This is a genomic window from Streptomyces sp. H51 (assembly GCF_035656535.1).
Taxonomy (GTDB): domain Bacteria; phylum Actinomycetota; class Actinomycetes; order Streptomycetales; family Streptomycetaceae; genus Streptomyces.
The window spans coordinates 56,029-113,544 of the sequence record NZ_JAYMHD010000049.1; the positions used below are offsets into that span (position 1 = coordinate 56,029).

The window sequence follows — 57,516 nt, forward strand, 5'->3', positions numbered from 1 at the left end:
GGCACGATCTCGTTCCACGGAGCGTCCGGAGCCGGTACGTCGGGTTGCTTCCTGCTGCTGCGCAACAACGCCTCCCCAACATGCCCGTCCGTAACATGCCTCCAGCGCCTCTCCAAGGTAACCGGGTTCTTGCCCCTGGAGCACCCCGCCTGTTCCCATGGTCGAGGGGTGATGAGCATGAGCGGACTGCGCGTCATACCGACCTGGCGACACGGCCAGGAACGTCTCTACGTCTGCCTCCAGGACGGCCGGAACATCGCCTGGTACGACCGGGAGGCGGCCCGGGTCAACCTGCTCGCCGACGACCGGAGACAGGACGTCCTGGAGGTCCTGGGCCCCTTCCTCACCGGTTCGGTGACGGTCGGCCCGCCCCCGGTGCCGACCCCGGCCGAGCTGGCCCGGCTGTCCCTCCACCCGGACGACGACCTGGCACCCAACCGCCCCGGCGAGGCGCTCCTGGTCGACCTGGACCGTGACCCCGGCCCCCCGCACCGGTTCCGCCCCGACCCCCGCCGCAAGGCGCTCGCGGCCGAGCAGGCGGTGGGCGAGGCCCTGGACCGGCTGGACGGCGCGGGCTGGCACGCCCTGCACTCGATCCCGCTGCCGGGCGGCGACCGCATCCACCACCTCGCGATCGGCCCCGGCGGCCTGTTCGCCGTGCGCACGCTGCCCGCCCGCAAGCAGCGGGTGACGGTCGCCGACCCGACGGTGGCCGTGGGCCGCCGCGAGCCCCGGCCGCTGCTGCGCCGGGTGCGCGCCGACGCGGGCCGTGCCTCCTACGCCCTGACCGCCGAGGTCCGCCCCGTCCTCGCCCTGGCCGGCCCCGCCGAGGTCTCGGTCCCCGTCCCCCTCCGGGGGGTCCGCGTCGTCACGGACGCGGACATCGAGGAACTGGCCCGCCTGGGCGGCATCCTCAAGCCGGCCGACGTGGAGGCCCTGCACGCGATGGCCCGCGACCGGCACACGTGGACGCGGGTGTGACCGGGCGCTGACCCGGCGGCCGGGCGCGCGCTGCGCCTCAGGGCAGGCTGCCCGCGCGCTCCGGCTCCAGCAGCGGGGCGAGCAGGTCGCCGTAGTCCTGTACGCGGGGTGCGATGTCCGGCGCCCGGAAGGTCAGCTGTGCGGGCGCGCCGCAGTCCTCGACCTCGCGCCAGGTCACGGGCGCGGACACGGTCGGCTCGGGCCGGGCCCGCAGCGTGTAGGGGGCCGCGGTGGTCTTGCGGGCGGCGTTCTGGCTCCAGTCGACGAACACCTTGCCGGGTCGCAGGCTCCGCGTCATCCGGTGCACCACGAGCCGGGGCATGGCGCGCTCGGCCTCGACGGCGAGCCGTCTGGCGTAGTCGCTCACCTGTTCCGAAGGGGCCGGCGCGACCGCCGCGAGCAGGTGCAGCCCCTTCGATCCGGAGGTCTTGGCGAGGGCCTCGATCCCGTCCGCCGCCAGCCGCTCCCGCAGCCACAGCGCGACCTCGCAGCACTGGACGACGTCGGCGGGCGCCCCGGGGTCGAGGTCGAAGACGATCCGGTCGGCCACCCCCGGCGTGCCGACGGGCCACTGGTGGGTGTGGAACTCGGTGACGAGGTTCGCGGCCCACATCAGGCTCGCCAGATCCTGCACCAGCACCATCCGTACCGGTCCCTCCGACCGCGGCACCTCGGCGGTGGTGACCCAGCCGGGGGTACCCGGCGGCACGTTCTTGGCGAAGAAGAGCTGCCCGTCCGGCCCGTCGGGATACCTCAGGAAGGAGACGGGCCGATCACGCAGATGGGGGAGCAGGACGTCGGCGGTGGTGGCGTAGTAGTGCAGCATCTCGCCCTTGGTGAAGCCGGTCGCGGGGTACAGCACCTTCTCCAGGTTGCTGAGCGCGACCCGTCTCCCCTCCACCTCGGTGATAGGCGTCATACGATGAGAATCTCACGCAATTGGTGACCAATGGTGCATGACGACCGAAAGGATGCTGCACGTGAGATCCATCTGGAACGGCGCCATCTCCTTCGGTCTGGTCAGCATCCCGATCAAGCTGGTGAACGCCACCGAGCACCACTCGATCTCCTTCCGCCAGATCCACACCGAGGACGGCGGCCGCATCCGCTACCGCAAGGTCTGCGAACTGGAGGACCGCGAGGTCACCCAGTCGGAGATCGGCAAGGCCTACGAGGACGCGGACGGCTCGGTCGTCCCGATCACGGACGAGGACCTGGCCCACCTGCCGATCCCCACGGCGAAGACGATCGAGATCGTGGCCTTCGTCCCCGGGGACCGCATCGACCCGCTCCAGATGGACGCGGCGTACTACCTGGCGGCGGGCGGTGCCCAGGCCGCGAAGCCGTACACCCTGCTGCGTGAGGCGCTCAAGCGCAGCAACAAGGTCGCCGTCGCCAAGTTCGCGCTGCGCGGCAAGGAGCGCCTGGGCATGCTCCGGGTGGTGGGGGACGCGATCGCCATGCACGGCCTGCTGTGGCCGGACGAGGTCCGCGCCCCCGAGGGCGTCGCCCCCGACGCGAAGGTCACGGTGAACGACAAGGAACTCGACCTCGCGGACGCCCTGATGGACACCCTCGGCGAGATCGACCTGGAGGACCTGCACGACGAGTACCGCGAGGCGGTGGAGGAGGTCGTCGCCGCGAAGGCGGCCGGCGAGGCTCCGCCGGAGGCCCCGCGACCGGCCGCGGGCGGCAAGGTCCTGGACCTGATGGCGGCGCTGGAGAAGAGCGTCAAGGCGGCGAAGGAGTCGCGGGGCGAGCCGCAGGAGAAGGCCGGCACGGAGACCGGAGGGGAGGCCGGAGGGGAGGCCGGCACGGAGACCGGAGCGGAGACCGGAGCGGAGACCGGAGCGGAGACCGAGGAGGAGGCGGACGCGGAGGTCACGCGCCTGTCGGCCCGCGAGGCGACGCGCGCCACCCCGAAGGAGACCGGCGGCAAGAAGTCGACGTCCGCGGCGAAGAAGACCGCGGCGGCCAAGGAGACCCCGGCGAAGTCGGCGCGGGGCACGAAGAAGACGGCGGCGGCCAGGAGCACCGCCGAGAAGACGGCCGCCCGGTCCGCCTCGGCCAAGGGCGGCGCCAAGAAGACGGCGGCGAAGAAGGCCGCGCCCCGCAAGCGGTCGGCCTGACCGGCGAAGCCGGTCCGGACCCTCGGGGTGGTCAGGCCGTCCCGTCGGCGGGCCGGTGACGATCGTCCGCCCGGCCCTCCCCCTCCTCGTCCCCGTCCTGGTCCCGGCGCCGGCGGCGGACCCGCCAGACGACGAGAGCCACGACGACGGCCACCGCCGCCAACAGGGCGAAGGTGCCTCCGACCAGGCGCTCCGCCCGCTCGTAGGCGGCGCCCGCGCCGTAGCCGAGGAGGGCGTTGCCGACGCTCCAGACCAGCCCGCCGAGGGCGTTGTAGAGCAGGAAACGGCGGTACGGCAGGCCGGCGACACCGGCCGTGGCCGGCACCAGGGACCGCAGCAGGGCGACGAACCGGCCGATGAACACGGCGGCCGGACCGCGCCGCCGCACCAGCTCCCGCGCGTGGTCCACGTGCCGGGCGCGCCGCCGCAGCGGCCTGCTGTGCAGAACGGGGGGCCCGAGGCGACGCCCGACCTCGTACCCCACGCTGTCCCCGGCGACCGCCGCGAACACCACCACGGCCATCAGCAGCCGCAGGTCGACGACGCCCCGGCCGGCCAGCACCCCGCCGACGATCACGGCGGTCTCGCCCGGCAGCACGAACCCGAAGAACAGGGCGTCCTCGGCGAACACGAGCGCCGAGACCACGGCATAGACCAAGGGCCCCGGCAGCCCGGTGAGCCAGTCGACGACGGAACGCATCTCCCGCACCTTCCCGGCGGCGGCCCCGAACGGCCCCCGTCGTGAAGGAACGAGTACCCCCGTACGCCCATACATCCGCGCACCCGTGACCGCAACCGCAGACACTGGGGGCGGGAGTGGTCACCGGCTGCGTCGGTCAACGCACGACGGGGTCCTCGTCCTGCTGCTCCTCCAGGAGGCGGCGGTGCAGTTCCTGCGTCATGGCGTGGATCGCGCGGGTCAGCTCGGTGTTGGTCTTCAGCTCCAGTTCCTGCTCGACGAAGTCGTGGTCGGCCTTCATCTGCTGGAACGCGGCCTGCCGGTTCTGCCCGATCATGACGAACGTGGACAGGAAGATGGCCTCCAGCGACACCACCAGGGTCAGCGAGGGCCAGGGGCTTCCTTCGAGGAACAGCATCCACACGGCGAAGCCGACCGCGTGCACGTAGACGAACGGCATCGAACCGGCGAACCGGGTGATGGCGTCGGCGACGCGCAGCTGGACGTCCTCCGCCCGCTTCAGGCGGTGCGCCACCACCGCCGGGTGATGCCGGTCCGCGCCGCGCGGCTCGCCCATCTCAGCACCTTTCACACAGCGGGGCGGACGCCCCGGCAGTCCCCGCGGGTCCGGCACGCGCGAGCGGCGCCGGCTGGGAAGCTCCGGCGCCGCCTCGCGTGGACTCGGGCAGGGAGGGTCACATCTCGAAGACGATACGCGCCTTCACCCGGCCGTCCAGGACGTCCGCTATGGACTCGTTGACCGACTCCAGCGGCCTGGTCTCGTAGATGACCTTCGTCCGCCCGGCGGCGTGCAGCTGGAACACCTCGTCGAGGTCCTGGCGGGTGCCGACGATGGAACCGATGACGGAGGTGCCGTTGAGCACGGTGTCGAAGATCGGGACCTGGATGGTGCCGCCGGCCGGCAGGGCGACCATGACCAGCTTGCCGCCGCGGCGCAGTCCGCCGTAGACGGCGGCGAACGCGGCCTCGTTCACCGCGAGCGCGACGGCGGCGTGCGCACCGCCGTGCCGCTTCAGCACCTCGGCGGGGTCCTCCTTGCGGGCGTCGATCAGGATGTCGGCGCCGAGTTCCCGGGCGAGTTCGAGCTTGTCGTCGGTGACGTCGATCGCGGCGACCGTCGCCCCGGCGATCTTCGCGTACTGCACGGCCAGGTGACCGAGTCCGCCGACGCCGGAGATCGCCACCAGCTGGGCCGGCCGCACCCCCGCGACCTTCAGCGCCTTGTACGTGGTCACGCCGGCGCAGGTCAGCGGGGCGGCGTCACGCGGGTCGATGCCGTCGGGAACGAGGGACGCGAAGTCGGCGGGGGCCAGCATCTTCTCGGCGTACCCGCCGTCGCGGCCGTAGCCGGTGTTGATCTGCTGCTCGCACAGCGTCTCCCAGCCGGACAGGCAGTGCTCGCAGCGCCCGCAGGCCCAGCCGAGCCACGGCACGGCCACCCGCTGCCCGACGGCCAGATGCGTCACGCCCTCACCGAGCGCCTCGACGATGCCGACGCCCTCGTGACCGGGGACGAACGGCGGCTTCGGCTTGACCGGCCAGTCCCCGTGCGCGGCGTGGATGTCGGTGTGGCACAGTCCGGAGGCTTCGAGACGAATGCGGACCTGACCGGGGCCGGGCTGCGGGTCCGGCCGCTCCTCGATCACCAACGGCTCGCCGAACGACCGGACCACTGCTGCCTTCATCACAAGCTCCTCAAGGGCTGTTCACTTCTGTTCGCTCCGCTGCGCCTCCAGCCTCCGATGCCACGAAACAGCACGGCAGGTGCTGTATGTCCTCCCGCGGGGGGCCGCTCGGCCCCATGGGTCCCGCCGCCTCACCCGCGGTGTCAGCGGGCGGACGGGACAGGCCGTCGATCACGGCCCGTGACGCCTCGCCGTCCCGGGACCCCCTTGGCGACGGCCGGTCAACCGTGCTTGCGCACGGCCCCGTGCACGGCGTCCCTGGTGCGGTCGACGACGGCGGCGAGGGGACCGAGGGTGAGGTTCGCCGCCGCCGACCCGGTACCGGGGTGCGGACGGGTCGGAGCCGTCGCCTCGGCCGCGGCCATGGAGACCAGGCGTTCCGCAAGTGGCCGCTCGAGTCGTCCGGCCGGAACCCGATCAACCGGGCTCTCTTCGAGACCTGGTCGATCACCCTTGCCAAGCACGACGCCACGGACCTGGAGCGGCGCCGCGAGGAGATCGTCGCCCTGGCACGCGAGCGGATGACGCACGACTACCGATACCTGGAAGCCATCACATCCTCCACGGGTGACGTCCGCCGGGTGATGTACCGGTTCGACGCCACCGCCGAGATCGCGGAGGCAGGGAAGTGATCACCTCCCTGCGCGTCCGGCACTTCAAACGCTTCACCGACGCGCGCTTCCTCCTGCGCCCCCTCACCGTGCTCACCGGACTCAACGGCACGGGGAAGAGCACCACCATTCAGAGCCTGCTGCTGGTCCGTCAGCTCGCGGAAGCGCCGGCCGGCCGCGTGGTACAGCTGAACGGTCCCTACGGGCTCGCCCTGGGCGAAGCGCACGAGGTGCTGCATCCGGACGCCCCCGACTCCACCATCGAGATCCTGATCGGCGGCGACGCCACTCGGGAGCCGAGTGCGCACCGCTTCACGGTCCCCGACGAACAGGCGCTCCACCTGCGGGTGACCGATGACAGCGAGCCGCCGCCGGCCGAACTGTGCGGCCGGGGAAGCGCGTTCACCTACCTGTGCGCCGAGCGTCTCGGCCCGCGCGACCAACTCGGTGTCTCCGCGGAGCATCCCGACCTCATCGGAGTCGGCGTGCAGGGGCAGTACACCGCGCAGTTGCTCGCCCTGCACGAGACCCGGGCGGTGCGTGAGCCGCTGCTGCATCCGGCGACCCGGAGCACGGCGGCTACGCCGAGATGCGCGACTGGGTCGTACGGCTCCTGAGCGTGGTGCACGACCACTTCGCCGACGCTCTGGCCCTGCACTGCCTCACTGCCGGGTGAGGTCGGAGATCACCGGGTGAGGTCGGAGATCACCGCGATGGTCCACGCACGTATCGCTGTGAGCACGTCGAGCGGTGGCTTCTTCTCCCGAGCGGTGTTTCGTTCCGTGTCGTACTGCTCCCACAGTGGCTTCGACTCCTCCACGCTTCCGGCGGACGACAGCGGAACGTTCATGCATGAAACCTGGACTCGTTCGATCTCCGCCCCGCCGGCAGCCCAGTCGGCCAGGCGGTCCGCTTTCTGGCGCGGGGCCACCTGATAGCCGACTTCGAGGCTCGTGAGAGCGGAGCGCAGGTCGACAACCGCTTCGACGCAGGTCCGCGAGCGCTCGCGCTTCTGGGCCTTCTGGTCCATGCTGATCGGAACCCAGAATGCCACCAGGGCCACAACGAGACTGACGACAGCGATGGCAAGATTCAGGTGATCCGGCAGATTTCTCCATTTTGAGGCTGCCGCGGGCTCTGTGGCCTCATCGGTCATGCAGATTCACGCACATTTCTTCTCGACGAGGAGTACTGAAGGGGTGCTCTTCATTCCATTGGGGGTTATGGCGGATGCCGTGCTCGTCGTGCTGGTGAGCCCGCATTTCAGGCTGTTCCGGTCAGGGAGCAGCGCGGTGAATCTGATGTACACGTCGGCTCCCGGGGCGTAGGAGCCGACGTCGATGCCGCTCCGGGTGACACCGTCGGTGGTCTTCTTCCACTTGCCGCCGGTGGTGCTCAGGTAGATGCTCGTACTGCCGCGGACGTAACGGAAGCCGTCCGGCAGCTCCTCTTTCAGCACCACGTCGTCCTGCTGTGTGGTCCCGGTGTTCCGGTACTGGATCGTGTATGTCACGCGAGCCTCGGCCTCGAACCGTAGCCCGCTGTCATGACGGTCCGATCCGGCAGGCGTCACCGTCTGGCTCACCACGAAGTTCGGCTGGTCGGCGACAAATCTGAACCGCACATACCCCTCACACGTCTCCTCGCCGGTGACAATTCCGTTTCTGGTGGAACAGCCGACGAGGGTGCCCGCTTCCGAGAAGAGTTCCTCGGCGGGAAGTTTCAGACCCGCAGGGGTTGCTTTCGTGAACATCGCCGAGGAGTGGGGAACGATACGGATGGCAACCGGCTGATCCGCCGGTGTCGTGAGCACCAGTGACTTCCATACGATCGGTACGGCCGCGCTGTCGGATCGGAGCAGGCCGGAAATCCGCTCACGGCCCCGCACCGTTGCCGGCAGTTGAGCACGGGCCCTCGTCCCCGTACTCGCCCCGGCCCGCGTGCCGGGGGCCGCGTCGTTCCGGAAGAAGATGGACGCCTCGTAGGTCCGACCGGGTTCGAGAGCCACGTCGCCGTCCGTCTGCCGCCGGCCGGTGGAAACGTCTTCGACAGCGAGGAAGCTCGTCTCGTCCCCGTACCTGGGGTTGTCGGTCACCGAGTTCAGGACCGCCCGTCCGGGACGGGCGTGCTCGGTGTACATGTCCCGCTCGGGACCCCAGCCTGCGGTGACGGAACTCAGGTCGAGGCCTCCGGAGTTCTTTCCGTCGGAACGCCCGTCCGCGCCGCAGGCGGAAACGGCCCCGAGGCAGACGAGGAGGACGGCCGCCCACGCCCAGCGGTGAGCGCCTGCCGCTCCGCCTCGTGGCCCTGGAACGCCGCGCTGGTGCCTCGCCCCTTGCATCCCCCCACCGATCTGCCATCTGGCGTTGCCGTGATTATGGCGCGGATGCCGGTGAGTGACCACGGGCCGATCATGCCCGGAGCGCCGAGCGGTGCCACCGGTCATGGGATCCGGGGCAGGAGCCGGAGGTGCCGGCGGCCTTCTTCGCCGGACGTTGCTGCCGTCGGCCGTGATCGTTGAAAGGATCGGGCCGCTTCGGCGGCGACACGGAATCCACGAGGAGAAGAGGACTTCCATGAACGACGTTCACGTGCGCATCGGCACCCATCGGGACTCGTATCACACCGACACCGACTGCCCCGCGCTGAACGGCAAACCGGAGACGTTCGAGGGAATCGAGCAGATGTCCCGAGCGGACGCGGAAGCGCGGGGGCTCACGCATTGCCGGCGGTGCAAGGCGTAGCGGCCGCCCGGCGGGACGGAGGATCTCCCGCGGGCGCGTGACCCATGAGGCGATCGTGCGAGGGCCGGGTGTCACCGCCCCGGCGATGCGGTCCGGCACTCGCGCCCCGGGGGCCGCCGCTGACACCCGGCGCTCCGGTCCGGCGGCTGCGCCTCGTACCGGCCGGCGCGACCACGGGCCATGGCGCCGGGGTGGCGATGATTGCCGGGGTGAACGGGAAAGACCGCCATCGGCCCGGTTGCCGGTTTTCAGACCTGGGTTATCGATTTCCGGACGGAACCACTTGGCGCCCTTTACAGATGTACTCGCCACTGATCGAGAATGAGCGGGAACTCTGAGGTTGGGTTCACTGCTTGGTGCTGCTGAGCACGCCGCTCACGTTCAGCACCTCGTGACATCCCTGTGCCCGGCGGCCGGTGGCCGGAGTGCCCGGCTTTGCGCAGGTCACTTCGATGGTCACGGCGTCGTTCGCGGGGATCTTGATGGGGGTGACCCAGTGGTAGTCCTGGTTGCGGAAGGTCTCCAGGGCGATTGTGGTGATCTTGCGGTCCCCGAAGGTGATCGTCAACACCCCTTCGTCACCTTGGAAATTGGCGACAACGATGTCCGTCACGCCGAACACGCTCTTCTCCGGGACCTTGTAGGTACCGGTCCTGGTCTCCCCGCCGGCCGTCTTCAGATCGATGGTCGCCGAGCTCTGCTGACCGCCGCCGACCGCGGTGCCGTCGCCGGTCGCGGTGCCGTCGCCGCCCGATCCGGATCCCAGCCCCTGGCCCGACCCCTGCGCGCCGGGCGATGCGCTCGCACCGCCGCCGGAACCGACGCCGGGTCCCTGCCCGTTGCCGCCCTGCTCCCCGGCGGGCGTGGGGCGCGGCCGCACCGCCTCGTCGGCCGCCTCCTTCGCGGCGCTGCGCACCGCCGGGCGGACCAGCGCGAACCAGGCGAGAAGCAGTGCGAGCAGCGCCGCGAGCAGGGCGAGCAGCCACTTGGGGAAGACCGGGATCTGGACGAACTCCGCGTCCAGCGGCGGCCGGTGGACCGTCTCGTCCGGCCGGTTCCGCTCCCGGTCCCCGGTCTCGGCGGTGTCCACGGTGAACGGCCACACCACCGGAGAGCCGAACCACACCGGCTTGCCCGTGCGGACCCGCAGCCCGACCTCGGCCGACTCGCCGGGCTCCAGCTTCGGCTCGGCCGGGTTGAAGGCGAACGCCAGCTCCTCGCCCGCCTGGCCGGGGGTGAAGCCCACCCGGACCGGTGTGTTGCCCCCGTTGCGCACGGCCAGCCGGTAGCGGCCGCGCAGCCAGCCGCGCCGGCGGCGCGGGAGCAGCTCGGTGCGCAGCTCGTGGAACGCCGCCACGTGCACGGTGGTCTCGGGGACCCGTACCGCCTCGGGGTGTTCAGCCGGCAGGACCCGTACCGCGAGGGGTATCTCGCCGGCCCGGATCTCCGGGGAGCGCGGCGGCGCCAGCCGGATCGTCACGGTCTCGGAGGTGCCGGGGTAGAGGGAGACCCGCGCGGGTTCCACGGTGGTCCAGGAGGCGCAGTCGCCGACGACCTCCAGGCCGTAGGCCTCGACGATGTCGCTGTCGTTGCGGACAGTCAGACTGGTCGTGGCGGTGCCGCCCGGGACCACCGTCACGACCGGGATGTCGAGTCCGGGCGCACCGGGACCGGAAGAGGCTGCAGAAGGCGTCACGCCACCACCGTAGGAACACCGGCGGGTGTAGGCCGAGGGGCGCGAGGGCAATGTCCGGGCAGTCGTGATGCCTGCACAGTCACCGCCAACTCGCTTTCTGTACAACTCTGTTGAAGTAGTGCGAGGGGCTCCCGTGCGCCGCCTTCCGGCGTTCCGCGGGCCCAGCGATCCTGTCCCGCGAACCCCGGACAGGTACCCCCCCGACCTTGCGCAGAGGAGAACAGCCGCGCCATGTCCGCCCCCACGTCATATGAATCCGCAACCACCGGCTTAGGACACTGGGCCTCTCGCACCGGCCGGCCGGAGCGGGTGACCGTGGCCCTCTACGCCGCCGATCCCGTTCTGCGCGTCGGCGTCGTCCAGCAGTTGCGCCAGCGCCCCGAGGTCGACCTGCTCGCGGAAGACGCCGCCGCGGACGCCCAGGTGTCGCTGGTGGTCGTGGACAACGTCGACGACGACGTGGCCGAGTTGCTGAACCGGCTGCGGCTCAACTCCTCCACCCGCGTGGGCCTCGTGGTGAGCACCCTCGGCTCCGAGGCACTGCAACGCGTCATCGAGTGCGGTGTCGCGGCGGTGCTGCGACGCGGCGAGGCAGACCAGGACCGGCTGGCCCACCTGGTGCTGGCGACCGCCAACGGGGAGGGGGTGCTGCCCGGTGACCTGCTGGGCAAGCTGCTCAGCCACGTCGGCGCCCTGCAACGCTCGCCGCTCGATCCGCGCGGCCTGTCCCTGGCCACGCTGACCACACGGGAGGCGGACATGCTGCGCCTGGTGTCGGAGGGCATGGACACCGCGGAGATAGCCCGCAAGACCGCCTACTCCGAACGGACCGTCAAGAACGTGCTGCACGAGATCATCACCCGCCTCCAACTCCGCAACCGGGCCCACGCGGTGGGCTACGCGCTGCGCAACGGACTCATCTGAGACGCCCGGGACGAGAGCCGGGTGCTCCGGTGCTGCCCGAAAGCACACCACTCGTTTCCCCCGGGCACGGCTCCGCCGCCCTGCCGTGCCGGCGCGCGGCCGTCGCAGGGTGGCGGGGGCACGGCCACGTGCCGCACCAGACCGCGAGGGGGATCTCGATGGGAACCGGTGGCCCCGGCGGGCGGTACCGCCCGGGCAGACTCGGCATGGCGTTGCTGCTGCTCGTCCCGCTGCTGGCGGTGACGGGCGCATCCGGGCAGGGCAGCGCCGAGTCCGCACCGCGGGCCGCGGCGGCCGGCACCGCGGACGCCCGGATCGCCTACGCGGGCACCCGGCACCGCAGCCTCGGCCGGGTGACCGGCAGCACCACCAGCACCCCGCTGTTCGGCGCGGGCCCGGCCCACCAGGACGTCCAGCCGTCCGCCCTCGGCGATCAGGTGGTCTTCGCGAGCCTCCGCGACGAGCGGACCCCGCAGATCTACCTGCGGTCCGCCGACGGTTCCGTACGGCGTCTGACCAGCGGCATGGACGCCGCGCACCCCCGTCTGACCCCGGACGGCGGGTCCGTGGTCTTCGACGCGGCCGAGCCGGACGGCGCGGGCGGCGGGAGCCAGCGCGACCTGTGGCTGGTGCGCACCGACGGCACCGGTCTGACGCGGCTCACCGACACCCCCGCGAACGAGGAGTGCCCGACGGTCTCCCCGGACGGCCGGCGGCTGGCGTACGCCAGTGACACCGATGCCCTGGCCGGGGAGCAGATCTACGTACGGCCGCTGGCCGGCGGCACCGTCACCCGGGTCACCGACCCCGCGAACGGCACGGCCACCGACCCGGTGTGGAACCCGGTCGACGACGCCACGCACCAGGACCTGATCGCGTACACCGGCGCCGCGCCCGGACAGTCCGGCCCCCGGCTGAGGGTGACCGACGGGACCACCGACGGGCCGCTGCTGGCGGGCGAGCAGGCGGACTGGCGTACCCACGGGGCAGCCTGGCTGCCCGACGGGGACGGTGTGCTGTTCCTCAGCCCCGACCGCACCTGCTCCTGCGAGGGCGACTGGGACCACGTGTTCCGGGTGGCCGCGCATTCCGCCGACACCCCTTCGGTGGTGCTCAGCGAGGACCGGGAGGTCTCCTCCGTCACCTGGCTCGGCCCGCTCGACGGCGGCAGCGCGGTGGTCGAGCGCGTCTCGGCGTCCGGCCCGCACGTGGTGACGCTGCAGGACGCCCGGTCGGACGGCTCCGACCCGCGCGATCTGGGGCTGACGATCCTGGAGGAGGACCCGGCCGCCGACACCCACACCGATCCCGCCCAGGACCCGCTGTTCCAGCCCGCGTCCGGATACGACCCGTGGACCGAGCGGCAGAGCTACACGCCCGACGGCCGCCGGATCGTGGTGACCCGCTTCGAGGACGGCCCGGAAGGCCGCAAAGAGCGGATCTGGACGGCGGACGCCGACGGCTCCGGGGCGGCGCCGCTGCCGCTCGCCGGACGCGGAGCGACGGACTGGGACACCGACCCGGCGTTCTCCCCGGACGGCAGGTACCTCGCCTTCACCCGGACCTCGCCGGGCGGCGTCGGCGGGCCCAGCCGCATCCTCGTCGCGGACGTGGCCACCGGCGCGATCACCGGGGAGATCACCCCGCCGGCCGGGGAGCAGACGGGCCGCGACGCCCAGCCCACCTGGTCCTCCGACGGCAGCACACTGGCCTTCACCCGCAGCGAGGTGATCGACGGCAACGGCGGCAACAAGCACATCTGGACCGTGCCGGTGGCCCACCTCGACCAGCAGCGCGACCTGAGCGCCACGATCTGCCCGGGCGCCTGCGAGGTCATCGACGACAGCCCGGCGTTCTCGCCGGACGGGACCGCCTTGGCCTTCAACCGCAAGAGCGGCGGCGGCCGGATCGACGAACGCGACGGCATCCTCCTGACCTCCCTCACCGGCGACGACTGCCGGGTGCTGACCCCCGCCGCCGCCCGGGGCCTGCCCGGCGCCTGCGGCCGGCAACTGCCGGACACCTCGGCGACCGGCCCGTTCCAGCCGCGTGACGCCGCCTGGACGTCCGACGGCAAGGGCCTGGTGATCAGCTCGCGGGCCGCCGTCGCCGTCAACAGCCCCGAGAAACTGAGCCTGTTGGACGTCGAATCCGGCGACCTCACACCGCTCACCGGCAACCTGCCGGGCCGGCAGAAGGAGCCCAGCGTCCAGCAGTCCGTGGACCTCGCCGTGCACGCGCCCGGCACCACCCCGCAGGTCACCGTCGGCACGTCCGTCACGGTCGGCGTGGACCTGGTGAACCAGGGCCCCGCCGCCTCCCCGGGCACCACCCTGACCATCGTCCCGCCGGCCGGCCTGCAGGTCACCGGGGTGACCTGGCCCGGCGGCACCTGCGACGCCGCCGCCTACCGGTGCGACGTGGGCGTGGTGCGGCCCGGCGGCACCGTCACGGTGAGCGTCACCCTCACCGGCCGCACCGCCGGCGACCAGCCCGTCGACTGGTCGGTCACCGGCACGGTCCTGGACCCCGCACCCAGCGACAACGCCGGCCGGACCGTGATCCCGGTGCGCGAGGCCACACCCACGCCGACCCCGACCCCGACCCCGACGATCCCGATCCCGATCCCGACCCCGACGGCCCCGCCCCCGACCGTGCCCGCCGAGCCGCCCGCGCCCGACGCCGGACCCGGGGTGAAGGTCACCGCCCAGCCCGACCCGGGCTACGTCGGCGGGCGTGTGGTGGTCACCTACACGGTCCGCAACGGCCGCAACGCGCTGGCCACCGGGCTGCGGCTGCACATCGGCCTGCCCGCGGGCATCCCCGGCAACGGCCCGCCGGAGGGCTGCGACCGGTCCTGGGTGTGCGCGCTGCCGGACCTGAAGCCGGGCGCGAGCACCGTCGTCCGGGTCGTCCTGAGCCCCGACAAGGCGCTGACCGGCCGCGTCACCGGCGTGCTCACCACCACCGGCACGGACGCCGACAACAGCGACAACACCGCCGGGCAGCGGCTGCGCATCCTCCAGCCGCGCATCGTCGCGGTGCCGGAGGTCGGCAAGCCCGGCTTCGTCACCTCCGTGCGCGGCAAGGACTTCCCGCCGGGAGCGCCGGTGCGGTTCACCTGGAAGCCGGGGATCACCGCCGCGGCGGCCCCGACCGTCCCCCGCCCCGACGGCACGTTCACCGGCCAGCTGCTCATCCTCGCCAAGGACCAGACCGGTCCGCGCGTCATCACCGCCAAGGGCCCCGGCTTCTCGCCCGTGAAGACCGACTTCCTGGTGGTCAGCGGCAGCATCCAGCCGCCCGACGAGGTGACCCGCCGGTGATCCACGAGGTCGACGAGGGGCTGCGCCGGCTGCTCGGCGAGTCCGGGCTGGAGGCGTCGGGCGTCGAGGTGGTCTTCGACGCCCCCACCCGGGACTGGGCGGCCCGCCGCAGCGCCCCCACCGTCTGCGTCTTCCTCTACGACATCCGGGAGGACGCCACGCGGCGCGGCAGCGGCACCGGCGAGGTGTACGACGAGGACGGGCACCTGGTGGCACGGCGCTCCCCGCCGCGCTGGTTCGAGCTGACGTACCTGGTCACCGCGTGGGCGAACCGCCCGCAGGACGAACACCGCCTGCTCTCGCAGGTGCTGGCGACCCTGGTGGCCACTGGCACCCTGCCCGCCCGGCTGCTCACCGGCACGCTCGCCGAACTCGGCCTGACGGTGGCCCTCGACACCGCCGGGGCCGGCGCGGACGGGCCGGCCGCCGTCGACGTGTGGTCGGCGCTCGGCGGGGAGATGAAGGCATCACTCCAGGTACGGGTACGGGCGCCGCTCGCCGGGGTGAGCGGTGCGACCGCACCGCCGGTCACCGAAGGCCTCGTCGTGCGCTCCGCCGCCCGCGGCGAGGACGGGGAGGCGGCGCCGGGCCGCCGACTGCGCTACAAGGAGGCGACCGACCCGGGCCCGGACGGCTTCGCCGGCCCGCGCGAGCGCGGCCCCGCCCCGGCCCGTCGCCGCCGGGGGGACCGCCGGCCATGACCCACACCATCGAACCGGTGACCACTGACACCGCGTGCGAACCCACCGGCGTGGAACACCTGTGGTCGCGGCTGAGGCTGGTCGAGGAACGGGTACGCCACGCCGTCGCCGTCCGCCGTGCCGCCGACCCCGATCCCGGCGACCCGTACCGCGGCCAGTACCTCACCCCCGAGGCGGTCGCCCGCATCCTGGACGAGCCGGGCGGCCTCGCCGTCCCCGGGCACCAGCCGTGGCAGCCGCCCGCCGGTTCCGTCCTCGACGGCCTCGCCCGGCGGTTCGGCCTGTCCCCGCTGGACCTGGACCTGCTCCTGGTCGCGGTGGCGCCCGACCTCGACGCGCGCTTCGAGCGGCTCTACGGCTACCTCAACGACGACCTGACACGTCGCAGGCCCACGGTCGGGCTGGCCCTGGAACTGTGCGGGCTCGCCGGGGCCGCGCCCGCCCGGTTCCGGCTCACCCCCGGAGCGCCGCTGATCGAGGGCGGCCTGGTGGTCGTCACGGAGCCCGAACGTCCGCCACTGTCAAGGGTGCTGGTGGTTCCCGACCGGGTCACCGGGCACCTGCTGGGCAGTGCCCGGCCCGACGCCCGGCTCGCGGGGGTGCTCGGCGAGGCCCGCGAGGACCCGACCGCCGAGCCGGCGGAAGTCCACCGCACGGCGGCCGCGGCGCGCACCGGCGTCGGCCTCGTCCATCTGCGCAGCCGGGGCGGCGACGCGGCGGGGCTGGCCACCGCCGCCCTGCGCGCGGCCGGACTGCGTCCGCTCGTCCTGGACGCGGGGGCGCTCGCCCGGCGCCCCGGCGACGTACCGGAACTCGCCCGGACCGCAGCCCGCGAAGCCCGCCTCGTCGGCGCCGGGGTCCTCCTCGGCCCCTTGGAGGCGTTGCCCGCGGAACCCGCCGAACGGGCCCGCACGCTCGGGGCCCTGTGCGCGGCGCTGCGGGGGATGCCCCTGCTCACCCACGGCACCGTCGGCTGGGCCCCGGAGTGGGCGGCCGACACCCCCGTCGTCCTGAACGTGCCGGCGCCTTCCCCCGAACGGCAGGCCGCCCGCTGGCGGCACGCCCTCGAACGGGCGGCCGGTGACGACGGCTTCGGTGACGACGACTTCGGTGACGGCTCCGGTGCCGGCTTCGGTGACAGCTCTGGCGACGGCTTCCGCGGCGGTCTCGCGACCGGTGACGACTCCCGTGGCGGCTCCCGGGGAGGTTCCCGTGGCGGCTCCCCGGGCGGTTCCCGCGGCGGTCTCGCGGCCGGTGACGTCGCGGCGCTCGCCGAGGCGGTCGCCGCGCACCGCCTGGACTCGGGGCAGTTGCACCGGGCCGCCGACGTGGCGGTGCGCACGGCCGCCCTCGCGGGCCGCCCGGTCCGCCCCGACGACCTGCGCACCGCCGTACGCGCCCAGAACGGTGCGGGGCTCGACCGGCTCGCCCGCCGGGTGGAGCCGGGCGTCGGCTGGGACGACCTGGTGCTGCCGCCGTCCACCCACCGCCGGCTGCGCGAACTCGCGCTCCGCGCCCGCCACCGCGAGCAGGTGCTCGGGCAGTGGGGGATGCGTCCCGGCGGCGGCCGGGGACGTGGCGTGATCGCGCTGTTCGCCGGCGAGTCGGGCACCGGCAAGACCATGTCCGCCGAGGTCGTCGCCGCCGACCTGGGCATGGACCTGTACGTGGTGGACCTGTCCACGGTCGTCGACAAGTACATAGGGGAGACCGAGAAGAACCTGGAGCGCATCTTCACCGAGGCCTCGGCGGTCAACGCGGTGCTGCTCTTCGACGAGGCCGACGCGATCTTCGGGAAGCGCTCGGAGGTGAAGGACGCGCACGACCGGCACGCCAACATCGAGTCGGCCTACCTGCTGCAGCGCATGGAGTCGTTCGACGGCATCGCGGTGCTGACCACCAACCTGCGGGCCAACCTGGACGAGGCGTTCACCCGGCGGCTGGACGTGGTGGCCGACTTCCCGGTGCCCGACGCCGGCCGGCGCCTCGACCTGTGGGAGCGCTGCCTGGGCGACCGCCTGCCCCGGGCCGGCGACCTGGACCTCGCGTTCTGCGCCGACCGTTTCGAACTCGCCGGCGGGTCCATCCGTGCCTGCGCGGTGACCGCGGCCTACCTGGCGGCCGAGTCCGGCAGCCCGCTCACCATGCGGCAGCTGGTGACGGCGGTCGCCCAGGAGTACCGCAAGCTCGGACGGCTGGTCCTGGAGAACGAGTTCGGCCCGTACCTGGCGGTGGCCACCGGCGCCTGATCCCTCGTCCCGGACCGGACCTTTCCGGGCCGTACGAGTGTGGCGCGGGCGGACAGGCGGGTACGGCGGTGCACCGGGCCAGGTCCGTGCCGGGACCGGCGGCGGTCACCGAGGCGTGGGCGGTGCGGCGTTCAACGTCGGGAGCCACCGGGGCCGTGGATCTCGCGGTCCCTCTCGTATCCCTCCTGCGCCCAGCCCGCGATCTTCCGCAGTTCGGTCTTCAGCTCGTCCCAGGTCTTGAAGTAGTTGCCGATCGAGCGGATCTCCATCGGGATCACGGTGGAGCCCTCGACCTGGTGCGGGGCGATCTCGTTCATCCCGCCGAACACCTGCTGCTGGGACACGCTCGGCTCGCCCTTCAGGGCCGACTTCGCGTAGGTCTCCAGAGTGACCGGTTCGAGTCCCGCCAGCTGCCTGACGCCGTTGTCGAAGAAGCTCAGTGTCTCGCCCCGATTCTCCGTCTTCTCCTGGTACTCGGCCAGCCGGTCGACGATGCGGTTGCTGTTCCGCTTCAGGTAGGCCTGTATGTCGCTGTCGAGGAGCCGGTACGCGTCGGTGAGCCGTGAGCGGGAGAGGAAGATCGTCTGGTTCTTGATCTGACCGGCGTCCTCCTCCTGCGCGAGGTAGTCGGCCATGGCCGCGACCTGGGTGTAGTAGAGCTGGAGGAAGCCGTCGAGGGAGTCGGTGTCGGTGCGGCCGCGCTTCTTGCCCGTGGTCGAGTTCTCGAACTTCTCCAGTTCGGCCGCGGCAAACGGTTTGGCCTGGTTCAGCCGGAACAGGGCCCGGGGCAGCATCGCGTCTGTGACGTCCGGGGCCTCCTCCCGGTAGTGGTCGAACATCAGGGGGACACCGGCCAGCGGCACACCGATGGTGTACTGGACGTAGAGCCCGTCACCGTAGTCCGGCTGCCCGGCCTTCTCGGTGTAGCCCTGGCTGCTGAGCGTCACGTCCTGTCCGCCGGACAGGATCTCCAGGTCCACCGTTGCATCCTCCAGCGACGTCCCGTCGACCGCGCCGTAGAAGTCGTCGCGGACCCTCCTGATCTCCTCGACGATCCGGTCGAGTTCCGCCGGGCCGTCCTCCGCCTTCGACCCCACCACCTGGACGGCGCCGGAGACGAACTCGACGTTGGAGTACGAGCCGCCGCTGTCCAGGCCCCTGCTGTCCGAGACGACCGTGAAGTCCTCCGTCTCGCTCTTCGCCAGATTGGTGTCGCCGGCGAGTTTCCGGCCGCTGCGGTCGTTGACCCGCTTGTCCACCTCGACCTCGAACCCTTCCATGCGTTGCACGGTACGCCCGGACGCCGAGGCGGGGACGGCCTGGGCAGCCGGGCCGGCCGGGGCGGTCGGAGCCGCCGCGGGCTCGCTCACCGGCCGGGCCATCACCCGGGTGGCCGTCGCCTCGGCCTCGCGCTCGAAGCGGTCCGACGGGTCGGAGACCGACACTCCCGTCCCGTCGTCCGTACCGGCGACCGGCCCGCGGCGCTGCTGGATGACGTGCGTCAGCTCGTGGGCGAGCGTATGGGGGTCTGCGCCGCCCTTGCCGATGACCACGTGGTTGCCCGAGGTCCAGGCCCGCGCGCCGAGTTCCGCCGCCGAGCGGTGGGCCGCCTTGTCGGTGTGCACGCGGACGTCCGAGAAGTCGGCTCCGAGCCTGGCCTCCATCTCGGCCCGGACCGGTTCGTCGAGGGGTTTCCCGGCCGAGCGCAGAACCTCGTTCACCTCGCCGGAGTCCGGCTGCTGAGGGGCGGGCGTGGTGCGTGCTCGGCGGGCGATCATGCCGGTGGCCGCGGCGTTGCCCGCGCCGCTCTGCGCCGCGCGGAGTGCGGCGGCGGTGAGCGGGGGCGGCACGGTGGCGCCGGCCGAGGGCGTCTCCCGCCGGGCGGAGGCCGGGTCACGCGCCGGCTGCCGGGTCTCCGCCTGCTCGTTCCGCGCCCTGGATTTCCGCATCCGCTGCCTCCTCGTCGGCGCACCCCCGCCGCGGCCCCCAGTGGACCGTGCGGGGCGACGCCTCTGCCAGGCCCACGCGGGCACCGGCGGGGCAAAGACGGGTGACGCCCGGACGGCCCGCGGTGGTGCGGAAGGCAGCGGCCCTGCCCCCGTCCAGGTCCGCAGGCCCCTGCCGCCTCGGCGGACCCCCGCGCAGACTCGGCCTGGACACAGGTGACCGACCCGCAGGACGCGAAGGAGCGAGCATGCCGACGTACCTCACCCCGGGCGTGTACGTGGAGGAGGTGCAGTCCGGTGCCCGACCGATCGAAGGGGTCGGCACCGCCGTCGCCGCGTTCGTCGGGTTCGCGGAGAGCGGCCCGTTCCACACGCCGACGCTGGTCAGCAGCTGGGACCAGTACACCCAGCTGTTCGGCGGCTTCACCGAGGGCGCCTACCTGCCCCTCTCGGTCCACGGCTACTTCAGCAACGGCGGCGGCGCCGCCTACATCGTGCGGATCGGCGGCCGGGCCGACGACGCCTCCGCCCCCGCCGCGGACGGCGGACGGCGCGCGGACCGGGCGGCGCAGCCGGTGGCCCTCGGCGGCTTCCTGGTCGCCGCCCGGCCGGGCGTCACCGGGGTGACGGTCGAGGCCGCCGACCCGGACGGCGAGAACCCGCCGGAGGACCGCTTCAAGCTCCTGGTCCGCCAGGGCGACCAGGTGGTGGAGACGTACGAGGCCTCCACCCGCAAGAACGTCAAGGGCTACCTGGTCACCCAGGCCCGCGCCTCCAAGCTGATCCAGGTCACCGAGCAGCAGGGGGCCGCCCAGAGCAGGCCCGCCGCCCAGACCCTGGCGGTGCCCGACGCCCCGGCCGCGCCCGCCGGCAACGGCTCCGGCGAGGTCGCCCGCCTCGACGCGGCCGAGTACGTCGGCGACGCCGCCGCCCGCACCGGGTTCGGCGGCCTGGAGACCATCGACGAGATCACCATGGTCGCGGTGCCCGACCTGATGAGCGCCTACCAGCGCGGCGACATCGACGCCGAGGGCGTGCGGACCGTGCAGCTCGCGGTGATCTCGCACTGCGAGCAGATGGGCGACCGCGTCGCCGTCCTGGACACCCCGCCCGGCCTGGGCGCCCAGCAGGTGCGCGCCTGGCGCAACGACGAAGCGGGCTACGACTCCCGGTACGCCACCCTCTACTACCCCTGGGTGCGCGTCTTCGACCCGGCCGCCGGACGCAACACCACCGTCCCGCCGAGCGGTCACATCGCCGGCGTCTGGGCGCGCAGCGACGCCGAGCGCGGTGTGCACAAGGCGCCCGCCAACGAGGTGATCCGCGGCGCGGTGGACCTCGAAGTCCGGCTCAGCAAGGGCGAACAGGACCTGCTGAACCCGATCGGCGTCAACTGCGTACGGGCCTTCCCCGGCCGCGGCATCCGCGTCTGGGGCGCCCGCACCCTCTCCTCCGACCCGGCCTGGCGCTACCTCAACGTGCGCCGCCTCTTCAACTACCTCGAGGAGTCAATCCTGTTGGGCACCCAGTGGGTGGTCTTCGAACCGAACGACGACCGGCTGTGGTCGAGCATCCGGCGCAACGTCACCGCGTTCCTCACCGAGGAGTGGCGCCGGGGCGCGCTGTTCGGCCGCACGGCCGAGGAGGCGTTCTACGTGAAGTGCGACCGCGACAACAACCCGCAGGAGTCCATCGACCAGGGCCGCGTCGTCTGCGAGATCGGCGTCTCACCGGTCAAGCCCGCGGAGTTCGTGGTGTTCCGCCTGGCCCAGTTCTCCGACAGCACCAGCCTCATCGACGAGTGACCCGCGGGTTCGGCAAGGGAAGGTGACAGACAGTCATGGCAGAGGGCGATGCTCTTTCCACCCACGTCTTCGGCGTGCAACTGGGCGGCTACCGGGTCGAGTCGATCCAGGAGATCAGCGGACTGACCGTCGAGGAGGACGTCGTCGAGGTCAAGCAGGTCAGCGACCAGGGCAAGCAGATCATCCGCAAGCAGCCCGGCGCCCGGCAGGCCGGCGAGGTGACGATCACCCGGGGACTCGACAAGAGCAGCGAGTTCACCAAGTGGATCAAGGAGACCCTGAACAAGGGCGCCGTGTCCTCCGCACGGCAGAACCTCACCATCGAGATCATGGACTCCGAGCTCAACACGGTCCGCCGCATCCAGCTGATGCAGGGCTGGGTGTCCCGGTGGGAGGGCCCGTCGCTGAAGGCGGGGGAGTCGTCTCCGGCCACCGAGTCCGTGACGATCGTGTTCGAGGAGATCACCGTCGAATGAGGCGTCGTACGGTCACGGCGGGCAACCTGGACGAGATCCTCGCGATGACCGCGCCCGCCCAGCCCGCGGAGCAGGCGGCGCAGACCCCCGCCGCCGCTCCGCCGCCGCGCGAGGATCATGGGCTGCGCACCGAGTTCGAGTTCGAACTGCCGCGCGGCTACGTGGACGAGGCGGGCACGGTGCACCGGCACGGCGCGATGCGCCTGGCCACCGCCCGCGACGAGCTGCGCCCGCAGATCGACCTGCGGGTCAAGGAGAACCCGGCGTACCTGAGCGTGGTGCTGCTGAGCCAGGTGATCACCCGGATCGGCACGATCACCGACGTGCACGCCGGGATCGTGGAGCGGATGTACGCCACCGACGTCGCCTTCCTCCAGGACTTCTACCGCCGCGTCAACAGCGAGGGCCACACCCGTGCCGCGGTGACCTGCCCGCACTGCGAGGGCGGCTTCGAGGTCGACCTCTCGGGTGGGCGCCTGGGGGAATCGTGACGTACGCCCTTCCCCGGCTCCGGGAGGAGGTCGCGTACATCGCCTATCACTTCCACTGGCCGCGCGAGGAGATCCTCGACCTGACCCACGACGAACGCCGGCAGTGGGTGGCCGAGATCGCCCGTATCAACACCCGTGTGAACGAAGGCGGTTGAGGACATGGCATGGCGGGACTGGCTGCGCCGCCGGGCCACCGGGCACGACCCGTCCGGCGCCCGCCCGGGCCGCAGGAGCGCGCCGGGTGACGCGGGGTCCTCCGTGCCCGGCGGTCAGGGTTCCTCGGGGGCGCCGGGCGGTCCGGGTTCCTCGGGGCCCGGTGGTCGGGGTGCTGCGGTGCCGGATGGTCGGGGTGCTGCGGTGCCGGGTGGTCCGGTTTCCGCGGTGTCCGGCGGTCCGGGTGGTGCGGTGCTCGGTGACGCGGGTCCTTCCGTGCCCGGCGACTGGGACGGGGGGTGGCGTCGCACCGCCGCGCCGGAACTCACCGTGTCCCGCGCCCCGCTCGCTGTCAGCGACGGCCTTGCCTTCCGCGCGGGCCTGGCCGCCTGGCAGAACCCCTCCTTCGACAGCGGCCTCGGTCACGCACTGCTCCCGGCCGCTCCGACCGGCCTGGTGCGCGGTGTCACCCGCCCGGCGGCTCCCCGGCCCACCTACGCCGCCGGGGGGCCGCTGCTGCTCAGGGCATTGCGGCCGGAAGGGGCGGACGGCTCGGGGGAAGGAGCCCCGGATCCCGGGACCCCGGACGGGCGAACAGCCGCCCCGACACCGCCGGTCGCCCACCGGACGGGCTCGGCGGAACGGAGGGCCGGCTCGGGGGAGCCCGGCTCTGGGAAGCCCGGCCCGGCGGAGGTCGGCCCGGCGGAGGTCGGCTCGCGTTCGTCCTCCGTCGTACGGCCCTCCGGTGGCGGTTCCGATGACAACAGCACGCCGACTGGGGGACGTTCGCGTCACGACGCTCCCCGGACCCGTGGCCTCACGCCCTCGGAATCCCCGGTCGTGCTCTCCCCGCCGGTTCCCGTGGCCCGACGGGCCGCGCGGGCGGGCGCCGGCCCGGTCGTGTTCCCCGCCGACACCGGCAGCCGGCCGGCCGCCTCCACGACTCCACTCGTCCGACGTGTGGCAGTGGTTCCGCCCGCGGTCGCCGCCTCGGCCGCCGACGGGGCCGCGAGCCGGGCCGCCTCGGAGACACCGCCCGGTGCGTCCGGGCCGGACCACGGCCGTGGCTCCCGGGCGTCGGCCGCTTCCGGGGGCCGTACGCCCGCGGCCCCGGCCGTACAACGCGCCACCGAGCGAGCGACGGCAACCCGGCCCGCCCGCTCCGGCGGCGAGGCGTCCCGTCCCGCCGTCCAGCGTGCCGCGACGGAGGTGACCGGGCCCGAGCCCACTCGGCAGGTCGGGCGGTCGGAGGCGCCCCGTGTCACCGGCCCGGCCGAGGGCCGACCGGCAGCAGTTGCCGTCCGGATCGGCTCGTCGGGGCCCCGACTGACCGTCGCCCGTCGCCCGTCCGGACCCGTGCGCCGCCTCACCGCGGTGCGGCCCGCCGCCGTCGCTGCGCCCGCCACCGCCACCGCCACCGCCCCCGCCACCGACACCGACACTCCGGCCGCCTCCGGCACGGCGGCACCGCTTCGTACGAGCGCGGGCCACACCGCGCCCGTACAGCGCGCCGCCACACCCGCGGGCAGCCGCCCGCCCCTCGGCGCCCCACTGAACGAACTGCCCGCCACCGCGACGCCGTTGTCGCAGGACGCCACCGTGACCGGTGCCGCAACCGGTGCCGCAGCCGCGTCCGCCCCGACGTTGCCCGTAGTCCAGCGCCAGGCCGACACCCCGGAGCCGGACGACGGCGGTACGAGCGGCGTGAAGGGAACCACACCCGCAGCTCCGGCCGACGCCCCCCGTCGGACCTCCGCCCCCGGCGACACCGGTGCCCGCGTGCGCGGCGGCCTGGGCGCGCCCCTGCCCGCGCTGCCTCCGAGCGCCGAACTGCCCGGTGCGGCCACGTCCGGTGCCCGCGTCTCCCGTACGGTGTCCGGCCCGGACGTCCAGCGTGCCCCGGTACGTCAGGACCAGAACCCCGCGACCGCTCCGGTAGCCCCGCCCGCCGGTGTCGCGCCCCGCGCGCGGGGCGCGGACGCCCCGCTGCTGGGGGCGACCGATGTCCAGCGCCGCCTCACGGACGGACCCACCGTGGTGAGCCCCCCCGCGGACCACGCGAGCGGGATCGCCACCCCGCTGGTCACACCGCCCCCGGCGGCCGCGGCCGACCGCCCAGCACCAGCGGGCGCGGCAGCCACGGAAGGCGCGGCAGGAAACGCGCGACTCCCCGGCACGACATCCGGTGCGCCGGGCTCCGGTGCGCTGGGCTCCGGTGCGTCGGGACCCGGTGGGTCGAGCTCCGGCGGAACGGGCTCCGGCAGGCAACGGTCCCAGGGCCCCGCCGCCCCGGCCCCGATGGTCGTGGCCAGGGCCGTGGCCTCGGGCACCAGCGGCGCCCGGCCCTCCGGGCCCTCCGGCCCGGCAGGCCCGAGCCCGCTCACCGTGACCGGCTCCGCCGCACACTCCGCCATGCCCGCGCCCCGCTCCCTGGCGCTGCTCGCCGCCCGGCCGCTCACCCTGAGCACCCGGACCCCGGAAGGAGCGGCGTCGTCGGCCGCCGCCCGCTCCGGTGGCCGTCCCGTGGTGGCGGCGCGCTGGCCCGCCGCCACGGCTGCCTCCCCGGACGACAGCACCCCGAGCACCGCACCGGCCGCCGGGGTCTCCGGGCGCCCGGCATCCCGCCCGTCCGCCGCCCACGCGCCGACCGGGCCGCACATCCAGCGGGCCACGACCGCCTGCCTCGGACCCCATGACCCACATGGATCACATGACCCACACGGATCACACGACCCACAGAGCCCACACGGACCACGCAGCCCACACGGCGAGGGCACGGGGGTACGAGCGACCGCCACCCCCGCAGCTCCCGCACCCGTCCAGCGCGCCCCGGTGGTCCGTCCCGCGCAGCTCCGCCCGGCGACCACCGCCGTACCGGTGAAGCCCCTGCCGGTGACCGCCCCGCAGGCGCCGCCGCTCTCGGACCGCCCGTCGGCCGCCCCGGCACCGGCGGCGACCGTCCCCGTGGTCCGGCCACGCACCGTCGCGCCGGGCCCCGGTCCGACCACGGGACCGGCGACCCCCGTTCAGCGCGACACCACCGGCACGGGCGGCGCCGACCTGCCCAAGGGCGTACCGGGCGTACAGGTCAAGGAGGTACCGGCACGCGGCCAGACGCGGCCGGCCGCCCGCCGCCCCGGGACCCCTCAAAACGACCCCGGCCCCGACCTCGACCTCGACGACCTGGCGCGCCGACTGCTCGACCCCGTGTCGCGGCTGCTGCGCACCGAACTGCGGCGCGGCCGCGAACGCACCGGCCGCCCCTACGACGGACGCCGCTGAGGGCACGCGACGGGCGACGAACCCCTGACCGACAAGTGACCGACCGACCGACTGCCCAACTGGCCGACTGCCCTACTGAACGCCTGACCGACTGACCGACGACCGACGGACGAGTGACGGACGCATGACCGACAGCATCTTCGCGACGAGCGTGTTCTTCCGGCTCGCGATCGGCGGCAACGACCTGGGCGCCTTCCACACCTGCTCCGGCATGGGCGCCGAGGTCGAGATGGAGACGTACGCCGAAGGCGGCAACAACGGCTTCACCTGGCAGCTGCCCGGCCGCGTGACCTGGTCGAACATCACCCTCACCCGGCCGGTCACCGCCGACACGGCGAAGATCGCCCGCTGGCTCGACGAGACGCTGAAGCGGGTGGAGCCCAAGGACGGCGAGATCGCGGCGCTGAGACCGGACCTGACCCGGATCATCAGCTGGCAGGTGCTCGGGATCGTCCCGGTGCGCTGGCAGGGCCCGTCCTTCGACCCCGCCGACTCCCGGGCGGCGGTGGAGACCCTGGAGATCGCCCACCAGGGCCTGCGCCCGTCCTGAACCGCTCCCACTCACCCACCCGTTCACCGGCACGTGTCCGTCACCCGGAAGGAGGTCCCGCCGTGTCCCCGGCCCGCACAAGCCGAACCAGGGCCCAGCTGACCCTGAAGGAGCCCCCGGCCTCCGTCGGGGCGAAACCCGGCGGGACGATCGCCCGGCTGAGCCTCCAGTTCAACCCCTCCACCCTGCAACTGCACAAGACCACCGAGTGGCGGCGGTCCCCCTCGCGGATGGCGGGGCAGTCGGCGCTGCCCGAGTTCGTCGGCAGCGGCCCGCGCCGGCTGAGCCTCGAGGTGTTCCTGGACGCCACCGCCACCCACGACAACTCCGTGGAACTGGCGGTGGAGAAGCTGATGAAGGCGTGCGTGCCGACCCCGGCGAGCCTGGGCCGCAAGAAGCCGGCCAGCCCGTGGGTCCGGTTCGAGTGGGGCACGGCGCGGACGACGTCGTTCGACGGCGTCCTCTCCAGCCTGTCGGTGACGTACACGCTGTTCGACGTGGACGGGAAGCCGCTGCGGGCCACCTGCGAGCTGTCCATCGAGGAGGCGAGCGTCGACGCGCCGGGCCAGAACCCGACGTCCGGCGCGCGCACCGGACGCAGCACGCACACCCTCGTGGCGGGCGACAGCCTGGCGCTGCTCGCCTGGCGGGAGTACGGCGACGCGACGGCCTGGCGGGTCATCGCGGAGGCGAACGACATCGACGACCCGATGGCTCTCGTGCCCGGCACCGAACTGGTGGTGCCGGGGCTGCGCGACACGGGCGCTGAGGAGGACCGGTGACCACACCCGAGGCGCGCGGCGGCCGGTCCTTCGCGGCGGACCCCGTCGTGGAGGCGCCCGGCGAACTCCCGCAGATCTGGGCCGCCCAGCTGGTGAACTGCGTGGTGGACGAGAACGTCGGCCTGCCGGACGCGGCGGTGCTCACCTTCCGCGACCCCGACCACGAATTCCTCCAGGCCACCGGCATCACCATCGGCACCCCGCTGAAGGTGTCGGTGGTGACCGTGTCCGGGCAGGTGCGCGAGCGGCTGTTCAGCGGCGAGGTGACCGCCCTGGAACTGGACCGGGACCACACCGGCTCCTTCACGGTCGTGCGCGCCTACTCCAAGGCGCACCGCCTCCAGCGGGGCCGCAAGGTGGTGGCGTACCGCGACATGACGGCGGCGGAGATCGTCCGCAAGGTGGCCGCCGGGGCCGGGCTGGCCTGCGGCCGGGTCGAAGCCGTGCCGGTAACCTACCGGCAGCTGTCGCAGGCGAACGTGTCCGACTGGGACTTCCTGCAGTTCCTGGCGGGGGAGAGCGGCGCTCAGGTGCGCTTCGACGACCAGGGGCTGCTGCAGTTCACCAGGCCGCTGAAGGCGTCCGGCGCGCCCGCGCCGTCGACCCCGGCCACCCGGAACCCCATGGTGCTGGAGTACGGCCGCAACCTGCTGGCGCTGCGGGCCTCACTGTCGGCCGCGGACGGCGCGTCCCAGGTGGAGGTGCGCGGCTGGGACGTCACCACGAAGCGGCCCCTGGTGGCCCGCAAGGCGTCGGTGACCAGCGGCACGGTGGTGCCGGGACTGAGCCCGACGGCGGGCGCCTCCCGGTTCGGCAGGTCGACGAAACTGACCGTCACGGACACCCCGTACCGCACCCAGGCCGAGACGAAGGCGGTCGCCGACGCCGCCGCGGCCCACGTCAGCGCCGGATTCGCGGAACTGGAGGCGGAGGCCGAGGGCAACCCCAGGCTGCGGGCGGGCAGGCCGGTGGCGCTCGGCAACGTCGGGCAGGACTTCTCCGGCCGGTACACCGCGACCGCGGTGCGGCACGTCATCGAACCGCACGGCGGCTACCGGACCACGGTGTGGGTCAGCGCCAGCCCGGACCGCTCCCTGACCGGCCTGGTGACCGGGGCGAACGCGCCGAGCCGCGGCCCGCGCATCCCCGGTCTGGCGATCGGCGTGGTGACGGACGTACGCGAACCGGGCGGCGCCCAGAACGGCGCCGTACGACTCAAATTCCCCTGGCTGGACGACACTTACGTCACCGACTGGGTGCGCACCGTGCAGTGGGGCGGCAAGGGCGGCGGAGGCGTGGTCAGCCCCGAGGTCAACGACGAGGTCCTGGTCGGCTTCGAACAGGGCCTGCTGGACAGCCCGTACGTCATCGGCGGCCTCTACAACGGCGTGGACCAGCCCTCCCCGCACGACGTCCCGCTCATCGACAGGACGACCGGGAAGGTCAACCGCCGTTCCGTCGTGTCGCGTTCGGGACACCGGGTGGAACTGCTGGACGCCGCCGCCCCGGGCCCGTCCGGACTGAGACTCGTGACCGGCGACGAACGCCTGGAAGTACGCCTCGACGACCGGCGGGACCGGATCGAGGTGACGGTGAACGCCGGGCGGGGCAGCCCCCTCACCTCCGTCGTGCTCGACGGCACCGGCATCACCCTGGACGCACGGCAGGGCAACGTGACCGTCAAGGGGCGGCAGGTGGACCTGGAGGCCACGGCCGGGGTCCGGATCGACGGCGCCTCGGTCAAGGTCACGGGCAGGACGGACGTCACCATCGACGGCGGCCTGCTGGGCGTCCTCAAGGCCAAGCTGCTCCGGATCAACTGAGGCCGGCCCGAATCCGTAACCGACGAAGGACGAAAGGAGCACCGCATGCCGGCCGCAGCCCGTTCCGGTGACCCCACCAACCACGGCGGCGTGATCGCCACGCCGCCGCCCGGCGCGGCCGCGGCGGTCGCGAGCGTGCTCATCGGCGGCCGTCCCGCCGCCGTCGTGGGCAGCCTGCACACCTGCGCGCTGCCACCGCACCTGGCCCTCGGACCGGGCAACGTGATCATGCCCGACCCGGCCGCCCTCGCCACGGGCCAGGTCCTCATCGGCGGACTCCCGGCCGCCCGGATGCGTGACAAGACCACGTGCGGCGCGATGATCTCCGGCGGCGACCCGACCGTGCTGATCGGGGGCGTGTGATGAGCGAGCGGTTCATCGGCCGCGGCTGGGGTTTCCCGATGCGGGTCGGGCCGACCGGCGGGATCGGCATGGTCGAGCGGGAGAGGGAGATCGAGGAGGCGATCCGCCTGGTCCTGGGCACCGCGCCCGGCGAGCGCCCCATGCGCCCCGAGTTCGGCTGCGGCATCCACGACTACGTCTTCGCGCCCGGCGACGGCGCCACCGCCGGACGCATCGCGCAACAGGTGCGCGAGGCCCTGGAGCGCTGGGAGCCGCGCATTGCCGTGGACGACGTGGTGGTCGCCTACGACGCCGTCGAGGACGGCACCCTCTACATCGACGTGCACTACACCCTGCGATCCACCAACGACCGGCGCAACCTGGTCTTCCCCTTCTACACGATCCCCTCCGAGGAGGGGGCCGAGGAACGGGGCGCCGGCTGATGACCCTGCCCTCCCCCAACCTGGACGACCGGCGGTTCCAGCAACTCGTCGACGAGGCGAAGCGGTACGTGCAGCAGCGCGCCCCGGAATGGACCGACCACAACGTCTCCGACCCCGGCGTCACCCTCATCGAGACGTTCGCCTACCTCGTGGACCAGCTGCTGTACCGGCTGAACCGGGTCCCGGACAAGAACTACACCGCGTTCCTCGACCTGCTCGGCATCCGCCTGTTCCCGCCGGCCGCGGCGGTGGCCGAGGTCGACTTCTGGCTGTCGGCGCCGCAGCCCGACACGGTGACGCTTCCCGCGGGCACCGAGGTGACCACGGCGGGCGGCGAGAGCGACGAGGCCGTGGTGTTCACGACCACCGACGAACTCCGCATCATCCCATCCGAGTTGACCCGCCTGGTGACCGCACCCCGCACCGGCGACCAGACCGACCGGACCGGCGAGCTGGCCGAGGGCCGTCACATCCCCGTCTTCCAGGCGGCCCCCCAGCCCGGCGACGCTCTGCTGTTCGGCCTCCCGGCCGCGGTGCCGCGCTGCGTCGTCGCGGTGCGCCTGGACAGCCGCGTCGAAGGCATCGGCGTGGACCCCCGCCAGCCCCCGCTGGTGTGGGAGGCGTGGGACGGCGGCGGCTGGCAGCCGTGCGAGACCGGCGAGGACACCACCGGCGGCCTGAACCGGCCCGGCGAGGTCGTCGTGTACGTACCGCCCGGGCACACGGCGTCGGTGATCGGCGGGACCCGGGCCGGCTGGCTGCGCTGCCGGGTCACCGAGGCGGAGCCGGGCCAGCCGTTCTACTCGGAGTCCCCGACGGTGCGCGAGGCGTCGGTGTTCACCGTGGGCGGCACCATGTCCGTCGAACACGCCGAGACCGAGACCGACGTCCCGCTCGGCACCTCCGAGGGGGTCCCGGGCCAGACGTTCCGGCTCGGCCGCCCGCCCGTCCTCCTCGACGGCGAACCCCCGGTGCTGGAGGTGTCCTCCCCCGAGGGCTGGCAGCGCTGGCACGTCGTGGACCACTTCGGCCGCTCCGGCCCCGCCGACCGCCACGTCCAAGTCAACGCCACCACCGGCGAGTTCACCTTCCCGCCCGCGCTGCGCGAACCGGACGGCACCCTGCGCCAGTGCGGCGCCGTACCGCCCAAGGGCGCCCGGATACGGGTGGCCCGCTACCGCACCGGCGGCGGCCCCGCCGGCAACGTCGCCCGCGGCGCGATCTCCGTACTGCGCAGCTCCGTCCCGTACGTGGCGCGGGTCGTCAACCGGGAGGCGGCCCGCGGCGGCGTCGCCGGCGAGACCGTCTCCAACGCCAAGCTGCGCGCGCCGGACGCCCTGCGCATACAGGAACGCGCGGTCACCGCCGAGGACTACGAGATCATCAGCCGCCAGGCCGCCCCCTCGGTACGCCGGGTCCGCTGCCTGCCCGCCGCCGACGGTCCGGGCGCGGTGCGGGTCCTGGTGGTGCCGGACGCGGTCGCCGACGAGGGCGACGACCGCCTCCGCTTCGAGCAGCTCATCCCCTCCGACCAGGTACTCCGGGCGATCGCCAAGAGCCTCGACGAACGACGCCTGATCGGCACCCGCCTCGTCGTCGAACCGCCGGTCTACCAGGGGGTCACCGTGGTCGCCAGGCTCGCGGCGGCCCCGGCCGACACCGACCGCGTCCGCGACGCGGCACTCGCCGCGCTGTTCCGCCACCTCAACCCGCTGGTCGGCGGCCCCGACGGCACCGGCTGGCCGTTCGGACGACCGGTCCAGTACGGCGACGTCTTCGGCGTCCTCCAACGCGCCACCGGCAACACACTCGTCGAGGAGATCAAGCTCTTCCCCGCCGACCCGATCACCGGGCGCCGCGGCGCACCGACGGACCGCATCGACGTGGCGCCCGGCGCGCTGGTCTTCTCGCACCAGCACCAGGTGGTCGTCACGGCCCTGGAGCCGGAGGCACGCGGATGAGCCGCGCCGCGATCCCCGGCCTGCCGAGCCGGTACCCGATCGGTGAGCAACTCCCCGCCCTCTACGCCGACGACGACTTCGCGCAACGCTTCACCGCCGGCCTCGACACCGTCCTCGCCCCGGTCTTCGCCACCCTCGACAACCTGCCCGCCTACCTCGATCCCCGGGTGACCCCACCCGACTTCCTCGCCTGGCTCGCCTCCTGGGTCGGCGCGGCGCACGACCCCCGCTGGCCGCTGCAACGCCGCCGCGAGGCAGTGCTCCGCGCCGTGGAACTCCACCGCTGGCGCGGCACCAGACGCGGCCTGACCGAAGCCCTCCGACTCACCCTCGGCGTCCACGCCGAAGTCACTGACGACGGCACCGCCGTATGGTCCAACACCCCCGGCACCGACCTCCCCCCGGAGCCCCCCACCGAGGTCCTGGTCCGCGTATGGCCGTCCGACGAGGCGCCCCCAAACCCGGCCCGCATCCGCGAGGTCGTCAACACCATGCGCCCGATCCACACCACCTGCCGCCTGGAGATCCTCCCCGGCCCACCCACCGACGAGCCCACCGACGAAGGAAGGTGACGCCATGCGCGCCTGCCCCGCGTGCGGTGCGTCCAACGCCCCCACAGACGACTTCTGCGGCAACTGCGGCACCTACCTGGGCTGGTCGACCAGCACGCCCCCTCCGAGCACGTCAGCGCCGGACCCGGCGTCTCCGGAAACGTCGCCGGAGCCCCCGACACCGACCACACCCCCGGAGCCGTCCCGGCCTTCGGCTTCGGAGCCGGCGTCCTCCGCGCCCGGCCACGGCCCGCCCCTGCGTGCGCGACTGACGAACCGCGACCGCGGCGAGGCGCAGAGGACGCCCCCGGAACCTGCCGCGGACCCACGCCCCGGGGACAGTGACAGCGGTACCGGGAACTCCGTGCCCGCCTCCGCCCAGAACGCAACAACGAGCCCCGCCCCCCGCCCGCCTGCCGCTGACGACAGGCCCTCCCACACCCCCGATGCCCCCCGCACCGCCGATGCCGCCCCCACCCCCGAGCCGCCGACTCCCGCGTCCATCCGCCCCGTTGAACCCATCCAGCCCGTCGATCCCATCCAGGCCGTGCGCCCCGCGAAGCCGGTGGCTCCCCGCCCCGTCGTACGCCCCGTGGAAGTGCCCGACGAGGTGGCAGGCGTGCCCTGCCCCTCCTGCGGTACACCCAACCCACCGGACCGCCGCTTCTGTCGGCGTTGCGCAGCCCCACTCGCACCCGCCGCGCAGCCCGTACCGCTGCCCTGGTGGCGGACCATGTGGCCGTTCCGCCGCAGGGCAAGGGCGAGTTCGGGCCGGGCTGTGCGATTCCTGGTGATCACGGCCGTGGTCCTGGCGCTGTGCGCCGGCGGTCTCCTGCTGCTCCCCGCCGGACGCGCGCTGTTCCAGGACACCCGAGACAAACTGGGCAAGGCCCAGCCCATCACCCCGGTGGACATCAAGGCGAGCGCCGAGTCCCCCCGGCACCCGGCGAAGAACACCACGGACGGGCTGAGCAACAGCTACTGGGGCGCACCCGCGCCGGGCGCCTCCGTGACGTACACCTTCCGCAAGCCGTTCCGTCTGGTGGACCTGATCATCACCAACGGCCCGTCCGCGGAACCGGAGAGGTACACCCGGGAGGCACGCGCACTCCAGATGGACTTGGAGGTGACGACGCAGGACGGCAAGAAGCAGCACAAGCAACTCACCCTCAGCGACAAACCCGGCCCGCAGACCATCCCCACCGGCATCAGCGACGTGAAGACGGTACGCCTGACCCTGCGCTCACCCGTGGGCCTGACCTCCGGCCGTCACCTGGCCCTGGCAGAGATCGAGTTCTTCCAACGAAGCTGATCCCTTCCCCTGCACAGGACAAGTGGATGCCGCCATCCCGGAGAGTGACAACGCCCCGCGCCGGAAGGGTCCAGTGCGGGGCGCTGCTGTTCGCCTGCGGGTCAGCCCTGAGCGGCGTAGGTGACGAAGTCGCTCCACGCGGTGGGGGAGAGTGCCAGCTCGGGGCTCCGCTGATCCTTGGAGTCCCGGACGTGGACGGCCCGGCTGCCCTTCGCCACCTCGACGCAGTCGTCACCGTCGGAACCGCTGTAGCTGCTCTTGAACCAAGCCCGTTCGTCGATGCTGCTCATAGCGCTCCTCGAAGTCGCTTCAGCAGGCCCCTGGAATCCTCGGAGTTGAGAGCCTGTGAACGCAGTCTCGCATACCGCTGGAGCATGATGCTGACCTCCTTCGGGTCCGAGACCAGCATGCCCCCACGCTGGCCCTCCGCGTAGCCGAACCACCTGTTGTCCTGCGCTTCGAGGAGTCTCAACGGACCGTCGAACCCAGCATGGTCCGGCTGATATCGCGGCATGATCTGCAACTCGACGTTGAACTGCACCGACCGCTCCAGCAGATGGTCGAGCAACTCCCGCATCACGTCAGGGCCGCCCGTACCGCGCTCGACAAGTGCCTGCTCGATGATGAAGCTGAACGCGATCGGCGGCCTGCGCTCGAACAGGTGCTGGCGCTCCAGCCGGGCGGCAACCTGCTCTGCCACCCGCTCCTCGTCCTTCACGGGCGGCACGCTCTCTGTCACCGCCCGCGCATACCGTTCCGTCTGGAGCAGCCCGGGAATCACCCGGCACTCGTAGGTCCACAAGGTCACCGCTTGCGTCTCCAAGCGTGCCCACTGCCGGAACCAACTCGCCAGCCCCGCCTGCCGCGACAGGTGCGGCGCGGCCCTCCGCAACGCCCCCGTGTTGCCGAGAGCCTTCTCCGCGCGCTCCACGAAGTCGCGGTCCGGCATCCGCCGGCCCTGCTCGATCGAGGCGACCGTGTGCTTGGAGAAGCCGACCAGGTCCGCGAACTCCTCGCGGCTCAGGCCCGCATGCTCCCGTAAGGCATGGAGGAACGCGCCGAAGGTGCGCAGACTGTCCGACGTGCTCGGCTCGGTGCAGACTCCCGCTCCCCGTGTAGTCGTTTCCGCAACGCCGTCGTCCGTGTTGCCGTAGGCCACCGTCGGCCACCTCCCGCGCACCAGCCTCGCCGTACTGCTTCTGACTCGGCTCCATCGTCGCTCCGCGTGATGAGTACCGTCCACTCAGAGTGTGCGTACGCTGACTCAACGTACGTAGATCGGCGTTGGTGAACGACCCGAGGCGCCCTCTTCCTGGGCGAACGGCGTCACGGGTCAGCCGGGCGGCCCGTCAAGCAACCGTTACCGTACGTGTGTTCACGCAGCGGTTCGGCTCCACCTCGCGCGACGTCCGCCTCACCCGCCGGCTCAGCTGTCTTCCCACAGCTCGGCGAGCCGCAGGGCTACCTGGGGCGTGCCCGCCACCAGTACCGGCGAGTCGAAGGAGAACGCCGTGCCGTCGGCGCCGAGAACCGCCCGCCCCCGCTCGCGGCACAACGCCACCCCGGCCGCGACGTCCCACGGCTTGGGCGCGATGCACACACAGGCGTCCAACCAGCCCTCTGCCACGCCCACCAGGTCCAGCGCCATCGAGCCCTGCATCCGGACCCGGTAGGCCTCGTCCTGGACGCGGTCGAGGACACGTCGCGCGCTGCCGCGCCCCGAGCCGCTGCTGGTGCCGGTGCCTGCCCCGGTGCCGGAGACACCGACGACCGCGCGGCCCACGTCCTCGGCCGGCGGACGAGCGTTCTCCGGGCGGCGGCCCGGCGTCGTCCAGCGCCGGCCGAGGGAAGGCGCCTCCACGACACCCACCAGCGGGTTACCGTTCCGCACATACGCCAGCGACACCGCATACATCGGCGCGCCCCGGGCGAAGTTCATCGTCCCGTCGATCGGGTCGAGCACCCAGCAGCGTGCGGGCAGCGGGGCCCCGGCCGTCGACGACTCCTCCCCGACGACCGGGACGCCCGGTGTCCGGGCGGTCAACACCCGCGTCACCCGGGACTCCACCTCGATGTCGGCAGCGGTGACCTCCTCACCAGAGGCCTTGAACCGCGCGGTCGACCATCCCTCACCGGCCGTCGCCAGCCAAGCGACCGCCTCGTCCACGGCCGCCTCGGCAACCGTCAGCAGCTGCCGACGGTCCGTCACCTCCGGCCCAACGGTCGCTCCAGCAGGGTCTCCGCGTGGGCGCCGTGCTCACCCATGACGTAGAAGCTGAGCCGGTCGAACACCCACTCCTTGGGGAGGCTGACCCGGTCCCGTGCGGTGCGGACCAGCTCCAGGGCGGTCTCCTCCTCGGCGCGGCCCAGCGTCACGTGCGGTGCGTAAGCCTTGCCGGTGTACCGATAGCCGTAACGCTCGTAGCTGGCCCGCTCGTCTTCGGTGAACCGGGAGACGTCCTTGCCGCCGTCGAAGGCCGCCCGGTCGAGATGCCGGTCCAGCGCGGCAAGTGCGGCCTCCTGTAGCGCTTCGAGCAGCGGCGGACGCTCCAGGGCCAGGAACAGCCAGCCGGTGGGCTGGTAGACCACACCCGTGGTGGACAGGGACACTTCGCCGTGCAGACCACTCTCGACCGCCGCCGAGCCGATCAGCTCCAGCGCCTCTGCCGGAACGAGGGAGTCTCCGAACGGACCCTGAAACAACGTCACATGAGGCAGATTGCCGTCCGGATGCAGCGGAGGCTGCAGACGCACCTCACCGCCGACGTCTCTCTGGAGCCGGACGGCGGCCCGCAGATGGTCCGCTCGCGGAAGCAGTGCAACACCGAGCCATCTCGTCACGGGTGAGCTCCAATTCTCGTGATCACATGCCGTGCCGCGTCGAGGCCTCGCCGCATGGAGGCCGTCGGCGCCTCGCCGTTGAGCCAGCCGGCGATGACGCCCGCGTCGAACGCGTCGCCGCCGCCCGTCCTGTCCAATGGTTCCACCGGCACGGCGGGCTCACGAAACAGTTGACCGTCGGCAGTGGCCCACACGGCGCCCTCGGCGCCCAGCGTCACTATCACATCACCGGACACCAGCTCCGCCGTGCGCCGCGCTGTCCCGATGACGTCGGACGCCTGGTAGGACTGCGGCAGGCGCGCGGCCTCATCGGCGTTCATGAAGTTGAGCGACGCTCCGTGCGCGAGCGAGCCCATGTCCCTGCCGTTCCACTCGATGGAGACGCTTCGCCCGGCCAGGTGCGCGAGTGCGACGACGCGTCCGAGCGGGGGAGTGGGATCCCCGATGACATGGACGTGATCCGCCGTGCGCACGTCCTCCTCCGTGACGGCGTCGAACGCCAGACCGCGGTCCGCTCCCGCGAAAGTCAGCATCCGCTTTCCGGCACCCGACGACAGCACGACGGCCATGCTCGTACGAGCCCCGGCCTGCACCTGAACCAGTGAGGTGTCGACACCGCTCGCGTCCAGCACCTCCAGGCACATAGCGCCCGCCGTGTCGTCGCCCACCGCGGATACCAGCCGGACGGCGCAGCCCTGCCGCACCAGCCCCACGGCGGTGTTCGACGCGGCGCCGCCCGGCAGCACGGAGCATTCCCTGCCCCGCAGCTTCTCGTGCTCCGAGGGAAGCCGGTCGGCCCGGGCGATGACGTCGAAGTTCACACCGCCCACGACCAGCACGCGCTTCGGTGCGCTCACGGCCGGCCCCAGCGGTAGCTCTCGAACAGCACGTGCCGCACCAGCCGTTCACGGCTGTCAGGCAGCGTCTCCGGCGGGAACGCGGCATGGGTCACCAGGTCGCGGACCAGACGCTCGAACATCTCGTCGTCGGACCCGCACTCGTGGAACGACCGCATCAGCTCCCGGTGCAGCTCCCCGGGACGCAGATCCAGCTCCTCCAGCCAGGCCCGGTTCGCGATGAGCAGGTTGGCGGCGGCTGAACGCAGCCGCGCCTGGGTCGGCGCCGGCAGCATGTCGGAGTTGAGGAGTTCGAAGTAGGCATCGTCGTCCCGGGCGTGCATGCGCAGGTTCTGGCCGCCCACCGCCAGCACGTCCGGGTTCAGATGGAACAACTCCAGCCCCAGATGGTGCGGTACGTCGAGAACACTGATCCCCATGTCCGCGAGGCCCGCCTCGTCGGTCGACAGCGCCGAGAGCAGGTTGTCGAACATGTCGCTGTGCTTGGGTACCGCGATCTGCGCACCGGCCGGATCCGCGAGGAACTCCTGAGCCGTCACACCGCCCCACCGGCCACCGCGGGCGGCGAGCAGGTAGAAATTGCGGCCCCCCATCGAGTAGCCGACCCGCCCGACGGTCACCACCTGGTCCCGGACCGCCTCGTCCGTCTCCAGCAGGCGAAGTGTGCGCTGCTCGTTGTAGACCGCGGCGTCGAGGAGCCGGGCCGACACGTCCCGCACGAGATTGTCGGACCAGGGGAGCTGCAACGGCACCACACGGTGGTTCCGCCGTGCCAGCGCCTTCTCCAGGCCGCAGCCCAGCAGGACGGCCTTCACCACGATCAGCGTGGAGTCCGCGAGCCGGGTCGTGCCCGTACTGCGCCGGTGGTCGGAGAGTTCGTGCCGCACGGCCTCCTCGGCGAGCGATCTGCTCGTCTGCCCGTACCAGACGGCCAACTGGGTCAAGGCGTTGAGGCACGGCCTGACGTCCTCGGCGGAGATCTCCTCCACCGATCCGTCCTGGGCGTGACTGCCGTAGTTGCCGTAGTTCTGGATGGTCCGCACGGCGAGCACGACCCTGGGCGGCACCAGGTTCTTCGCGGTGAGCACGGTCAGCAGGGACTCGAGTGTCGGCCTGGAGCCGACCGCCTCCCGCACGGCGATGTCCAACAGGATCGACTCCGCTGCTCTCCTCGCTGTGCCGAGGAAGACCTCGGGGTCCGATTCCGCGTACCTCAGCGCCTTTCTGTACAGCCGGAGCGGCTCCCCCTCGTTGACCGTCACCCCGTGATCCGCATCCTCTTCGCCCAGGTCCGCGGAGAGCAAGCTAGCGCATGATCAAAGGCGGGCCCAGGCAGTATCCGGCCGTCGTACCCGTCCCGCGGGGGAGCGGGGACCGGTGTCATCGACTGTCGCCGGGCCCCGTCCCGCGCAGTGAGGACAGCACGAGGCGGCCGTAGCGTGTGGTGAGGACCAGTGCCGTGGCGGCCAGCGCGGCGACCAGCGCCACGACGACGGCGACGGCTCCCCCGGTGCCGAGTACCTGGAGGATGCTCAGGGCCGTACCGACAGGCAGGCCGAGAATGGTCAGGACCCCGAGCGCGCCCGCGATCTGCTGACTCTCCTGGGTCTGTACCAACCGTGCGTAGTCCGCCGCTTCGGCGAGGATCTCCTCGAAGCGCTCCGCGAGGCGGTACTGGCTCTGGAAACTCAGCAGCAGTTCGTTGGCCGGCCCGTGGGCGGTGAGATGCTGGCGCCAGTAGGTGCTGCGGAACGTGGCGATGTGCCGTTCGAGAGCGGACACCCGGCGGGCGAGCTTCGGGCCGTCGAAGACACCGGAGAGACCGTCGGTCAGCTCGTCGATGTGATCGCGCTGGACGCTGCCGAGCAGCAGGGCGTCGAGGTAGACAGTGCGGCCGTGCAACTCCGCGAAGCCGTAGAAGTCCCCGTCGCCCGAGTCGGCGCGGTGTCCGAGGAAGGCCGCGCCGTGGCGCAGCACCAGAGCGCTCCAGTCGGCGGATATGCGCACCGCTTGTTGCGACCGTTCGGGCCAGTGCTCCAGCGGGGTGGGCACATCGGCCTCCGTGGACCGCGAGGCGAGGTACCAGAGCCAGCGATCGGCGCTCTCCGGAAGCCGGCCGTCCTGCCGCAGCGCCGGGGTGTGCTGTACGCCAGGCGTGAGGAACGCGACCGTATACGGGCGGGCGATCGCGAACGGGGCAGCAGCACCGCGAGGCTCGGCGATCCCGGCCAGCAGCACCCAAGGCGAGAGTGGACCGTCGAGCGGATCGGAGGCGGCAGGGCTGCGATGACCGATGGCCCGCAACGTCTCCAGGAGGGCAGGCCCCTCGACGTCGAAGTGCAACACCGCCAGCCCATGATCCGGATGACGGGCGGTGGCGGTACGCAGTAACTCGACCCCCCTCAGATGCAGGGCCTCGTGCCGCACATCCATGAACCGGTGCCAGCGGCAGGGCCTTTCAGCCGTGCCATAGAGGGCACGCGCGGCAGCCGGAGTGAAATACGTCTGCCGGGTGACGGCATCGGCCCGACGGCTGCCGAGCTCGAAGGGTATGGGCCCAGTCCGCCAGCCGACGACCGCGGCGAACCGCACCGGCAGCACGACAGCCAACGTCTGCCGAACGCCGGTGACCAAACTGAGGTCCGTGTTCAACGGGAGCTGCCTCCGTACGTAACGGGTGGTCATGAGCCGGGCGGGCGGACGCCAGAATACGGATCGCACCGCGGACCGAGCAGAGCGCCCGCCGCTCCGGCACATCCTGATCACCACTAAAAGATGCTGGACCTGCTCCTCCAGCGACCCGATGACCATCGGCTGTGACACGACTCCGCACACGCATACGTTGCCCTCGACGAGTTCCACACCTACGACGGCGCCCAGAGCACCGACGTGCCCATGCTGCCGCGGCGGCTCGTATCCATCACCGGGCTCGCCCAACCCCGGCTGGCCGCCGGGGTCCGGCTGCCCCGTCTGTTGCCACGTCGGCCTTCCCGGCCACTCCGGACCGCAGACGCCTGCACAAACGCGAAGACGCCGGCCTCAGCGCTTCCGCTTGCGACGGGTCTTTGGGCACCTCATGCAGGGTGCCCCGACAGGATTCGAACCCTGCGCACACGGCTCCGGAGGCCGCTTGGTGCCAGCACAACGCAGCAGGTCAGGGGTCAGAGCGGGGCCTCCAAGCCTCGGCGAGTCCACGGATAGTCCACCGCCTGCTTGAGCACCGCACACCCTTATCCGCTCAGCGGCCGGCTGGCGTCGCAAGCGATCTGAAGTGGGCATGACACTAGAAATCAGCCAATAGGCAACTTTCAGTCAGTTGTAGTGCGAGTTATTGATCCTCTTAAGGCCATGTGCACGCTGTGAGAACATGTCACTCGCACATGCATCCCAGGGGGAGGAATAGTGTCCGTTTCGCTGTTTCCAGGTGTAGGGGCCGGCACTCTTCTTGAGTCGACGCTCCTCGCAGAGGACCGGTCGATGCGTATCGGAGCGATCCATCGTCTTGACTACACCGAGGCGATCGTCCTCACGCATGACAAGTGGAAATTCGAAGCTGGCGGTATTCCGCAGTACACATTCCTTCTGGCTACGGCGCGCGACATTGATGGGGACTCCCATGATGACGACGAAGTGCTGCTGTTGCGTGTAGATGGAACTGCTCCGCTTGCGATGGAGTCAGACCTGCATGCAGTCCGAGAGGAAGCGCTGCGAGCTGCGCTGTCGAGCAATGGCGACGCCTCTCCCTCTGTCGTCTTGGACGTAAACCTCGACCCTTTCACGAAGAATCGGGTTTCATTCACTGGTCTCCGGTGTCGAATCTTGGGGACGTTCTATGAGACAGATGTCGATGGTAGTAAGCGCCTGGATTTTGGCGCGGATGTTGATAATTTCTACGCCACGTCGACCTACCGAGTCCTAAAGCCAATCGGGGATGGGCTGTCGGAAATTGCCTCATACCTGAAGCCTTCCGAGAAAGACGTGGAACGTGTACGCATTGGTGCTGTGCGATACTCGGCCACGCGTCGGCGTGCTAAGGCAGCTAAGCAGGACGACTCGGCCGTAACGGTCAATATTCACGACTTCATCGGCACTAAAACCGGCCTGCTCGGCATGACCCGTATGGGTAAATCCAACACAGCGAAGATTATCATTGCTCGAACTTTTGTCGTGTCTGAGCGGCGGCGGGCCAATGGTGAGGGACCGATTGGTCAACTGATCTTCGACCCTCAAGGCGAGTACGCGAATCCAAACACCCAGGATGGGACGGAGATTGCGGCGATCGGCGACAAACACGTCCGCATCTTCAAGTTCGGGGCCGATGGTAAACAGCCGCATGTTCGACCGCTTGGCATTAACTTCTTCGATCCTGACCAAGTCGGGGCCGTGCAGGGGTTGATCGCCGACAAACTGCGGTCCGACGGGTCGGCTGGCTATATCAATGACTTTGCGGTAACCAGGTTCACGGATGTCCAAGGGGACTTCGGTGAGACGACGCGCGCGCAGAGGGGACGATTGATTCTGTACGCGTCGCTCATTCGCGCCGGCTTTGCGCTCCCTAAGTACAACGCTGGGACCACACGCCCATTCTCGGTGCTTGTCGCGATGAAGGAACCGCTGCGCGACGCTGTCGAGCAAAAGAATGGCAATAGGAAGCTCTTCACTCCGGCAGGGAGGACTACCTTCGCGGTAAAGGGTAGCGATATTCGCGACGTGGTGGACGCAATCATCGAATTGCGAGTTGCCGGTGATGCTGAAGCCGTGAAGTTCTGTGACGATGTCCGCTGGACTTCTACTGAGCCTATCTACACAGGGCAAACCGGGCAGTCCGGAAATGTTCGGGGATGGCGAAACCTGCTGGATTTGAAGGAATTCCACAACGAGGCAACGCAAGCTGATCCCGCCGAGGAAATCTACGCAGAGTTGACTCAGGGGAGGATTGTTATCGTTGACCTCCACGTGGGTGCTCCGCCCATCGTTAAAACGCTGTCGGAGAACATTACGCGTCGACTCCTAGCAAAGCAGACGTCAGTGTTCACTTCTGGAGCCGTGCCACCCTCAATTCAGGTAATGCTCGAGGAAGCGCATAACCTGTTTTCGTCAGATAAGTACAAGGACGATGGCGATGTATGGGTGAAACTTGCTAAGGAAGCAGCCAAGCTAAATATCGGAATGACCTATGCAACCCAGGAAGTATCCGGTGTAGCGCACCAGGTTAAGGCTAACACTGCGAACTGGGTTGTGGCGCACCTGAATAACACCAAGGAACTGCAGGAGCTGGCAAAGTTCTATGATTTTGGTGCCTTCGCTCCGGCAATCCTTTCCTCAGAGGATCGAGGATATGTGCGCATGAAGACCTTGTCTTCTCCGTATATTGTTCCGGTTCAGATTGACAGGTATGACGCAAATCTGGTGAATGAAGCTAGGGCGGCAGCGGGCGACCCGCCCTTGGCGCCTAAGAACTAGAAGGCCTAGGTTCTCCATGCCATACGAGACTGTGAATGGATCCCCGGAGCGGGCATCACGGGTGGGCCACACAACTGCAGCGTTGCGTGCTCTGGCGGATAAGGCGAGCTTCTACGTTCCTGCCGAGGAAGTAGGGGATCTTCAGTGGCTTACCCCAAAAATTCAGCGTGCCGGGAAATTCCCGTCACCCTCCGCGGGAACGCAGCTCACATCGGCGATTGCTATCGATGGATCGCGGATAACTGAACGCGTCCGCGACGGGCTACCGTCCGTCGTGTATGGGTATGCTCAAGCGGCTGCGGCTTATGTTGACTTGGGTGCCATGGAGTTCCAGAAGGCGGCCCGTTTCGTCGACCCCGTTGCGATTGAGCAGGCAGTGAACACCGCCCTGGTCTCACTAGACCTGCCTGTCGCTGGTGCTTATAGTCGACCAGGAATTGGCATTAGTACGTCTTGGAGGGAAAACCTCGATCGTATATTCAGAAGCAAGAAAGTTGAGGTTAATCGACTCAATCAGTCTCTCCTCGATCTCCTCTTCCTGCTTCATGGAGAGCCAGGGAAGCCAGCTGTCGAAGTACCAGTGAACTGTCCGTCCAGCGAGTGCAGTGCCAAGGATATTGCAATTCCCTTCCGTGGTGGAAGCTGCCCTTTGTGTAAGGAACCTCTGTATCCAACGGACGTCCTGCGCATTCATGAGGAAGTTACTGAGGAAGGCGCCAACGAGTCGGCTCTCGGTCGACTGATGTCCGTGCTGGAGCTACTGGTCCTTGTCGGACTGACTAGCCTGCTTTGGCAGCAGTCGCGAAATGAACTGCTTTGTTCCACGCTGTTTATCGTGGATGGCCCTCTGGCTATGTACGGACCGCCGGCTAAGCTCCGCGGCCGCGCTCAAGAGTACTTCCAGGCGATGGCCTCAACCACCCCTGGACACGGACCGTACATCTGTGGCCTAGAAAAGACGGGGGCAATGGTTGACTACGCTCGTCAGCTCGCTCGTCATGACGTACTTCAACCTGGCGACTTGCTTGTCTGCGACCAAGAAGTCGTCAAAGTTATAACGAATACGGATAATCCGGCTGCTTACGGAAAAGAAACTTACTGGGGGCGGAAGTTCGCCTATCGGGCCAAGGATGGTCGTATCGTCGTACCAACCGTCATGCCTGAGCGAGGCGCTGCGTATGACGCTGGAGGAGGGCAGCCGGGTCCTGCTGGCTACCCGACCTTGCCGGCCATCCTGGACGTCATTGACCGGACAGGGTCATCCATGTATCAGGATGGAATTATCCCAGTTGCTGTTGCGCACGGTAAGGCGGCTTTCCCCATCGGTGTCGGTACCGACGTGTTGAGGCTAGTTGCGGAGCACAAGCTAGGCTTGGGTAACGCGTCAACACCGAACCCGTAGCGACGAAGTGGGAGGGGCTGCATGAGCTCGGTGAGAGCTTCAGGTGTTTCCGAAGTCTGGCCCAGCGCGCCTGACTTGCCGTCGCATAACGCACGGCTTGCAGCGATTCCGAGCGCGCCGCGCAGCATCTCTGGTCGGTCATCGGCCGATCTAGAAGTGGGCTGCATCACGCATCCTCTCGCTTTGGGTAGATATCAGACTCCACTTCGGTACCCAGGTGCGAAGACTGGCTTGTCGAGCCTTATTAGCCAATTGATCGAGGCGGCGAAGAAGTCCTCTCAGACTAGAAATGTAGATCTACTTGTCGAGCCTTTTGCCGGTGGCGCCTCCACCTCTCTACGGCTCGTTGGAGCAGGAATTGTAAATCGCATTCTATTGGCTGATGCGGATCCACTCGTCGCGGCATTTTGGCAAGTTGCTGCTTCCGACACAGAAAATCTCGTAGACAGAATGACGGAGGAGCACGTTCGTTACGTCAGTAAGGGTGGCGTGACAGCTCTAGGTCGTTGGGATTTTTGGCGATCTTGGATTCCGTCTCCCGGAATGTCGGAGTCAACGGCACGTTTTGAGACGGCCATGAAGTGCCTATTCTTGAACCGGACTACATTTTCAGGCATCCTGCATGGAAGTGCTGGACCGATCGGCGGACGTCGGCAGGAGTCGAAGTATTCGATAGGTTGCCGATACAATGTGGAAGCATTGGCGGAGCGCATCCGGTATGTGGGGCAACTATACGACGCCAACCGTCTGGTCGACGTGTGGTGCAAGGATTGGAAAGATACCCTCGCTGACGTTCCAGAATGGTATGCAGATCTAATTCCAGATCGTGTCCTGGCTTATCTCGATCCCCCTTATCTGGAGAAGTCGCAGAAGCTCTATCAGACGTCTTTCGAAGCGCAGGGTTACCCGAACGCCCCCGTGGCAGATTTGCAGTGGAATGACAATCTCCTGCATTGCCGCCTGGCGGAGTACCTAAATCGCCGAATGCAGTTTCGGTGGATTCTTTCCTATGATGCCAAGCCGGAACTTCTTCTAGATCCCGAGCTTTATGCCGCGAACCGGATGGACCCCGGTCGCGCCGAAAGGGAACTGCTCGGAGTTAAGCGGTGGAATATTGCCAAGCGGGTGGTTACGCTGAGATATACGGCCTCCGCGCGACAAGGTCGGGGGGCGGCAGAGGAAGTTCTTATTACGACTCTCCCGCCTTCCACGGTCCCCTTGAATGACGATTTCCGGCCTGTCGACTCCATACTCAACGGCGCGAAGGCTGCCTCAAGCTAGTGCTTCCGGTGCAAGGTCGGCGGAACGGCTTTGGGCTGGAGCCGCTTTGGCGCGAGTGATCATGGCCCCGTAAACTTCCGGCGCGTCGGGCAGTCTGTGGACCTGCCTGGTAAAGCACGACGTTGGGGCCATGATCTTCGAGGCTCGCGCCAAAGTGGCTGGCTAAAGCCGTGGAACCGACCGCCCCAGCCACGACGTACCCCCTTCTCTCACGTCAAGCGGCTAATTGCTCAGTGCGCGGTACGGGCGTCGGCTGGGCTGGAGCGGGGCGGAGACTGGAGCGCAGGCCCGGCCGGGGGCCGGGCCGCGCGCGGGGAGCGGAGCGAGCCGCCTTGAACCCGTGAAGCAGGTTGTTACTCAGTCGGATCCGACACGGATGCCTGCGGCACCTGAGGCGTGAAGTCGTTGGCGCACGATGGAAGTTGGATGTTCTGACGGTGTGCGAGCGGCAGGAAAATCACGGGCCGGATCGTCCAAGTGATGCGGGTGGTCTTGTGGCTGACTGACACCGTGCAGGGCTCGGAGCGCAAGAGGGCTCGTCTGGTCTTGATGCGGCCGTCGTACAGCCATTCCCATGTCTCGTCGGATGCGTCCGGGTCCAGAGCCGGTGAGATCGTGCGGAGCGCGACTGCAACCCACCGGTCCGCCTGGGGTGCTGTGTAGGCGTCGAACGATGCCAGGCGTGCCGGCCGCCGTTGCTCGGTGAGGTCTTCCGTCCAGCACTCGCACCAGTAGCCGCGTTGTGGGAGGTGGACCGCCGGGTAGTTGTGAACCCTCGCCAGGCTCGCGACCTCCTCACCGCTGTCTCGTACGTGGGCAGGTACCGCCGGGCTCGCGGCCGTCGCCTGGTCGCCTCTTCGCCTGTATGTACTTCGGTGGGCTGCGGCCGGCGGAAGCCGTGGCCCTGCGCCGGGCGGACTGTACGTTGCCAGCCACCGGCTGGGGCTCTCTGATCCTGGAGAAGACCCGCCCGACTGTCGGGAAACGCTGGACCGGGACCGGGGAGGTTCACGACAACCGAGGTCTCAAGAATCGACCCGCTAACGAGACCCGCATCGTTCCGATTCCGCCGGTCCTCGTGAGCATGCTCCTCGCGCATATCGAGGAGTTCGGCACAGCCAAGGACGGACGACTGTTCTCCAACGAGCGTGGGGGAGTCGTCGCATCCACCACTTACTGGCGTGTCTGGGACGAGGCACGGCACCTGGCGCTTACGCCGGAACAGGTGGCATCGCCGCTGGCTGCTCGGCCTTACGACCTGCGGCACGCCGCCCTCTCCTCGTGGCTCAATGCTGGCGTGGACCCGACCGAGGTCGCTGAGCGGGCAGGCAACAGCGTGGAAGTACTGCTGAGCCGGTACGCCAAGTGCCTCGACGGCCGCCAGGACGTCGCCAACCGCCGGATCGCCGAACTCCTCGGCGAGGACGGCGAGACCTGATCCGACGCTCCGATACACGCCTGCGGCATCATGGCCCCTGGACTGCTGCCCGGGGGCTTCCGCGTTTTCTGGGGTCTGACCTGGGGATTCCTGCCGTCCCCCAGTCCACGCATAGTCCACGGCGCACGACATACGGCCGCTTCGGGCCGCACACGCCTGCACATACGCGAAGACCCCGGCCTCAGCGTTTCCGCTGGTGACGGGGTCTTTGAGCACCTCATGCTGGGTGCCCCCGGCAGGATTCGAACCTGCGCACACGGCTCCGGAGGCCGTTGCTCTATCCCCTGAGCTACGGGGGCGTGTCATCTGCGCGGTGTGCGCTGCGACGGGTAGAACACTACCAGCTCCGGTGGGGTGTTCATGAACGGGTTTCGTCGCGTCGCCCGTGCGGTCGCGCATCCCCCGCACGGGGTGGAAGTGGGCAAAACCCGGACGCGGTGGCCGGTCCCGACCTACTCTCGATTTGTGCCAGGCGCCTCGGGCCGGGTGCTTGTTGTGGACGACAACAAGGTCATCCGGCAGCTGATCAGGGTCAACCTCGAGCTGGAAGGGCTCGAGGTCGTGACCGCGGCCGACGGTGCCGAGTGTCTGGAAGTCGTCCATGAGGTGCAGCCCGATGTCGTGACCCTCGACGTGGTCATGCCCCGGCTCGACGGTCTGCGTACCGCTGCCGAGCTGCGTGCCGATCCGCGGACCCGTGATCTGCCCGTCGCCATCGTCAGTGCCTGTACCTCGTACGAGATCGAGAGCGGGCTCGACGTCGGCATTGACGCCTTCCTCGCCAAGCCCTTCGACCCCGTGGAACTCGTTCGTGTCGTCGTCGAGTTGATCGAGAAGGGGCGGCGGGCGGGGGGAGCCGCGGGGGACGGTGACTCCGACGATGGTCTGGGGCGTGCGCTCGGTCTTGGTGAGGCTGAGCGCGCCGGGCGTGCCGGCGGCTGACTGCTGAGCGGCGAGCCGTCAGCCGGTGGTCGGTCGATCATGGGGTGGTGGAGTTGGAAGGGGCGGCTTCAGCACTGCGTGTCCACATGTCGGACCCCTTGATTCCCGGTCGCACTCCCACCCCCCTCCTCGCCTACCCTGTTCCCGTGACCCCCGGCGACCTCTCCCGTACCGTGCTGTGCGCGGTGCGTCGCGCTGTGGACGCGGGGGAGCTGAGCGTGGCCGTGCCTGCACGTGCCGTTGTCGGGGCGCCCGGCCCTGGTGGGCGGGGGGACTACGCCACCAACATCGCCCTGCAGCTCGCCCGCCCGGCCGGCCAGCCGCCACTTCGGGTCGCCGAGATCCTGCGGCCCTATCTCGCGGACACAGACGGTGTCGCCGATGTCGTTGTCACCGGGCCCGGGTTTCTCAATCTGTGCCTGCGGCGGAGCGCCTCCGCGGGGCTCGTCGAGGAGATTCTGCGGCTTGGTGAGGGGTACGGGCACTCCGACGCCCTCGGCGGGGACGTCGTCGAGCTGCGCATTCCTCGTGAGGTGCGGGCCGCCGTCGTCGCCGATGCGGTCGGGCGGATCGTCGGTTCGCAGGGGGGGCGCCTGAAGGTCGTCGAGGTCGGGGCCGGTGAGCCTGTCGACATCCGGCCCGTTCCGGCGTCCGAGGATCCCGCCCCGCTCGGGGCCGACGCCGCTCGCTGGGCGTTGCTGTATCCCGCCGCTCACGACCGGCCCCGGATCAGCGCCGATCTGCTCGTCCAGCGTGAGAGCAATCCCCTCTTTCGGGTGCGGTACGCCCACGCCCGCACCCGTGCCCTCACCCGCAACGCCGCCGACCTCGGCTTCCGCAGTCAGCCCGGCCCCCTCCCCGGTGTCGAAGTCCCCGCCCCCCTCGCCGACCATCCCCGCGTCCTCCTGGCCGCCGCGTCCCACCGTGCCCCCGATCGCCTCGCCCGGCACCTGGTCACCGTCGCCGACGCCGTGCTCGTGTTTCTGCCTGACGTGCTGCCGCGCGGGCAGGAGAAACCCTCGGCCGCCCACCGGGCCCGGCTCGCGCTCGCCGAAGCCGCCGGGACGGTGCTGGCCGGCGGCCTGTCCCTGCTCGGCATCGACGCACCCGAACACCTCTGAGAAAGCCCACGAAGAGACATGAGCCGTTCCGCACACCCCGCCGGGCCCCGTCACGCCGACGTCCTCCCCGAGGGGCACTACTCCGCGCCGCCCGCCGATCTCAACACCCTCGACGCGAAGGTGTGGGCGCAGACCGTCGCCCGGGACGCGCAGGGGGTCGTCACCGTCGGCGGGGTCGACGTCAAGACGCTCGCCGAGGAGTTCGGCACGCCCGCCTACGTGCTCGACGAGGCCGACTTCCGGGCCCGGGCCCGTGCCTGGCGCACCGCGTTCGGGCAGGACGCCGACGTGTTCTACGCCGGTAAGGCGTTCCTCTCGCGCGCCGTGGTGCGCTGGCTGCACGAGGAGGGGCTGAACCTCGACGTCTGCTCCGGTGGGGAGCTGGCCACTGCCCTGTCCGCCGGGATGCCGGCCGACCGGATCGCCTTCCACGGGAACAACAAGTCGACGGCGGAGATCACCCGGGCCGTCGCGGCGGGCGTGGGGCGGATCGTGCTCGACTCCTTCCAGGAGATCGTGCGGGTGGCGCACATCGCGCGGGAGCTGGGCAAGCGGCAGCGCGTGCAGATCCGGATCACCGTCGGCGTCGAGGCGCACACGCACGAGTTCATCGCCACCGCCCACGAGGACCAGAAGTTCGGCATCCCGCTCGCCGGCGGGCAGGCGGCCGAGGCCGTGCGGCGGGCGCTGCAGCTCGACGGACTGGAACTGATCGGCATCCACTCGCACATCGGGTCGCAGATCTTCGACATGTCCGGGTTCGAGGTCGCCGCGCACCGGGTGGTCGGGCTGCTGAAGGACATCCGCGACGAGCACGGCGTCGAGCTGCCGGAGATCGACCTCGGGGGCGGGCTCGGGATCGCGTACACCAGCGACGACGACCCGCGCGAGCCGCACGAGATCGCCAAGGCGCTGACGGAGATCGTCGGGCGGGAGTGCGAGGCCGCGAAGCTGCGCACGCCGCGGATCTCCGTCGAGCCCGGGCGCGCCATCGTCGGGCCGACCGCCTTCACGCTCTACGAGGTCGGCACCATCAAGCCCCTCGACGGGCTGCGGACGTACGTCTCCGTCGACGGCGGGATGTCGGACAACATCCGCACCGCGCTGTACGACGCCGAGTACAGCGTCGCCCTCGTCTCCCGCGCCTCCGACGCCGAGCCGATGCTCGCGCGTGTCGTCGGCAAGCACTGCGAGAGCGGGGACATCGTGGTCCGGGACGCGTTCCTGCCGGCCGACATCGCGCCCGGTGATCTGATCGCCGTACCGGCGACGGGGGCGTATTGCCGGTCGATGGCCAGCAACTACAACCATGTGCTGCGTCCGCCCGTGGTCGCCGTGAAGGACGGGGAGGCGCGGGTGATCGTGCGGCGCGAGACGGAAGAGGATCTGCTGCGTCTCGACGTCGGGTGAACACAAAGGCCCGGGGCGGAGGACGGCCGGGAAGATCTTCGTCTTCCGCCCCCGTACAAATGAAATAGATGTCTCAGAATCCGGACCAAGGGCAGAAAATCCGGTCCGGTGAGTGAGACTGGTCGAACCGTAGACGGTATGAGGAAACGAGGTCGGATGATGCGTACGCGTCCGCTGAAGGTGGCGCTGCTGGGCTGTGGGGTCGTCGGCTCAGAGGTGGCGCGCATCATGACGACGCACGCCGAAGACCTCGCCGCCCGCATCGGCGCCCCGGTGGAGCTGGCCGGTGTCGCGGTACGCCGGCCCGGCAAGGTCCGCGAGGGCATCGACCCCTCGCTCGTCACCACCGACGCCACCGCGCTGGTCAAACGCGGCGACCTCGACGTCGTCGTCGAGGTCATCGGTGGGATCGAGCCAGCCCGCACGCTGATCACCACCGCCTTCGAGCACGGCGCCTCCGTGGTCTCCGCCAACAAGGCGCTGCTGGCCCAGGACGGGGCCGCGCTGCACGCCGCCGCCGAGCAGCACGGCCGGGACCTGTACTACGAGGCCGCCGTGGCCGGCGCCATCCCGCTGATCCGCCCGCTGCGCGAGTCCCTGGCCGGCGACAAGGTCAACCGGGTGCTCGGCATCGTCAACGGCACGACCAACTTCATCCTCGACAAGATGGACTCCACCGGCGCCGGCTACCAGGAGGCCCTCGACGAGGCCACCGCCCTCGGGTACGCGGAGGCCGACCCGACCGCCGACGTGGAGGGCTACGACGCCGCCGCCAAGGCCGCGATCCTCGCCGGGATCGCCTTCCACTCCCGGGTGCGCCTCGACGACGTCTACCGCGAGGGCATGACCGAGGTCACCTCCGCCGACTTCCGTTCGGCCAGGGAGATGGGCTGCACCATCAAGCTGCTCGCCATCTGCGAGCGGGCCGGGGACGGCCAGTCGGTCACCGCGCGCGTGCATCCGGCCATGATCCCGCTCACCCACCCGCTGGCCTCCGTGCGCGGCGCCTACAACGCCGTCTTCGTCGAGTCCGACGCCTCCGGGCAGTTGATGTTCTACGGCCCCGGCGCCGGTGGCGCCCCGACCGCCTCCGCCGTCCTCGGTGACCTGGTGGCCGTGTGCCGCAACCGGCTCAGCGGCTCCACCGGGCCCGGCGAGTCGGCGTACGCCGCGCTGCCGGTGTCGGGCATGGGCGAGGTGGTCACGCGCTACCACATCAGCCTCGACGTGGCCGACAAACCGGGTGTTCTCGCCCAAGTGGCCACCGTGTTCGCCGAGCACGGTGTGTCGATCGATACGGTTCGGCAGCAAGGGCGACAAGACAGCGACGGCGAGGCCTCTCTCGTCGTCGTCACCCACCGGGCCTCCGACGCCGCCCTCAGCGGTACCGTCGAGGCACTGCGCAAGCTCGACACCGTGCGGGGTGTCGCCAGCATCATGCGGGTTGAAGGAGAGTAACCAGCAATGACCCACCAGTGGCGCGGAATCATCGAGGAGTACCGGGACCGGCTTCCGGTGTCCGACACCACGCCGGTCGTGACGCTCCGTGAGGGCGGTACGCCCCTCGTGCCCGCGCAGGTGCTCTCCGAGCGCACGGGCTGCGAGGTCCACCTCAAGGTGGAGGGCGCCAACCCCACCGGGTCCTTCAAGGACCGCGGCATGACGATGGCCATCTCCAAGGCCAAGGAGGAAGGCGCGAAGGCCGTCATCTGCGCCTCCACCGGCAACACCTCGGCGAGCGCCGCCGCCTACGCCGTGCGCGCGAAGATGGTCTCGGCCGTCCTGGTGCCGCGGGGCAAGATCGCGCTCGGCAAGATGGGCCAGGCGCTGGTGCACGGCGCCAAGATCCTCCAGGTCGACGGCAACTTCGACGACTGCCTCACCCTGGCCCGCGCCCTGAGCGACAACTACCCCGTCGCGCTGGTCAATTCCGTCAACCCGGTGCGTATCGAGGGCCAGAAGACGGCCGCCTTCGAGATCGTCGACATGCTGGGCGACGCCCCCGACATCCACGTCCTGCCGGTCGGCAACGCGGGCAACATCACCGCGTACTGGAGGGGGTACAAGGAGTACGCCGCCGACGGCGTGGCCGCCAGGACGCCCCGCATGTGGGGCTACCAGGCGTCCGGTTCCGCGCCCATCGTGCGCGGCGAGGTCGTCAAGGACCCGTCGACCATCGCCACCGCCATCCGCATCGGCAACCCGGCGTCCTGGCAGTACGCACTGGCGGCGCGGGACGAGTCCGGCGGCCTCATCGACGAGGTGACGGACCGTGAGATCCTGCGGGCCTACCGGCTGTTGGCCGCACAGGAGGGCGTCTTCGTGGAGCCGGCGTCCGCCGCGTCGGTGGCCGGTCTGCTGAAGGCCGCCGAGCAGGGCAAGGTCGACCCGGGCCAGCGGATCGTCTGCACCGTCACCGGCAACGGCCTGAAGGACCCCGACTGGGCGGTCGCCGGCGCGCCGCAGCCGGTCACCGTCCCGGTCGACGCGGTGACGGCGGCCGAGCGCCTCGGCCTCGCATAAGCGTCCTCCGTTACGCGTAAGGGCCCCCGCACAAGCGTCTTCGCGCGAGGGCCCTCGCACAGGGCCCTCGCGCAAAGGCCCTGACACCAGGGTCCGGGCGCAAACCGCACGCGGGTGCACAGGGGGCTTGCGACACGCATCGTGCGCCTCCTGTGCGCCCTATGTCGCCACTGAACCTTCCTTCGATAGGCTGTACCGAACCCGCCCGCTGCATATGCCCGCGCATATGGACGGCGCCGCGCCGTCCGTACGGCCAGAGGGTTCCCTTCCGTACGCATCGAATCACTTCGACAGTCACGCAGCTCAAGGAGAGTCAACGAGCGATGGCCGGTCCCGCCTTCCGCGCCGCCGCCGTCCGGGTGCGCGTCCCCGCCACCAGCGCCAACCTCGGCCCGGGCTTCGACGCCTTCGGCCTCTCGCTGGGGCTCTACGACGACGTCGTCGTCCGGGTGGCCGACTCCGGGCTGCACATCGACATCGCGGGTGAGGGCAGCGAGACGCTGCCGCGCGACGAGAACCACCTCCTCGTACGCTCCCTGCGCACCGCCTTCGACCTGCTGGGCGGGCAGCCGCGCGGGCTGGAGATCGTCTGCGCCAACCGCATCCCGCACGGCCGCGGCCTGGGCTCCTCCTCGGCCGCCATCTGCGCCGGCATCGTCGCCGCGCGCGCCGTGACCATAGGCGGCGAGTCCAGGCTCGACGAAGCGGCGCTGCTGGAGCTCGCCACCGAGATCGAGGGTCACCCGGACAACGTGGCGGCCTGTCTGCTCGGCGGCTTCACCCTCTCCTGGATGGAGGCCGGCGCCGCCCGTGCGATCAGGATGGAGCCCGCCGATTCCATCGTTCCGGTGGTTTTCGTGCCCGGAAAGCCGGTCCTGACCGAGACCGCGCGCGGACTGCTGCCGCGCACCGTGCCGCACGTCGACGCCGCCGCCAACGCGGGCCGTGCCGCGCTCCTCGTCGAGGCCCTGACCAGGCGTCCCGAGCTGCTGCTGCCCGCCACCGAGGACCGGCTGCACCAGGAGTACCGCGCCCCCGCCATGCCGGAGAGCGCCGCGCTGGTGGAGCGGCTGCGGGCGGACGGGGTCCCGGCGGTCATCTCCGGAGCGGGACCCACCGTGCTGGCGCTCGTCGACGCCGACAACGCCGACAAGGTGGCTCATCTGGCAGGCGAGGGCTGGGCCGCGAACCGGCTCGAGCTCGACGCCCGGGGAGCGAGCGTGCTGCCGCTTGCGCCCTGACACACGGTTGCCGGATTTCGAGAGGGGGAATGTTTGTTGGATCCGGTAGTGTTAACCTCAAGTCTGCACCCGACCTCGCCATGGCGAGGTGCCTCGTGTCCCCGTCCGGGACAGACATTCTTCCGGGAGCCTCCCAAGCCGCACTGCGTTCCGTACGACGTACATGGGCAGTACCTCGTACGCGGGCACTGAGCGACTTGCCGGGCACGCTCCGGAGCAGGTGCGACCAAGCCACGTGACACGGACACTCGGTGCCACGGCTTTGGGAAGCGCCATCACCAGATATTTCCTCCGCCGCTTTGGCGGACCACCGCCCCGGCACGGTCCACACAGCAAGGACCACTGCCGGACAGCACAACCGGTCGCCGAGCCAGACAGGCCGACGTCCGCTCCAGGGAAGGACCCTTCGTGAGCGACACCACCGATCTGATGGGCGCACGTGTCGAGGAGACCGCTGCCGCGCCCGCCACGGACGCCTCCGCGCCTGCCAGCGGTGCCGGCTCCCGGCGGCGCCGCGGTACCGGCCTCGAGGGCATGGTGCTGGCCGAGCTGCAGCAGGTCGCCTCTGGCCTCGGAATCAGGGGCACCGCGCGCATGCGCAAGAGCCAGCTGATCGAGGTCATCAAGGAAGCGCAGGCCGGGGGAGGTGCTGCCGCCCCGGCGAAGACCGAGGCCGCCACCGAGACCAAGCCCAAGCGCCGCGCCACCTCCCGGACCCGTACGGGTGAGGAAGCCGCAGCCCCGGCCAAGGCGGAGAAGGCCGCCGAGGCCCCCGCCGAGAAGGCCCTGGCCCAGCAGCAGATCGAGATCCCCGGCCAGCCGGCCGGCGCCGAGGCCCCCGCCGAGCGCCGTCGTCGCCGCGCCACCGCCGAGGCCGGCGCCCCGACGGGCGCCGAGACCGTCGCCGCGGAGGCCAAGAGCGAGCCGAAGGCCGAGACCCCGGCCCAGGCGCAGCAGCAGGGCGAGGCCAAGGGCGACGCCGCTGACGGCGCAGAGGGCCGCCGCCGCGACCGCCGTGACCGCGGCCGGGACCGTGACCGCGGCGAGCGTGGTGACCGCGGCGAGCGCGGTGACCGCCGTAAGAGTGACGACCAGCAGGGCGGGCAGCGCCAGCAGCAGGGCCAGCAGCCGGGCGGCGGACGCCAGGACCGCGGCGGCGCGGGCCCGCAGGACGACGACGACTTCGAGGGCGGGCGTCGCGGGCGTCGCGGCCGCTACCGCGACCGCCGGGGCCGTCGCGGCCGTGACGAGATCGCCGAGCCGCAGCTCGCCGAGGACGACGTCCTGATCCCGGTCGCGGGCATCCTGGACATCCTCGACAACTACGCCTTCATCCGCACCTCCGGCTACCTGCCCGGCCCGAACGACGTGTACGTCTCCCTCGCCCAGGTCCGCAAGAACGGCCTGCGCAAGGGCGACCACGTCACCGGCGCGGTCCGCCAGCCCAAGGAAGGCGAGCGGCGCGAGAAGTTCAACGCGCTGGTCCGCCTCGACTCCGTCAACGGCATGGCGCCCGAACACGGTCGCGGCCGCCCGGAGTTCAACAAGCTGACCCCGCTCTACCCGCAGGACCGGCTCCGCCTGGAGACCGACCCGGGCGTGCTGACCACCCGGATCATCGACCTCGTGTCGCCGATCGGCAAGGGCCAGCGCGGTCTGATCGTGGCCCCGCCGAAGACCGGCAAGACCATGATCATGCAGGCGGTCGCCAACGCGATCACGCACAACAACCCCGAGTGCCACCTGATGGTCGTCCTCGTCGACGAGCGTCCGGAAGAGGTCACCGACATGCAGCGGTCGGTCAAGGGCGAGGTCATCTCCTCGACCTTCGACCGCCCGGCCGAGGACCACACCACGGTCGCCGAGCTCGCCATCGAGCGTGCCAAGCGCCTGGTGGAGCTGGGTCACGACGTGGTCGTACTGCTCGACTCGATCACCCGTCTGGGCCGTGCGTACAACCTCGCGGCGCCCGCCTCCGGCCGCATCCTGTCCGGTGGTGTCGACTCCACCGCGCTGTACCCGCCGAAGCGCTTCTTCGGTGCGGCCCGCAACATCGAGGACGGCGGTTCGCTGACCATCCTCGCCACCGCCCTGGTGGACACCGGGTCCCGCATGGACGAGGTGATCTTCGAGGAGTTCAAGGGCACCGGCAACATGGAGCTCAAGCTCGACCGGAAGCTCGCCGACAAGCGCATCTTCCCGGCCGTCGACGTCGACGCCTCCGGCACCCGCAAGGAGGAGATCCTGCTCGGCAACGAGGAGCTCGCCGTCGTCTGGAAGCTGCGCCGGGTGCTGCACGCGCTCGACCAGCAGCAGGCGATCGAACTGCTCCTCGACAAGATGAAGCAGACCAAGTCGAACATCGAGTTCCTGATGCAGATCCAGAAGACCACGCCGACGCCGGGCAACGACTGACACAGCGCCGTATGCCGTGGCAAGGGCCGCTCCCATGACTGGGGGCGGCCCTTCGCGCTGCGTGTCCGGTGTTTCTGGGCGGCCAGGCGATTATGCGCCAACCCGGCGATGCGATTGAGACGGCACAGGTTCCCCGGCTATTGGTGATCCCGGTCACATGGAACCGGGGTCTTCACTTACGCTTTGCTGGGGTGAAGGGGCCGGTCGCGGAAGCCGCGTACGCCGTGACGACGGACTTCGTGCCGGTCACCGAGCCGTCCAGGCACAGTGAGCCTCCCATCACCCGCAGGTCGACGAAGAACCGCGTGGTCGCGCCGGACCGTCGGAGGCCGTGGATCCGCTCGTTGATGTAGCCGAGATCGTTCAGAACCCTCCTGACCTGGGCGGGTGTCGGGTCCGCCAGGTCGTCGAGCGCCTTGGTGATGCGCTCGGAATGGAGGCGGCCCTCGCACTTCTCGATCGCGTTCAGCTTCACCTCCGGCGGCGTCGTGGAGGCGTCCGAGGTCGGCTCGGTGTCGCCGGGCGGGGACTCGTCGACGGGCAGCGGCTCCACCGGGGCGGTCGGCGGCTTCTCGTCCTCGTCGGTGGGTTCCGGTTCGGACGGGGGGTCCGGTGTGCACGGCTGCCCGACCTCGTTGAGCATGTCCATGAAGGCAACCTGCTGGTCCGGGGTGGGCGGCTTGCCGGCCGAAGCGGTGTCGACGGTGTCGGCGGGCGTCTTCCGGGCACCGCCGGCGGACGTCTCCTCGGTGCCGCAGGCGGCGAGCGCCAGCGCGGCGAGGGCGGCCATCGCGAAGGTGAGCCCCGGGCGGCGCGGAGAGCGGTCAACTCCGCGGTGACGGGCGGGAATTCGTGGCATGGAAACAGTCTCCGGGCGGGCCGGCCGGTGCACATGAGTACGCGTACTCAGGGCCTGTCC

50 protein-coding genes, 2 tRNA genes and 2 pseudogenes (1 of these 54 only partly in view) are annotated in these 57,516 nt (G+C 70.7%); 34 read left to right on the forward strand and 20 right to left on the reverse strand.

Going from position 1 to position 57,516, the window contains the following annotated elements; all coding sequences use genetic code 11:
• Nucleotides 1-65, reverse strand: partial view of a protein-tyrosine phosphatase family protein gene (locus VKA29_RS15425; protein ID WP_324786146.1) — the 5' portion only. 442 nt of this gene lie to the left of the window's left edge; the window shows 65 of its 507 coding nt (coding positions 1-65); the start codon lies at nucleotides 63-65; its stop codon lies beyond the left edge, outside the window.
• 112 nt (nucleotides 66-177) lie between these two features.
• Here VKA29_RS15425 and VKA29_RS15430 point away from each other — a divergent pair, with 112 nt between their 5' ends.
• The gene (locus VKA29_RS15430) at nucleotides 178-981 is read left to right on the forward strand and encodes a nuclease-related domain-containing protein (RefSeq protein ID WP_324786147.1); all 804 of its coding nucleotides are present in this window, start codon (nucleotides 178-180) and stop codon (nucleotides 979-981) included.
• A 37-nt stretch (nucleotides 982-1,018) separates the two neighbouring features.
• On the opposite strand, the gene ligD is transcribed toward VKA29_RS15430, so the two are convergent.
• Entirely contained in the window at nucleotides 1,019-1,900 is an 882-nt protein-coding gene (ligD, locus tag VKA29_RS15435) for a non-homologous end-joining DNA ligase (RefSeq protein WP_324786148.1), read from the reverse strand.
• Nucleotides 1,901-1,952: 52 nt separating this feature from the next.
• Between ligD and VKA29_RS15440 the strand changes: the two genes are divergently transcribed.
• Nucleotides 1,953-3,110: a Ku protein gene (locus VKA29_RS15440; RefSeq protein WP_324786274.1), complete on the forward strand. Its 1,158-nt coding sequence runs from the start codon at nucleotides 1,953-1,955 to the stop codon at nucleotides 3,108-3,110.
• A gap of 31 nt (nucleotides 3,111-3,141) precedes the next feature.
• On the opposite strand, the gene VKA29_RS15445 is transcribed toward VKA29_RS15440, so the two are convergent.
• The 3 genes from VKA29_RS15445 to VKA29_RS15455 all read right to left on the reverse strand — a co-directional run bounded on the left by VKA29_RS15445 (nucleotide 3,142) and on the right by VKA29_RS15455 (nucleotide 5,495).
• Nucleotides 3,142-3,810 carry a DedA family protein gene (locus VKA29_RS15445; protein WP_324786149.1) on the reverse strand — a complete coding sequence of 223 codons (669 nt, stop codon included), beginning with the start codon at nucleotides 3,808-3,810 and terminating at the stop codon, nucleotides 3,142-3,144.
• A gap of 136 nt (nucleotides 3,811-3,946) precedes the next feature.
• Nucleotides 3,947-4,366 carry a DUF1003 domain-containing protein gene (locus VKA29_RS15450; RefSeq protein WP_324786150.1) on the reverse strand — a complete coding sequence of 140 codons (420 nt, stop codon included), beginning with the start codon at nucleotides 4,364-4,366 and terminating at the stop codon, nucleotides 3,947-3,949.
• Nucleotides 4,367-4,484: 118 nt separating this feature from the next.
• Complete coding sequence (locus VKA29_RS15455) at nucleotides 4,485-5,495, reverse strand: zinc-dependent alcohol dehydrogenase (RefSeq protein WP_324786152.1); 1,011 nt, start codon at nucleotides 5,493-5,495, stop codon at nucleotides 4,485-4,487.
• Nucleotides 5,496-5,821: 326 nt separating this feature from the next.
• On the opposite strand from VKA29_RS15455, the gene VKA29_RS15465 reads away from it, so the two are divergent.
• Together VKA29_RS15465 and VKA29_RS15470 are read left to right on the forward strand one after the other, a co-directional pair.
• Nucleotides 5,822-6,127 (forward strand): hypothetical protein, encoded by a 306-nt coding sequence (locus tag VKA29_RS15465; protein ID WP_324786282.1) that lies wholly within the window; start codon nucleotides 5,822-5,824, stop codon nucleotides 6,125-6,127.
• Nucleotides 6,124-6,723, forward strand: a complete 600-nt coding sequence (locus VKA29_RS15470; protein WP_324786153.1) for a hypothetical protein — start codon at nucleotides 6,124-6,126, stop codon at nucleotides 6,721-6,723. Before VKA29_RS15465 ends, VKA29_RS15470 begins: the two co-directional genes overlap by 4 nt.
• 68 nt (nucleotides 6,724-6,791) lie before the next feature.
• Here VKA29_RS15470 and VKA29_RS15475 read toward each other — a convergent pair whose 3' ends face one another.
• Together VKA29_RS15475 and VKA29_RS15480 are read right to left on the reverse strand one after the other, a co-directional pair.
• Entirely contained in the window at nucleotides 6,792-7,262 is a 471-nt protein-coding gene (locus VKA29_RS15475) for a hypothetical protein (RefSeq protein ID WP_324786155.1), read from the reverse strand.
• Between the two features lie 6 nt (nucleotides 7,263-7,268).
• Nucleotides 7,269-8,246, reverse strand: a complete 978-nt coding sequence (locus VKA29_RS15480; protein WP_324786156.1) for a hypothetical protein — start codon at nucleotides 8,244-8,246, stop codon at nucleotides 7,269-7,271.
• Nucleotides 8,247-8,682: 436 nt separating this feature from the next.
• Here VKA29_RS15480 and VKA29_RS15485 point away from each other — a divergent pair, with 436 nt between their 5' ends.
• On the forward strand, nucleotides 8,683-8,850 hold the full coding sequence (locus tag VKA29_RS15485; RefSeq protein ID WP_324786157.1) for a hypothetical protein: 168 nt from the start codon (nucleotides 8,683-8,685) through the stop codon (nucleotides 8,848-8,850).
• 346 nt (nucleotides 8,851-9,196) lie between these two features.
• Here the strand turns inward: VKA29_RS15485 and VKA29_RS15490 are convergent, their stop codons facing one another.
• Entirely contained in the window at nucleotides 9,197-10,546 is a 1,350-nt protein-coding gene (locus tag VKA29_RS15490; protein ID WP_324786158.1) for a hydrolytic protein, read from the reverse strand.
• A gap of 231 nt (nucleotides 10,547-10,777) precedes the next feature.
• Between VKA29_RS15490 and VKA29_RS15495 the strand changes: the two genes are divergently transcribed.
• From VKA29_RS15495 to VKA29_RS15510, 4 genes are all read left to right on the forward strand, one after another.
• Nucleotides 10,778-11,470: a response regulator transcription factor gene (locus tag VKA29_RS15495; RefSeq protein ID WP_420718496.1), complete on the forward strand. Its 693-nt coding sequence runs from the start codon at nucleotides 10,778-10,780 to the stop codon at nucleotides 11,468-11,470.
• Between the two features lie 158 nt (nucleotides 11,471-11,628).
• Entirely contained in the window at nucleotides 11,629-14,796 is a 3,168-nt protein-coding gene (locus VKA29_RS15500; protein WP_324786159.1) for a hypothetical protein, read from the forward strand.
• Nucleotides 14,793-15,497, forward strand: a complete 705-nt coding sequence (locus VKA29_RS15505; protein WP_324786160.1) for a DUF4255 domain-containing protein — start codon at nucleotides 14,793-14,795, stop codon at nucleotides 15,495-15,497. Before VKA29_RS15500 ends, VKA29_RS15505 begins: the two co-directional genes overlap by 4 nt.
• Nucleotides 15,494-17,746 (forward strand): AAA family ATPase, encoded by a 2,253-nt coding sequence (locus VKA29_RS15510; RefSeq protein ID WP_420718497.1) that lies wholly within the window; start codon nucleotides 15,494-15,496, stop codon nucleotides 17,744-17,746. The genes VKA29_RS15505 and VKA29_RS15510 overlap by 4 nt, the downstream gene beginning before the upstream one ends.
• A gap of 131 nt (nucleotides 17,747-17,877) precedes the next feature.
• Here VKA29_RS15510 and VKA29_RS15515 read toward each other — a convergent pair whose 3' ends face one another.
• Nucleotides 17,878-19,695 carry a DUF4157 domain-containing protein gene (locus VKA29_RS15515; protein WP_420718498.1) on the reverse strand — a complete coding sequence of 606 codons (1,818 nt, stop codon included), beginning with the start codon at nucleotides 19,693-19,695 and terminating at the stop codon, nucleotides 17,878-17,880.
• A gap of 245 nt (nucleotides 19,696-19,940) precedes the next feature.
• On the opposite strand from VKA29_RS15515, the gene VKA29_RS15520 reads away from it, so the two are divergent.
• The 14 genes and pseudogenes from VKA29_RS15520 (at nucleotide 19,941) to VKA29_RS15585 (ending at nucleotide 33,663) form a co-directional block, all read left to right on the forward strand.
• Nucleotides 19,941-21,497, forward strand: coding sequence for a phage tail sheath family protein (locus VKA29_RS15520; RefSeq protein ID WP_324786162.1), 1,557 nt, complete (start codon nucleotides 19,941-19,943; stop codon nucleotides 21,495-21,497).
• Nucleotides 21,498-21,532: 35 nt separating this feature from the next.
• On the forward strand, nucleotides 21,533-21,973 hold the full coding sequence (locus VKA29_RS15525) for a phage tail protein (RefSeq protein ID WP_324786163.1): 441 nt from the start codon (nucleotides 21,533-21,535) through the stop codon (nucleotides 21,971-21,973).
• Complete coding sequence (locus VKA29_RS15530; protein WP_324786164.1) at nucleotides 21,970-22,464, forward strand: hypothetical protein; 495 nt, start codon at nucleotides 21,970-21,972, stop codon at nucleotides 22,462-22,464. The genes VKA29_RS15525 and VKA29_RS15530 overlap by 4 nt, the downstream gene beginning before the upstream one ends.
• Entirely contained in the window at nucleotides 22,461-22,619 is a 159-nt protein-coding gene (locus VKA29_RS15535) for a DUF6760 family protein (RefSeq protein ID WP_324786165.1), read from the forward strand. Before VKA29_RS15530 ends, VKA29_RS15535 begins: the two co-directional genes overlap by 4 nt.
• 2,830 nt (nucleotides 22,620-25,449) lie before the next feature.
• The gene (locus VKA29_RS15540; RefSeq protein ID WP_324786166.1) at nucleotides 25,450-25,899 is read left to right on the forward strand and encodes a hypothetical protein; all 450 of its coding nucleotides are present in this window, start codon (nucleotides 25,450-25,452) and stop codon (nucleotides 25,897-25,899) included.
• Nucleotides 25,900-26,023: 124 nt separating this feature from the next.
• On the forward strand, nucleotides 26,024-26,449 hold the full coding sequence (locus VKA29_RS15545) for a phage tail protein (RefSeq protein WP_324786168.1): 426 nt from the start codon (nucleotides 26,024-26,026) through the stop codon (nucleotides 26,447-26,449).
• Between the two features lie 62 nt (nucleotides 26,450-26,511).
• Nucleotides 26,512-27,231 (forward strand): LysM peptidoglycan-binding domain-containing protein, encoded by a 720-nt coding sequence (locus VKA29_RS15550; RefSeq protein ID WP_324786169.1) that lies wholly within the window; start codon nucleotides 26,512-26,514, stop codon nucleotides 27,229-27,231.
• Nucleotides 27,228-29,054 (forward strand): VgrG-related protein, encoded by a 1,827-nt coding sequence (locus tag VKA29_RS15555; protein ID WP_324786170.1) that lies wholly within the window; start codon nucleotides 27,228-27,230, stop codon nucleotides 29,052-29,054. The genes VKA29_RS15550 and VKA29_RS15555 overlap by 4 nt, the downstream gene beginning before the upstream one ends.
• Before the next feature lie 45 nt (nucleotides 29,055-29,099).
• Nucleotides 29,100-29,417, forward strand: coding sequence for a PAAR domain-containing protein (locus VKA29_RS15560; protein ID WP_324786172.1), 318 nt, complete (start codon nucleotides 29,100-29,102; stop codon nucleotides 29,415-29,417).
• Nucleotides 29,417-29,839 carry a GPW/gp25 family protein gene (locus VKA29_RS15565; protein ID WP_324786173.1) on the forward strand — a complete coding sequence of 141 codons (423 nt, stop codon included), beginning with the start codon at nucleotides 29,417-29,419 and terminating at the stop codon, nucleotides 29,837-29,839. Before VKA29_RS15560 ends, VKA29_RS15565 begins: the two co-directional genes overlap by 1 nt.
• Entirely contained in the window at nucleotides 29,839-31,800 is a 1,962-nt protein-coding gene (locus VKA29_RS15570) for a putative baseplate assembly protein (RefSeq protein WP_324786174.1), read from the forward strand. Before VKA29_RS15565 ends, VKA29_RS15570 begins: the two co-directional genes overlap by 1 nt.
• Nucleotides 31,797-32,372 (forward strand): phage tail protein, encoded by a 576-nt coding sequence (locus tag VKA29_RS15575; RefSeq protein WP_324786175.1) that lies wholly within the window; start codon nucleotides 31,797-31,799, stop codon nucleotides 32,370-32,372. Before VKA29_RS15570 ends, VKA29_RS15575 begins: the two co-directional genes overlap by 4 nt.
• A 4-nt stretch (nucleotides 32,373-32,376) precedes the next feature.
• Nucleotides 32,377-33,036, forward strand: a pseudogene (locus VKA29_RS15580) (zinc ribbon domain-containing protein); the annotation flags it as partial.
• A 93-nt stretch (nucleotides 33,037-33,129) separates the two neighbouring features.
• A complete protein-coding gene (locus VKA29_RS15585; RefSeq protein ID WP_324786283.1) occupies nucleotides 33,130-33,663 on the forward strand; it encodes an NADase-type glycan-binding domain-containing protein in 534 nt (177 codons plus the stop codon).
• A gap of 101 nt (nucleotides 33,664-33,764) precedes the next feature.
• Here the strand turns inward: VKA29_RS15585 and VKA29_RS15590 are convergent, their stop codons facing one another.
• From VKA29_RS15590 to VKA29_RS15625, 8 genes are all read right to left on the reverse strand, one after another.
• Nucleotides 33,765-33,953 (reverse strand): DUF397 domain-containing protein, encoded by a 189-nt coding sequence (locus VKA29_RS15590; RefSeq protein WP_324786176.1) that lies wholly within the window; start codon nucleotides 33,951-33,953, stop codon nucleotides 33,765-33,767.
• On the reverse strand, nucleotides 33,950-34,822 hold the full coding sequence (locus VKA29_RS15595) for a helix-turn-helix transcriptional regulator (protein WP_324786178.1): 873 nt from the start codon (nucleotides 34,820-34,822) through the stop codon (nucleotides 33,950-33,952). The genes VKA29_RS15590 and VKA29_RS15595 overlap by 4 nt, the downstream gene beginning before the upstream one ends.
• 267 nt (nucleotides 34,823-35,089) lie before the next feature.
• Entirely contained in the window at nucleotides 35,090-35,872 is a 783-nt protein-coding gene (locus tag VKA29_RS15600) for an inositol monophosphatase (protein ID WP_324786179.1), read from the reverse strand.
• A complete protein-coding gene (locus VKA29_RS15605) occupies nucleotides 35,869-36,504 on the reverse strand; it encodes a 2'-5' RNA ligase family protein (RefSeq protein ID WP_324786180.1) in 636 nt (211 codons plus the stop codon). The genes VKA29_RS15600 and VKA29_RS15605 overlap by 4 nt, the downstream gene beginning before the upstream one ends.
• Nucleotides 36,501-37,361, reverse strand: coding sequence for a carbohydrate kinase family protein (locus tag VKA29_RS15610; RefSeq protein WP_324786181.1), 861 nt, complete (start codon nucleotides 37,359-37,361; stop codon nucleotides 36,501-36,503). The genes VKA29_RS15605 and VKA29_RS15610 overlap by 4 nt, the downstream gene beginning before the upstream one ends.
• Nucleotides 37,358-38,623: a DUF4145 domain-containing protein gene (locus VKA29_RS15615; RefSeq protein WP_324786183.1), complete on the reverse strand. Its 1,266-nt coding sequence runs from the start codon at nucleotides 38,621-38,623 to the stop codon at nucleotides 37,358-37,360. Before VKA29_RS15615 ends, VKA29_RS15610 begins: the two co-directional genes overlap by 4 nt.
• A 118-nt stretch (nucleotides 38,624-38,741) precedes the next feature.
• Nucleotides 38,742-40,013: a hypothetical protein gene (locus VKA29_RS15620; protein ID WP_324786184.1), complete on the reverse strand. Its 1,272-nt coding sequence runs from the start codon at nucleotides 40,011-40,013 to the stop codon at nucleotides 38,742-38,744.
• A 431-nt stretch (nucleotides 40,014-40,444) separates the two neighbouring features.
• Nucleotides 40,445-40,510: transfer RNA gene (locus tag VKA29_RS15625), tRNA-Ser, on the reverse strand.
• A gap of 253 nt (nucleotides 40,511-40,763) precedes the next feature.
• On the opposite strand from VKA29_RS15625, the gene VKA29_RS15630 reads away from it, so the two are divergent.
• Genes VKA29_RS15630 through VKA29_RS15640 form a run of 3 tightly spaced genes read left to right on the forward strand, consistent with a single transcriptional unit; the run spans nucleotide 40,764 to nucleotide 45,507 of the window.
• Entirely contained in the window at nucleotides 40,764-42,824 is a 2,061-nt protein-coding gene (locus tag VKA29_RS15630; protein ID WP_324786185.1) for a helicase HerA domain-containing protein, read from the forward strand.
• Nucleotides 42,825-42,840: 16 nt separating this feature from the next.
• Nucleotides 42,841-44,226, forward strand: coding sequence for a hypothetical protein (locus tag VKA29_RS15635; RefSeq protein ID WP_324786186.1), 1,386 nt, complete (start codon nucleotides 42,841-42,843; stop codon nucleotides 44,224-44,226).
• Between the two features lie 21 nt (nucleotides 44,227-44,247).
• Nucleotides 44,248-45,507 (forward strand): DNA adenine methylase, encoded by a 1,260-nt coding sequence (locus VKA29_RS15640; protein ID WP_324786187.1) that lies wholly within the window; start codon nucleotides 44,248-44,250, stop codon nucleotides 45,505-45,507.
• A 353-nt stretch (nucleotides 45,508-45,860) separates the two neighbouring features.
• Here VKA29_RS15640 and VKA29_RS15645 read toward each other — a convergent pair whose 3' ends face one another.
• Nucleotides 45,861-46,289, reverse strand: coding sequence for a hypothetical protein (locus VKA29_RS15645; RefSeq protein WP_324786276.1), 429 nt, complete (start codon nucleotides 46,287-46,289; stop codon nucleotides 45,861-45,863).
• Between VKA29_RS15645 and VKA29_RS15650 the strand changes: the two are divergent.
• Nucleotides 46,254-46,945, forward strand: a pseudogene (locus VKA29_RS15650) (tyrosine-type recombinase/integrase); the annotation flags it as partial. The gene VKA29_RS15645 and the pseudogene VKA29_RS15650 overlap by 36 nt on opposite strands.
• 227 nt (nucleotides 46,946-47,172) lie before the next feature.
• Here the strand turns inward: VKA29_RS15650 and VKA29_RS15655 are convergent.
• Nucleotides 47,173-47,244, reverse strand: a tRNA-Arg gene (locus VKA29_RS15655).
• Nucleotides 47,245-47,305: 61 nt separating this feature from the next.
• Here VKA29_RS15655 and VKA29_RS15660 point away from each other — a divergent pair.
• The 7 genes from VKA29_RS15660 (at nucleotide 47,306) to rho (ending at nucleotide 56,597) form a co-directional block, all read left to right on the forward strand.
• Entirely contained in the window at nucleotides 47,306-47,887 is a 582-nt protein-coding gene (locus VKA29_RS15660) for a response regulator (RefSeq protein WP_324786188.1), read from the forward strand.
• 146 nt (nucleotides 47,888-48,033) lie between these two features.
• Nucleotides 48,034-49,008, forward strand: coding sequence for an ArgS-related anticodon-binding protein NrtL (nrtL, locus tag VKA29_RS15665; protein ID WP_324786189.1), 975 nt, complete (start codon nucleotides 48,034-48,036; stop codon nucleotides 49,006-49,008).
• Between the two features lie 18 nt (nucleotides 49,009-49,026).
• Nucleotides 49,027-50,418, forward strand: a complete 1,392-nt coding sequence (gene lysA / locus VKA29_RS15670; RefSeq protein ID WP_324786190.1) for a diaminopimelate decarboxylase — start codon at nucleotides 49,027-49,029, stop codon at nucleotides 50,416-50,418.
• Nucleotides 50,419-50,577: 159 nt separating this feature from the next.
• A complete protein-coding gene (locus VKA29_RS15675; RefSeq protein WP_324786277.1) occupies nucleotides 50,578-51,876 on the forward strand; it encodes a homoserine dehydrogenase in 1,299 nt (432 codons plus the stop codon).
• Nucleotides 51,877-51,882: 6 nt separating this feature from the next.
• Nucleotides 51,883-52,941 (forward strand): threonine synthase, encoded by a 1,059-nt coding sequence (gene thrC / locus VKA29_RS15680; protein WP_324786191.1) that lies wholly within the window; start codon nucleotides 51,883-51,885, stop codon nucleotides 52,939-52,941.
• A gap of 323 nt (nucleotides 52,942-53,264) precedes the next feature.
• Nucleotides 53,265-54,182: a homoserine kinase gene (gene thrB / locus VKA29_RS15685; RefSeq protein WP_324786192.1), complete on the forward strand. Its 918-nt coding sequence runs from the start codon at nucleotides 53,265-53,267 to the stop codon at nucleotides 54,180-54,182.
• 408 nt (nucleotides 54,183-54,590) lie between these two features.
• The gene (gene rho / locus VKA29_RS15690; protein WP_324786193.1) at nucleotides 54,591-56,597 is read left to right on the forward strand and encodes a transcription termination factor Rho; all 2,007 of its coding nucleotides are present in this window, start codon (nucleotides 54,591-54,593) and stop codon (nucleotides 56,595-56,597) included.
• A gap of 172 nt (nucleotides 56,598-56,769) precedes the next feature.
• Here rho and VKA29_RS15695 read toward each other — a convergent pair whose 3' ends face one another.
• Nucleotides 56,770-57,456 carry a hypothetical protein gene (locus VKA29_RS15695; protein WP_324786194.1) on the reverse strand — a complete coding sequence of 229 codons (687 nt, stop codon included), beginning with the start codon at nucleotides 57,454-57,456 and terminating at the stop codon, nucleotides 56,770-56,772.
• Nucleotides 57,457-57,516 lie beyond the last annotated feature (60 nt).

Coding starts and splice junctions, on each gene's coding strand:
- VKA29_RS15455 (WP_324786152.1), bottom strand. CDS start 5,495: ATGAAGGCAGCAGTGGTCCGGTCGTTCGGCGAGCCGTTGGTGATCGAG.
- VKA29_RS15475 (WP_324786155.1), bottom strand. CDS start 7,262: ATGACCGATGAGGCCACAGAGCCCGCGGCAGCCTCAAAATGGAGAAAT.
- thrC (WP_324786191.1), top strand. CDS start 51,883: ATGACCCACCAGTGGCGCGGAATCATCGAGGAGTACCGGGACCGGCTT.
- VKA29_RS15635 (WP_324786186.1), top strand. CDS start 42,841: ATGCCATACGAGACTGTGAATGGATCCCCGGAGCGGGCATCACGGGTG.
- ligD (WP_324786148.1), bottom strand. CDS start 1,900: ATGACGCCTATCACCGAGGTGGAGGGGAGACGGGTCGCGCTCAGCAAC.
- VKA29_RS15565 (WP_324786173.1), top strand. CDS start 29,417: ATGAGCGAGCGGTTCATCGGCCGCGGCTGGGGTTTCCCGATGCGGGTC.
- VKA29_RS15430 (WP_324786147.1), top strand. CDS start 178: ATGAGCGGACTGCGCGTCATACCGACCTGGCGACACGGCCAGGAACGT.
- VKA29_RS15590 (WP_324786176.1), bottom strand. CDS start 33,953: ATGAGCAGCATCGACGAACGGGCTTGGTTCAAGAGCAGCTACAGCGGT.
- VKA29_RS15570 (WP_324786174.1), top strand. CDS start 29,839: ATGACCCTGCCCTCCCCCAACCTGGACGACCGGCGGTTCCAGCAACTC.
- VKA29_RS15520 (WP_324786162.1), top strand. CDS start 19,941: ATGCCGACGTACCTCACCCCGGGCGTGTACGTGGAGGAGGTGCAGTCC.
- VKA29_RS15530 (WP_324786164.1), top strand. CDS start 21,970: ATGAGGCGTCGTACGGTCACGGCGGGCAACCTGGACGAGATCCTCGCG.
- VKA29_RS15560 (WP_324786172.1), top strand. CDS start 29,100: ATGCCGGCCGCAGCCCGTTCCGGTGACCCCACCAACCACGGCGGCGTG.
- VKA29_RS15440 (WP_324786274.1), top strand. CDS start 1,953: ATGCTGCACGTGAGATCCATCTGGAACGGCGCCATCTCCTTCGGTCTG.
- lysA (WP_324786190.1), top strand. CDS start 49,027: ATGAGCCGTTCCGCACACCCCGCCGGGCCCCGTCACGCCGACGTCCTC.
- VKA29_RS15640 (WP_324786187.1), top strand. CDS start 44,248: ATGAGCTCGGTGAGAGCTTCAGGTGTTTCCGAAGTCTGGCCCAGCGCG.
- VKA29_RS15495 (WP_420718496.1), top strand. CDS start 10,778: ATGTCCGCCCCCACGTCATATGAATCCGCAACCACCGGCTTAGGACAC.
- VKA29_RS15525 (WP_324786163.1), top strand. CDS start 21,533: ATGGCAGAGGGCGATGCTCTTTCCACCCACGTCTTCGGCGTGCAACTG.
- VKA29_RS15545 (WP_324786168.1), top strand. CDS start 26,024: ATGACCGACAGCATCTTCGCGACGAGCGTGTTCTTCCGGCTCGCGATC.
- VKA29_RS15510 (WP_420718497.1), top strand. CDS start 15,494: ATGACCCACACCATCGAACCGGTGACCACTGACACCGCGTGCGAACCC.
- thrB (WP_324786192.1), top strand. CDS start 53,265: ATGGCCGGTCCCGCCTTCCGCGCCGCCGCCGTCCGGGTGCGCGTCCCC.
- VKA29_RS15575 (WP_324786175.1), top strand. CDS start 31,797: ATGAGCCGCGCCGCGATCCCCGGCCTGCCGAGCCGGTACCCGATCGGT.
- VKA29_RS15515 (WP_420718498.1), bottom strand. CDS start 19,695: ATGCGGAAATCCAGGGCGCGGAACGAGCAGGCGGAGACCCGGCAGCCG.
- VKA29_RS15500 (WP_324786159.1), top strand. CDS start 11,629: ATGGGAACCGGTGGCCCCGGCGGGCGGTACCGCCCGGGCAGACTCGGC.
- VKA29_RS15695 (WP_324786194.1), bottom strand. CDS start 57,456: ATGCCACGAATTCCCGCCCGTCACCGCGGAGTTGACCGCTCTCCGCGC.
- VKA29_RS15480 (WP_324786156.1), bottom strand. CDS start 8,246: ATGTACACCGAGCACGCCCGTCCCGGACGGGCGGTCCTGAACTCGGTG.
- VKA29_RS15485 (WP_324786157.1), top strand. CDS start 8,683: ATGAACGACGTTCACGTGCGCATCGGCACCCATCGGGACTCGTATCAC.
- VKA29_RS15660 (WP_324786188.1), top strand. CDS start 47,306: ATGAACGGGTTTCGTCGCGTCGCCCGTGCGGTCGCGCATCCCCCGCAC.
- VKA29_RS15445 (WP_324786149.1), bottom strand. CDS start 3,810: ATGCGTTCCGTCGTCGACTGGCTCACCGGGCTGCCGGGGCCCTTGGTC.
- VKA29_RS15450 (WP_324786150.1), bottom strand. CDS start 4,366: ATGGGCGAGCCGCGCGGCGCGGACCGGCATCACCCGGCGGTGGTGGCG.
- VKA29_RS15675 (WP_324786277.1), top strand. CDS start 50,578: ATGCGTACGCGTCCGCTGAAGGTGGCGCTGCTGGGCTGTGGGGTCGTC.